Genomic DNA, 47351 nt, shown 5'->3' on the forward strand with positions numbered 1-47351 from the left:
TTCTATGCCCTAGGGGTTCGCCATGACAGTTGCAGCGCCTGTGAAATCGAGCGCCGCCCGCGCGGCGCATCGCCGGCAAGCCGGCTCCCACATCTGTTTCGGGCCAGTTACTCCTGCACCTTAGGCGCGCGCACCCTTGGTGCATGGCTGGATATTGATGAAAGGCAGAGGCGACACCTTCAATATCGAAGGGGACGAACAAGGCGTGCAGCGGTGAATTCACAGGAGAGACTGGCCCGAAACAGATGTGGGAGCCGGCTTGCCGGCGATGCGCCGCGCGGGCGGCGCTCGATCTCACAGGCGCTGGAAAACCCAAGGCATGCACCTGTCAGCTCTGATACCCATCCAAGGCATGCTCCCTGACCTCCGGCAGATGAGCCTCCGCCGTGCCTATGGTAGAGTGGCGGCCTTTATCCGAAGGGGCGTTTACTGTGTGGGAATTGGTCAAGTCCGGTGGTTGGATGATGCTGCCGATCATTCTGAGCTCCATCGCTGCCATGGCTATCGTCATCGAGCGCCTGTGGACCCTGCGCGCCAGCCGCGTCACCCCGCCACACTTGCTGGGCCAGGTCTGGATATGGATCAAGGACAAGCAACTCACCAGTGACAAACTCAAGGCGCTGCGCGCCGATTCGCCACTGGGTGAGATCCTCGCCGCGGGCCTGGCCAATTCGCGCCATGGCCGCGAAATCATGAAAGAGTGCATCGAAGAGGCAGCTTCGCGCGTTATCCACGAGCTGGAGCGCTACATCAGCACCCTCGGCACCATCGCCGCCATGGCCCCGCTGCTGGGCCTGCTGGGCACCGTGCTGGGCATGATCGACATCTTCAGTGCCTTCATGGGCACGCAGATGACCGCCAACGCCGCGGTACTGGCCGGTGGTATTTCCAAGGCCCTGGTCACCACGGCGGCGGGCCTGATGGTTGGTATTCCGGCGGTGTTCTTCCACCGTTTCCTGCTGCGCCGCATCGATGAACTGGTGGTGGGCATGGAGCAGGAGGCGATCAAGCTGGTGGAAGTGCTGCAGGGCGACCGCGAAGTGGAAGTGACCGGAGGCAAGGCGTGAAGTTCCGGCGCAATCGCCAGCGGGAGAACGTCGACATCAACCTGGCGTCGCTGATCGACGTGGTGTTCGTGCTGCTGCTGTTCTTCGTGGTCACCACCACCTTCACCCGTGAAACGCAACTGCGGGTCGAGCTGCCGGAGGCCGCCAGTGCCGAGCAGGCGCCGGCCGACCAGGGCAAGCTGGTGGAAATCACCATCAGCGCCGAAGGCGTGTACTCGGTGAACAACCACCTGCTGCCCAAGAGCGACCTGGCCACCCTGAGCGAGGCCATCGAGCGTGAGTCGGGTGGTGACAACCAGCTGCCGCTGGCCATCAGTGCCGATGGCAAGACCCCGCACCAGGCTGTGGTCACTGCGATGGATGCTGCCGGCAAGCTCGGCTTCAGCCAATTGCGCATGACCACCGTCGAGGCGGCCCAGGACACGCCCTGATGGCTATCGCCGACCGCCTGCTCGCCGCCTGGTACGCCGGGCACCCGGCGCTAGCGCTGCTGCGCCCGCTGGAGGCGTTGTACCGCCGCGTGGTCACGCGCAAGCGCGCGCGTTTTCTAAAGGGTGAAAGTGCCAGCTACCGCGCACCGGTGCCGGTCATCGTGGTGGGCAATATCACCGTGGGTGGCACCGGCAAGACACCGATGATTCTCTGGCTGATCGAGCATTGCCGCCAGCAGGGGCTGAACGTCGGCGTGGTCAGCCGTGGCTATGGCGCCAAACCGCCGCAGTTGCCGTGGCGGGTGTTGGCCGACCAGTCTGCCGAACAGGCCGGGGACGAACCGCTGCTGATCGTGCAGCGCAGCGGGGTACCGCTGATGATCGACCCGGATCGCGCCCGCGCCGTGCAGGCCCTGCTGGCCAGTGAACCGCTGGACCTGATCCTGTGTGATGACGGCATGCAACACTACCGCCTGGCACGTGACCTGGAGCTGGTCCTGATCGATGCCGCGCGTGGCCTGGGCAACGGCCGCTGCCTGCCGGCCGGCCCGCTGCGCGAGCCTGCCGAACGCCTGCAGGGCGCCGATGCGGTGCTGTTCAATGGTGCCGGCGAAGACCGTGCCGGTGGCTTTGGCCTGCGCCTGCAGCCATCCGCACTGGTCAACCTGCGCAGTGGCGAACGCCGCCCACTCGACCACTTTCCCGCCGGCCAGCGCCTGCACGCGGTGGCCGGTATCGGCAACCCGCAACGTTTCTTCAATACCCTGCAGGGGCTAAACTGGCAGCCGCTGCCGCACCCTTTTGCCGACCATGCACACTTCAGCGCCCGGAGCCTGGCCTTCAGCCCACCGCTACCGCTGGTCATGACCGAGAAGGACGCCGTGAAATGCCGCGCCTTCGCCGCCGACGACTGGTGGTACCTGGCTGTCGAAGCACAGCCCACGCCGGCATTCAGCGCCTGGTTCGACAGCCAGCTGCAGCGTTTGCTGCACAAGCCCTGAGCCCGTTTTCATTTCTGGCCATCTGGCCTAAAGGAAGCCTTCAATGGACACCAAACTGCTCGATATCCTCGCCTGCCCGATCACCAAGGGCCCGCTCAAGCTCAGCGCCGACAAGACCGAGCTGATCAGCAAGGGTGCCGGCCTGGCCTACCCGATTCGCGACGGTATCCCGGTCATGCTGGAGAGTGAAGCACGTACCCTGACCGACGACGAGCGCCTGGACAAATGAGCCTGAACTACACCGTGGTGATTCCTGCCCGCCTGCGTTCCACGCGCTTGCCAGGCAAGCCGCTGCTGGCCATCGCCGGCAAGCCGATGGTGCAACATGTATGGGAGCAGGCGCGCAAGAGCGCGGCCAGCCGCGTGGTCATCGCTACCGACGATGCCAGCATCTTCGAAGCTTGCCAGGCATTTGGCGCCGAAGTGCTGATGACCCGTGTCGACCATGAGTCGGGTACCGACCGCCTGGCTGAAGTGGCGACGCAACTGGGCCTGGCGGCCGATGCCATCGTGGTCAACGTGCAGGGTGACGAGCCGCTGATCCCGCCGGTGATCATCGACCAGGTAGCTGCCAACCTGGCTGCCCACCCGCAAGCGGCCATCGCCACCCTGGCCGAGCAGATCCATGAGCCGGAAACCGTGTTCAACCCCAATGCGGTGAAGGTGGTCAGCGACAAGCACGGCCTTGCCCTGAGCTTCAGCCGGGCGCCGCTGCCGTGGGCGCGTGACACCTTCGCCAAAGGCCAGGACCAGTTGCCAGCCGGCGTGCCTTACCGCCGCCATATCGGCATGTACGCCTACCGCGTGGGCTTCCTCCACGACTTCGTCAGCTGGGGCCCCTGCTGGCTGGAGCAGACCGAAGCCCTGGAGCAGTTGCGTGCCCTGTGGCACGGTGTGCGCATCCACGTCGAGGACGCGATCGAGGCGCCTGCCGTGGGTGTAGACACCGCAGAAGACCTGGAGCGCGTACGGCGCTTGCTGGAGGCCTGATGCGCGTACTGTTCGTGTGCCTGGGCAACATTTGCCGCTCGCCCACTGCCGAAGGCGTGCTGCGCCACCAGCTACAGGCTGCCGGGCTCGCCGACCGCGTGCAGGTGGCCTCCGCGGGTACGGGCGACTGGCACGTTGGCAAACCACCCGACAGCCGCACCTGCAAGGCGGCGCTGGCGCGTGGCTATGACTTGTCCAGGCAACGCGCGCAGCAGGTCAAGCAGCGGCACTTCGCCGAATACGACTTGGTGCTGGCCATGGACGAGAGCAACCTTCGCGACCTGCGTGCCCTGCGCCCGCCAACGGCGACGGGCGAGCTTGACCTGTTCCTGCGCCGCTATGGTGCGGCATTGGATGAAGTGCCTGACCCGTACTACGGCGGCGCCGATGGCTTCGAGCAGGTACTCGACCTGATCGAATCGGCCTGCCAGGCGCTGGTGCTGGAAATCAAGGGGCGGTTATGACCGGGCAATGGCAGGAGCAGGTATCGCTCAAGCCTTACAACACCTTCGGCATCGACGTGAAGGCGCGTTATTTCAGCCAGGCCCGCAATGACCTGCATGTGCGCCAGGCGCTGAGCCAGGCTCAGCGCCTGGCGTTGCCAGTGCTGGTGATCGGGGGCGGCAGCAACCTGCTGCTGACGCGCGATATCGATGCGCTGGTCTTGCACATGGCCAGCCAGGGCCGCCGGGTGCTCAGTGATGACGGCGAGCATGTGGTGGTCGAAGCCGAGGCCGGCGAGCCCTGGCACCCGTTCGTGCAGTGGACCCTGGCGCAGGGTTTTTGCGGCTTGGAGAACCTCAGCCTGATCCCTGGTACCGTGGGCGCTGCACCCATGCAGAACGTGGGTGCCTACGGGGTGGAGATCAAGGATGTGTTCGTCGGCCTTACGGCCCTGGACCGCGAGACGGGCGAGCTGCGCGACTTCGCGCTGGCGGACTGTGCCTTCGGTTACCGCGACAGCGTATTCAAGCGTAACCCAGGCCGGTGGTTGATCCTGCGGGTGCGGTTTGCCTTGAGCCGTACCCTGCACGCGCACCTGGACTACGGCCCGGTCCGCCAGCGCCTGGCAGAGCAGGGCGTGACCGAACCGACGGCGCAGGCGATCAGCGATGCGATCTGCAGCATTCGCCGCGAAAAGCTGCCAGACCCGGCCGAGCTGGGTAATGCCGGGAGCTTCTTCAAGAACCCGGTGGTTTCGGCCGAATGCGTGGCGCGCATCCGTGCGCAGTACCCCGGCGTGGTCGCCTATCCGCAGGCTGACGGTCAGGTAAAGCTGGCCGCAGGCTGGTTGATCGAGCAGGCAGGCTGGAAGGGCTATCGCGAGGGTGATGCCGGGGTGCATCGCTTGCAGTCGCTGGTGCTGGTCAACCATGGCCAGGCGAGCGGGGCGCAGATGCATGCGCTGGCGCGACGGATCCAGGCCGATATCCTCGAACGGTTCGGGGTTGAGCTGGAGATGGAGCCTAACCTGTACTGAATTAGAGGGCGGTGCAGAACCTGTAGGAGCGGCCTTGTGTCGCGATGGGGCGCAAAGCGGCCCCAGGAATATTTGCATTGACGCTGAAATCTGGGGCCGCAACGCGCCCCATCGCGACACAAGGCCGCTCCTACAAAGGGCAGCGCCGGCGCTGACATAAAGTGATAGGCCAAGAAAAAGCCCCGCCAGTTCGCACTGGCGGGGCTTTTTCATTCAGCCTTGGCTATCAACCATGATGAGGCTTTTGCTCATCGGCGGTTTCCAGGGCTGGCTCTCCGGCGGCTGCAGCAGCTTCCTGCGCGGCTTTGGCGGCAGCCTCGGCCTCACGTTTGCGGCGGCGAACTTCACGCGGGTCATTCGGCGCACGGCCGTTGGCCAGCATGACAGTGGCAGGCTCTACCACAGCTGGGGCCGCGACCGGCGCAGGCTCGACAGCCACAGGTGCAGGCTCGGCCACTACTTCTGGCTGGGCTTCGGCAACCGGGGCAGGCTGTTCGGTAGCCGGCGCAGCCTCGACCACGGTCGGGGCCTGCTCGATTTCACCGGCTTCGACAGCTGGAGCTTCTACCGGAGCTTCGACAGCCACGGCCGGCTCGGCAACAGGCGCTTCTTCGACGACCGGTTGTGGCGCGACTTCGACCACTGGCTCGGCAGTTGCCTCGACCACGGCCACAGGCTCGCTGACCGGCTGCTCGACCACTGGGGCCACGGCCACTTCTTCAACCTTGGTGACAACTTCGACTTGCTCGAGCTTTTCAGCCTGCTCAACCGGCTGGGCGGCTTCGCTGTTGTCGGTTGCTGCAGCGGCAACGACGTCAGCGGTGGCGCGCTCGGCCTGTTGGTTGGCCTGGGCCTCGGCATCGCTGCTGATGTTGCTGGTAGCAACCGCTGCAGTTACAGCCAGGCCCGCCGCCAGTTCAGCACCCAGCTCGGTGGCCTGGTGCTGCTGTGGCTGCTCGTCGCTGCCTTCTTCTTCGCCGTCGATCAGCTCGCCATTGGCATTGCGCTGACGTTCACGACGGTTGCTGCGGCGACGCTGGCCACGCGAGCGGCGGCGCGGACGCTCGCCATCCGTGCCTTCCTGCTCGTCTTGCAGCTGTTCTTCGTTCGGCAGTTGCTCTTCGGCCAGCTCGGCAGCCTGTTCGGCCGCTTCTTCGGCAGCGCGCGGCTGACGCTCTTCACGGGGTGGGCGTGGGGCACGCTCTTCGCGCGGGGCACGTTCTTCACGTGGAGCACGTTCTTCGCGCGGAGCACGCTCTTCACGCGGGGCGCGTTCTTCACGCGGTGCACGCTCTTCACGGGCTACGCGCTCTTCACGCGGCTGGCGCTCTTCACGCTCGGCTGGCGGAGTGGCATCCAGCGGCTCGCGCAGTTCGCGCACGCGCTCTTCGCCACGGTTGCCACGGCGGTCTTCGCGTGGCTGGCGTGGGGCGCGTTCCTCACGTGGTGCACGCTCTTCGCGTGGTGCGCGCTCTTCACGTGGCGCACGTTCTTCACGCGGGGCGCGCTCTTCGCGTGGCGCACGTTCTTCACGCGCAGCGCGTTCCTCGCGTGGCTGACGCTCTTCGCGTGGTGCGCGTTCGGCACGCTCTTCACGTGGTTTACGCTCTTCGTCGCGGCGGCCATTGCGGTTGCGGCTTTGCTGACGGCCGTTGCGGCGTTCTTCGTTGCGTGGGCTGCGCTCGGCGGCCGGTTTCTCGGCGGCAGGGGCGACCGGGGCAGCGGCAGGCTCGTCCTTGCCGGCGAACAGGCTGACCAGCGACTTGACCAGGCCCTTGAACAGGCTTGGCTCCGGCGCGCTCGGCGCGGCGGCGGCGGCCGGTGCAGGCTGCTGCTCTTCGGCGGCGGCCGGTACCGGTGCATTGGCGCGGGCCGGGGCGGTTTTCACGGCCGCTTCCTGGCGAACCAGGGTACGGGTGGCAGTCGGTTGTGGTGCTTCTTCGGTTTCGCTGGCGGCGATTTCGTAGCTGGACTGGTTGTTCAGCACTTCCGGGTTGTCGTCGCGCAGGCGCTGGACTTCGAAGTGCGGGGTTTCCAGGTGATCGTTCGGCAGGATGATGATGCGCGCACGGGTGCGCAGCTCGATCTTGGTGATGGAATTACGCTTTTCGTTGAGCAGGAACGCTGCTACCGGGATTGGCACCTGGGCACGCACTTCGGCGGTGCGGTCTTTCAGGGCTTCTTCTTCGATCAGGCGCAGGATGGCCAGCGAGAGCGACTCGACGTCACGGATGATGCCGGTGCCGGAGCAACGTGGGCAGACGATGCCGCTGCTTTCACCCAGCGATGGGCGCAGGCGCTGACGGGACATTTCCAGCAGGCCAAAGCGCGAGATGCGGCCAACCTGCACGCGGGCGCGGTCGGCTTCCAGGCACTCACGCACGCGCTCTTCGACGGCGCGCTGGTTCTTGGCCGGGGTCATGTCGATGAAGTCGATGACGATCAGGCCGCCGATGTCACGCAGGCGCAGCTGGCGGGCGATTTCCTCGGCCGCTTCCAGGTTGGTCTGCAGGGCGGTTTCTTCGATGTCGCTGCCTTTGGTGGCGCGTGCCGAGTTGATGTCGATGGACACCAGGGCTTCGGTCGGGTCGATCACGATCGAGCCACCGGACGGCAGGTCGACCACGCGCTGGAAGGCGGTTTCGATCTGGCTTTCGATCTGGAAGCGGTTGAACAGCGGCACGCTGTCTTCGTAGAGCTTGACCTTGCTGGCGTACTGCGGCATCACCTGGCGGATGAAGGTCAGGGCTTCTTCCTGGGCGTCGATGCTGTCGATCAATACTTCGCCGATGTCCTGGCGCAGGTAGTCGCGGATGGCGCGGATGATGACGTTGCTTTCCTGGTAGATCAGGAACGGCGCGGCGCGGTCCAGGGACGCTTCCTTGATGGCGGTCCACAATTGCAGCAGGTAGTCCAGGTCCCACTGCATTTCTTCGCTGCTGCGGCCCAGGCCGGCAGTGCGCACGATCAGGCCCATGTCGCCCGGTACGGTCAGGCCGTTCAGGGCTTCGCGCAGTTCGTTGCGCTCTTCGCCTTCGATGCGGCGCGAGATGCCACCGGCGCGCGGGTTGTTGGGCATCAGTACCAGGTAGCGGCCGGCCAGGCTGATGAAGGTGGTGAGGGCGGCACCTTTGTTGCCACGCTCTTCCTTCTCGACCTGAACGATGACTTCCTGGCCTTCGCTGAGCACTTCCTTGATGTTTACCCGGCCTTCCGGGGTTTTCTTGAAGTATTCGCGGGAGATTTCTTTCAGCGGCAGGAAGCCGTGACGTTCGGAACCGAAGTCGACGAAGGCGGCTTCGAGGCTGGGTTCGATGCGGGTGATCTTGCCTTTGTAGATGTTGGCCTTTTTCTGCTCACGCGCGCCGGACTCGATGTCCAGGTCGTAGAGACGTTGGCCGTCCACCAGGGCTACACGCAACTCTTCGGGTTGAGTTGCGTTAATCAGCATTCTTTTCATGTTGTACCGTCGGTTTCCGGGCTGCCGGAAACGGCGTTCGGCACACACGACGTCTCATGGTCGGTGCCAAGGTGCGCAAAGGGTGGCCGGGCCACCCCCGTGTCGAGCAACGTTCGGCACCAGCCGGTTGCCCAGCCTGCCGTTGTCGCGACGACGCGTCCTGTTTGCTGCGGTGCCAACAAGGCCCCGGTGGCTTCGAATGGGTATCCGAATCAACCAAGCGGGCCGTGTGCACTCAGTCAGGAGGAGGAATCAACCGTCAGCCGTGGACGCCCGGGGGCATCTGTTCAGGACCTTATCCGCTCACCAGCCTTCAATCGGCTGCTGGCCGGACGCGGTGCTACACGGTCCGAGGGCTGTGCATCTCCACCCTGCACGTATCCCTGATAATTCGGGTGCTGCCGCGCGCTGAATCCGCAACGGGTTGCATTTTTCGCCAGCTTCGAATGGGAAGCTGACGCCATTACATGTCCAAGGCTGTTGTTTCCGGAGCATTCGCCTTGCGTTGCGTGGAAGCGACGGGGGCGGGCAGAGCTACAACGAAAAGAATCGGGTAAGCAGGTGAACAACCACACTTGTCGTTTTTTTTCGGTCTTCTCTACACAGCGCTGGTGGCGATTCCAGGCAATTCGGTAAACTGGCGAAAACCCCGTAGGACGGCCTCGCGTCCTGGAGAATTGCGTAGGTCAGCAACCGGCCCAGGGCCTGGTTTTGCTGGCCTGCCACTTTTGGCGGCGTTCGCGACTATAGCAGCAATGATTAAGTGCTTCAATTCCATAAAAAATTGTTATGATTCCCGCCATGACGACCAATACCCCTCCGACTTCCGGCGTACAGCTGATCGAAGTCGCGCCGGAGCTTGCCGGCCAACGCATCGACAATTTCCTCATCACGGCGCTCAAGGGCGTGCCCAAGACGCTGGTCTACCGCATCCTGCGCAAGGGTGAGGTGCGGGTCAACAAGGGCCGCGTGAAACCCGAGTACAAGATCCAGGCCGGCGATATCGTGCGGGTGCCGCCCGTCCGCCTGCCGGAGCGCGACGAGCCGGCACCGGTCGCCCAGGGGCTGTTGCAGCGCCTGGAGGCGGCCATCGTCTATGAAGACAAGGCGCTGATCGTGATGAACAAGCCGGCCGGCATCGCCGTGCATGGCGGTAGTGGCCTGAGCTTCGGCGTGATCGAGGCGCTGCGCCAGCTGCGCCCTGACGCCAAGGAGCTGGAGCTGGTGCATCGCCTGGACCGCGACACCTCCGGCCTGCTGATGATCGCCAAGAAGCGCAGCATGTTGCGCCACCTGCATGCGGCGCTGCGCGGTGATGGCGTGGACAAGCGCTACATGGCATTGGTGCGGGGCCACTGGCCCACGGCCAAGAAACAGGTCAACGCGCCCCTGCTCAAAAGCAACCTGCGCTCGGGCGAGCGTATGGTCGAGGTGAACGATGAGGGCAAGGAGGCGCTGACCCTGTTCCGCGTGCTGCGTCGCTTCGGCGATTTCGCCACCATTGTCGAGGCGCGGCCGATCACCGGGCGTACCCACCAGATTCGCGTGCATACCCTGCATGCCGGGCACATGATCGCCGGCGACAACAAATACGGCGACGAAGATTTCAGCCGCGAAATTCGCGAGTTGGGTGGCAAGCGCCTGTTCCTGCACGCCTACGCGCTGACCGTGCCGCTGCCGGACGGTGGCGAGCTCAAGCTTGAAGCGCCGGTGGACGAAGTCTGGGCCAAGACGGTGGAGCGGCTGAGTGCGCCGTGACCTATGAAAAAAGCTTATGAACTGCTGATCTTCGACTGGGACGGCACGCTGGCCGACTCCATCGGGCGCATCGTCGAGTCCATGAACGCGGCTGCCGTGCGTGCCGGTGAGGCGCAACGCAGTGATGATGCGATCAAGGGCATCATCGGCCTGGCCCTGGACGAGGCCATCCATACCCTGTACCCGCACCTGGAGCCCGTTCAGGTCGAAAGCTTCCGTCAGCACTACGCTGATATCTACACCGCCCTGGATCAGCAGCCTTCGCCGCTGTTCGAGGGGGTGAGCGAGTCGCTGGACGCCTTCCGCGCCGAGGGTTACCGCCTGGCGGTGGCCACCGGCAAGGCCCGTCGCGGCCTCGATCGGGTGCTCAAGGCCAACGGCTGGCAGGCGTTTTTCGACATTACCCGCGCCGCTGATGAAACCCGTGGCAAGCCACACCCGCTGATGCTCGAGGAAATTCTCGGCCATTGTGGTGTAGAACCGCAGCGTGCGCTGATGGTCGGAGATTCGGCATTCGACCTGCAAATGGCCAGCAATGCCGGCATGCATTCGGTGGCCGTGGGCTATGGTGCCATGTCGCTACAGGCGCTGGCCGAGTTCGGTCCGCAGTTATGCATCGAGCATTTTTCCCAGCTGCGCGAGTGGTTGGCTGGGGCCGCAATTCCACTTCCAAGGTAGGTGAGCATGGCAGACGAATGGAAAGCCCCCGAGGCCGAGCCCGGGGAGCGCGAAGAGCGCAAGAGCTGGCAACTGCTGGAAAAGACCCTGTTGGCCAGTGTGCAGGAGCAGCGCCGCTCACGGCGCTGGGGTATTTTTTTCAAGCTGCTGACCTTCGTTTACCTGTTCGGCATCATGGCGCTGTTCTCGCCGCTGATGGATATGGACAAGGCGGCCTCGCGCGGTGCCAGCCATACCGCACTGGTCGAGGTGCGTGGCGTGATTGCCGACCAGGAGGCAGCCAGCGCAGACAATATCGTCAAGAGCCTGCGTGAGGCCTTCAAGGACAGCAAGACCAAGGCGGTGGTAATGCGCATCAACAGCCCGGGTGGCAGCCCGGTGCAGGCCGGTTACGTGTACGACGAAATCCGCCGCCTGCGTGCCGAATACCCGGCCATCAAGCTGTACGCGGTAATCGCCGACCTGGGGGCGTCCGGTGCCTACTACATTGCCAGTGCGGCAGACGAGATCTACGCCGACAAGGCCAGCCTGGTCGGGTCCATCGGGGTAACGGCGGCCGGCTATGGCTTCGTCGGTACCATGGAAAAGCTGGGTGTCGAGCGCCGCGCCTACACCTCGGGTGAGCACAAGGCGTTCCTTGATCCGTTCTCGCCGGAAAAGCCCGAGGAGACGCGGTTCTGGCAAGGGGTGCTGGACACCACGCACAACCAGTTCATCGCCATGGTCAAGCAGGGCCGCGGCGAGCGCCTGAAAGACAAGGAGCACCCGGAGCTGTTCAGTGGCCTGGTGTGGTCGGGTGAACAAGCCAAGTCGCTGGGGCTGGTGGATGGGCTGGGCAGTGCCAGCTATGTGGCCCGCGAGATCGTGGGCGAGAAGGAGCTGGTGGACTTCACCGTGCAGGAATCGCCGTTTGACCGCTTCTCCAAGCGGGTCGGGGCCAGTGTGGCTGAGCACCTGGCCATGTGGATGGGCTTCCAGGGGCCACAGCTGCGCTGATAGCCTGTTCTGGCCCCATCGCCGGCAAGCCGGCTCCCACAGGCACCCCACAGTTCTCAAAACTTGTGCAGTACCTGTGGGAGCCGACTTGCCGGCGATGGGGCGCAAAGCGCCCCCAGGCCCTCAAGGAATCACCACCCCTTCCTTGGTCAGCATGTCCACCAGCCGAATCAACGGTAGCCCGATCAGGCTGGTGGCGTCGCAGCCATGGGTGCTCTGAAACAAACTCACCCCCAACCCCTCCGCCTTGAAGCTGCCGGCGCAGTCCAGCGGCTGCTCCGCAGCGACATAGCGCTCCACCTGCTCGGGGCTCAGTTCGCGCAAGGTCACGGTAAACGGTATGCAATCAACCTGGCATTGGCCGGTGGCGCTGTTAAGCAGTGCCAGCCCGGTCAGGAAGCACACCTGCTGCCCGCTGCACGCCAGCAGTTGTTCGCACGCGCGCTCGAAGGTCTGCGGCTTGCCCAGCACCTGTTCGCCCAGCACCGCCACCTGGTCCGAGCCGATGATCAGGTGCCCGGGGTGGTTGCCCGCCAGCGCCTCGGCCTTCTGCCTGGCCAGGCGCTGCACCAGTTCTGGTGCTGGCTCGCCGGCGTGGCGCTGCTCGTCTATGTCGGGGCTTGCCCAGGTGAAAGGCAGCTGCAGGCGGGCGAGCAGTTCGCGGCGATAGGCAGAGCTGGAAGCCAGTAACAGAGGAAGCATGGTAGACTCCTGATTCAGTTGAACAAATTCTATCACGCACGATGCCGCCTAATTTCCTTTGACAGGGGCGGGGGGCATCCCTATTATGCTGCGCCTATGTTGAATGACCCGATTCCACCTCACGTTGACCCGCGCAAATTAGCCGATCGTGGCGTAACCCTTAACGGTTCGCTGCAGCTCGCTGATTTGGAAAGACTCTGCGACCCGCTTTCCGACAATGTCGGTACGGTGCAGGCGAAGTTCGATTTTGAACGAGATGAACAGCACGTGGTGGTTATCCACAGCGAGCTGGACGTCGAAGTCAAAATGGTTTGCCAGCGTTGTCTTGAGCTGGTCACCCTGCCGATCCATAGCGAATGCACTTACGCTGTGGTGAAGGAGGGTGCGAATACCCAGTCGTTGCCGAAAGGCTATGACGTGCTGGAACTGGGCGAAGATCCTTTGGATCTGCAGGCATTGATCGAGGAGGAGCTTCTGCTCGCCCTGCCAATCGTGCCTGCTCATCATCCGGAAGAATGCCAGCAGCCGGCGGGCGCAGACGAGCCCGAATCGAGCAAGGACGAGGTATCGCGGTCCAACCCGTTCAGTGTTTTGGCGCAGTTAAAGCGTGACCCAAACGTTTAGGAGTTAATCAATTATGGCTGTTCAGCAGAACAAAAAATCCCGCTCTGCCCGTGACATGCGCCGTTCGCACGACGCTCTGTCGGAAAACGCGCTGTCGGTAGACAAGTCCACCGGTGAAGTCCACCTGCGCCACCACGTTTCGCCAGAAGGCGTATACCGTGGTCGCAAAGTGGTCGACAAGGGCGCTGACGAGTAATCCTTGTCCGCTCAGGTCATCGCGATCGACGCAATGGGCGGGGACTTCGGTCCCCGCAGCATTGTTCAGGCTAGCATTGCCTGCCTTTCCGCTACCCCCTCGTTGCACCTGACCCTCGTCGGTCAACCCTCCCTCCTGGAAGATCTTGTCAGCGGCCTTGCGGCTGCGGATCGCGCGCGCCTGCAAATCGTCGCCGCCAGTGAAGTGGTCGGCATGGACGAGCGGCCATCCCAAGTGCTGCGTGGCAAGCCGGACTCGTCCATGCGCATCGCCCTGGAACTGGTGCGTGATGGCAAGGCCCAGGCCTGCGTCAGTGCCGGCAACACTGGCGCGCTGATGGCATTGTCACGCTTCGTGCTCAAGACCCTGCCGGGTATCGACCGCCCGGCCATGGTGGCGGCGATCCCGACCCAGGCCGGTTACTGCCAGTTGCTCGACCTGGGCGCCAATGTCGATTGCAGTGCCGAAAACCTGTACCAGTTCGCCGTGATGGGGTCGGTGGCCGCCCAGGCCCTGGGTGTTCACCGCCCGCGGGTGGCGTTGCTGAACATCGGTACCGAGGACATCAAGGGCAACCAGCAGGTCAAGTTGGCGGCAAGCCTGTTGCACAATGCCCGCGGGCTCAACTATGTGGGCTTTGTCGAAGGTGACGGGCTCTACCGTGGCGAGGCGGATGTGGTGGTGTGCGACGGCTTCGTTGGCAATATTCTGCTCAAGTCCAGCGAGGGCCTGGCCACCATGATCGGTGCGCGGATCGAGCAATTGTTCAAGGGCGGGTTGCTGGCGCGGGCCGCTGGAGCCGTGGCCATGCCCCTGCTCAAGCGCCTGCAGGCCGACCTGGCGCCGGCGCGGCACAATGGCGCGAGTTTCCTGGGTTTGCAGGGTATCGTCATCAAGAGCCATGGCTCTGCGGGCGTTCAGGGGTTCCAGAGTGCCATCCAGCGGGCGTTGATCGAGATTCAGGAGAATCTGCCGCAGCGTTTGCACGGGCGTTTGGAGGACCTGCTGCTTTAGCCTGCGACGGGGCCCGGGCAGGCAAACAAAGACCTTAGGCATATCCCCGATGAAGTGCTTAAATGTGACCGCTTGGTCTGCGTCTTCATCCAAGCTTTCAGATTCCGCGCCTGGCCCAAGGCCTGGCGTACCCTATCCGACGACAAGATCATAAGGGCTTGTTCAATGTCTGCATCTCTCGCATTCGTCTTTCCCGGTCAAGGTTCCCAGTCGCTGGGCATGCTCGCCGAGCTCGGCGCCGAGAAGCCAGTGATCATCGAAACCTTCAAGGAAGCTTCTGAAGCTCTCGGTTACGACCTGTGGAAGCTGGTTCAGGAAGGTCCGGAAGAGCAACTCAACCAGACTGACAAGACGCAGCCGGCGATCCTCGCCGCGTCCATCGCGCTGTGGCGTCTGTGGCTGGAAGAGGGCGGTGCCACGCCAGCTTTCGTGTCCGGTCATAGCCTGGGTGAATACAGCGCCCTGGTCGCTGCCGGCAGCATCAGCCTGAAAGACGCTGTGCGCCTGGTCGAGCGCCGTGGCCAGCTGATGCAGGAAGCGGTACCTGCCGGGCACGGGGCCATGGCCGCCATCCTCGGCCTCGACGACGCTGTGGTCGTGGAGCTGTGCGCCGAAGCGGCTGAAGATGAAGTGGTCAGTGCCGTCAACTTCAACTCGCCAGGGCAGGTGGTCATCGCCGGCAACAAGGCGGCGGTCGACCGCGCCATGGAGCTGTGCAAGGCCAAAGGCGCCAAGCGCGCCCTGCCGCTGGCCGTCAGCGTGCCTTCGCACTGCGCCCTGATGAAGCCGGCTGCCGAGCGCTTTGCCGATGCGGTCAACGCCATCGAGTGGAAGGCCCCGCAGATCCCGGTGGTGCAGAACGTCACCGCCGCCATCGCGGCCGACCTCGATGCCCTCAAGCAGGACCTGCTGGCGCAGCTGTACCAGCCGGTACGCTGGGTTGAGTGCGTGCAGGCCCTGGCGGCCAATGGTGCAGTCAATCTGGTCGAGTGCGGCCCGGGCAAAGTCCTGGCTGGCCTGAACAAGCGTTGCGCCGATGGCGTGACCACTTACAACCTCAATACCCCTGACGCCGTTGCCGCCACCCGCGCGGCACTGGCCTGATTTGGAGAAGCTTGCATGAGCCTGCAAGGTAAAGTTGCACTGGTCACTGGCGCCAGCCGTGGCATTGGCCAGGCCATCGCCCTGGAACTGGGCCGCCAGGGCGCAACCGTGATTGGTACCGCCACTTCGGCCTCCGGCGCCGAGCGTATCGCCACCACCCTGAAAGAGCACGGTATCACCGGCACCGGCATGGAACTGAACGTGACCAGCGCCGAGTCGGTTGACGCGGTACTGGCTGCCATTGGCGAGCAGTTCGGCGCCCCGGCCATTCTGGTCAACAACGCCGGCATCACCCGGGACAACCTCATGCTGCGCATGAAAGACGACGAATGGTTCGACGTGATCGACACCAACCTGAACAGCCTCTACCGTCTGTCCAAGGGCGTGCTGCGTGGCATGACCAAGGCCCGTTGGGGTCGTATCATCAGCATCGGCTCGGTCGTCGGTGCCATGGGTAACGCTGGCCAGGCCAACTATGCGGCTGCCAAGGCCGGGCTGGAAGGCTTCAGCCGCGCCCTGGCGCGTGAAGTCGGTTCGCGTGGCATTACCGTCAACTCGGTGACCCCTGGTTTCATCGATACCGACATGACCCGCGAACTGCCTGAAGCGCAGCGCGAAGCCCTGCAAACCCAGATTCCACTGGGCCGCCTGGGGCAGGCCGACGAAATTGCCAAGGTGGTTTCGTTCCTGGCTTCGGACGGTGCAGCCTATGTAACCGGTGCAACCGTGCCGGTCAACGGCGGGATGTACATGTAACCCTGCAACTCAATGTGACGGATTTCGTAAAAAAAGAGTCATACTGCGAGCCTAAAATCCGTTATAAAGCTGCAATCAGATTCCAGACAGCGGGTGCGGTGACTAGCCTGAAGGCAGGTTCAGCTTGAAAAGCGAACGTCTTTCTATAAAATTAGCCACCGGCCAGCTGCCTGCATATATCCATTAGGAGTGAAAACTAGGTATGAGCACCATCGAAGAACGCGTCAAGAATATCGTCGCCGAGCAACTGGGCGTCAAGGCAGAAGAAGTGACTGCTGAGAAGTCCTTCGTGGATGACCTGGGTGCCGATTCGCTTGACACCGTTGAACTGGTGATGGCTCTGGAAGAGGAATTCGAGACCGAAATCCCTGACGAAGAAGCCGAGAAGATCACTACCGTTCAAGCTGCTATCGACTACGTCAAGAACCACCAGGCTTAAGACGTTACCGTCGACGCTACTTGTCGGGGAAAACCGCACTGCCTTCGCTGGCGTGCGGTTTTTTCTTTGCGAGCGCCGCGTATTGTCCAGGCCGCCTCGTTCACCGCGCACCAAGAGCCTGTTGCCATTTCATTCCAGCGCTTGAATGCAATGCCAAGAGACTCTGTTATTAGAAAAGGAGAGTACTGTGTCGCGTAGACGCGTCGTGGTCACCGGTATGGGTATGCTGTCGCCACTGGGTACCGATGTACCGAGCACCTGGCAGGGCATTCTGGCTGGCCGCAGTGGCATCGGTCCGATCGAACACACGGACCTGTCTGCCTACTCCACCCGTTTTGGCGGCTCGGTGAAAGGCTTCGAGGTGGAGCAGTACCTGTCGGCCAAAGAGGCCCGCAAACTCGACCTGTTCATCCAGTACGGCCTGGCGGCCGGGTTCCAGGCGGTGCGTAATGCCGGCCTGGAAGTCACCGACGCCAACCGCGAGCGCATCGGCGTGGCCATGGGGTCGGGGATCGGTGGCCTGACCAACATCGAAGAAACCAGCCGCACCCTGCATGACTCGGGGCCGCGTCGCATTTCGCCATTCTTCGTGCCGGGCTCGATCATCAACATGATCTCGGGTTTCCTGTCGATCCACCTGGGCCTGCAGGGCCCCAACTACGCCATTGCCACGGCCTGCACCACCGGCACCCATTGCATCGGCATGGCCGCGCGCAATATCGCCTACGGTGAAGCCGACGTAATGATTGCCGGCGGCGCCGAAATGGCCGCTTGCGGGCTGGGCATGGGTGGCTTCGGTGCTTCGCGCGCGCTGTCCACCCGCAACGACGAGCCTGCCCGCGCCAGCCGCCCATGGGACAAAGGCCGCGACGGTTTCGTGCTGTCCGACGGTGCCGGTGCCTTGGTGCTCGAAGAACTGGAGCATGCCCAGGCCCGTGGGGCGACCATCTATGCCGAGTTGATCGGTTTTGGCATGAGCGGCGACGCCTATCACATGACCTCGCCACCAGACTCCGGTGAAGGCGCTGCGCGCTGCATGGCCAACGCCCTGCGCGATGCTGGCATCCAGCCGGAACACGTGAGCTACATCAACGCTCATGGCACTTCGACCCCCGCGGGCGACATTGCCGAGGTGGCGGCGATCAAGCGCGTATTCGGCGACCACGCCTACAAGCTGGCAGTCAGCTCGACCAAGTCGATGACCGGCCACCTGCTGGGGGCGGCTGGCGCGGTAGAAGCGATCTTCAGTGTGCTGGCGATCAACAGCCAGATGGCGCCCCCGACCATCAACCTGGACGAACCGGACGAGGGTTGCGACCTGGACTTCGTGCCGCACCAGGCGCGCAGCATGCCGATCGATGTGGTGTTGTCGAACTCGTTCGGCTTTGGTGGCACCAACGGCTCGCTGGTGTTCCGCCGGTTCGCCGGTTGATGCTCAGCTGGATCGACGGCCAGCCCGCGACTGCGCTCAATCTGCAGAACCGCGGGCTGGCTTACGGCGATGGTCTTTTCGAAACCATCGCCGTTCGGCATGGCCGGCCCAGCCTTCTGGATGGCCATCTCGCTCGCCTGGCGCTGGGTTGCCAGCGGCTGGCGATTGGCGCCGACCTGGCGCAGGTGCGTGAGGAATTGCTGCGCTACGCCGGCCAGCTCGGCGACGGGGTAGCCAAACTCATCCTCACCCGTGGCGACAGCCAGCGTGGTTACGCGCCGGTTGCCGATGCCGTGCCCCGGCGTATCCTGCAGGGCGGCCCATTACCCAGCTATCCTGTTGCCCATGCCGAGCAGGGCGTACGCTTGTTCCCCTGCCAGACACGGCTTGGGGAACAACCGTTGCTGGCCGGGCTCAAACACCTCAACCGCCTTGAGCAGGTGCTGGCCCGTGCCGAATGGCAGGACAGTGACCATGCCGAGGGCCTGATGTGTGACGGGCAAGGCCGGGTGATCGAAGGGGTATACAGCAATCTGTTCCTGGTGCGCGACGGCGTGCTTTTTACTGCCGACCTCAGCCGTTGTGGCGTGGCCGGGGTCATGCGCGGTGCCTTGCTCGAACAGGCGCGCTTGCAGGGTATTACGGCCAACGTCTGCGACCTGCCGTATGGTGCGCTGGAGCAGGCCGATGAAGTATTTGTTTGCAACAGCGTCTATGGCGTGTGGCCCGTGCGCGGGCTTGCCGCGTTAAACTGGTCGCCGGGCCCGCTTACCCGAAAACTGCAGGCCGTTGCCCGTACGTTACTGGAAACCTGAATTCGTGAGACGTAAATTCCTGCTGCTGCTGGAAATGGGTCTGATCCTCGCCGGTCTGGCGCTAGGCTGGTCGGCCTGGAAAATCAACTCGGTCCTGGAGCAGCCACTGCATGTCACGCAGGAACGCCTGCTCGACGTGCCCAATGGCACCACCCCCAACCGCATGTTCTACCGCATGCAAACCGAAGGGCTGCTCGACGACGCCGTCTGGTTGCGCCTGTACTGGCGTTTCAACATGGCCGGTACCCCGCTGCACACCGGCGAATACCGCCTCACCCCTGGCATGACCGTCGAGCAACTGTTCGACGCCTGGCGCCGGGGCGACGTGGTGCAATACAACCTGACCCTGGTCGAGGGCTGGACTTTCCGCCAGCTGCGCGCGGCCGTGGCCAAGCATGAAAAGCTCAAGCACACCCTGGATGGCCTGTCGGACGCCGAGGTCATGGACAAACTCGGCCATACCGGTGTGTTCCCTGAGGGCAGGTTCTTCCCCGATACCTACCGCTTCGTGCGCGGCATGAGCGACGTCGAATTGCTGCAGCAGGCCTACATGCGCCTGGAAGAAGTGCTGGCCAAGGAATGGGCCGAGCGCGCCACCGACCTGCCGTACCGCGATCCCTACCAGGCGCTGATCATGGCTTCGCTGGTGGAGAAGGAAACCGGCATCCCCCAAGAGCGCGGGCAGATCGCCGGGGTGTTCGTGCGGCGTTTGCGCCTGGGCATGATGCTGCAGACCGATCCGACGGTTATCTACGGGATGGGTGAGCGCTATAACGGCAAGATCACCCGTGCCGACCTGCGTGAGCCTACGCCCTACAATACCTACACCATCACTGGCCTGCCGCCCACGCCGATTGCCATGGTCGGCCGCGAGGCGATTCACGCGGCGCTTAACCCGGCCGATGGCACCAGCCTGTACTTCGTCGCCCGTGGCGACGGCAGCCATGTGTTCTCCGACGACCTCAACGATCACAACTCGGCGGTGCGGGAGTTTCAGCTCAAGCGGCGGGCAGACTATCGCTCCAGCCCCGCGCCGCAGCAGCCGGCAAAGCCGGGCGCCGACGACGCTGCGCCAGCCGCCGGCGAAGAGCAGCCGGTACCCGATGAGCCGGCTGCGCAGCCGGCGCCGGCCGCTCCCGCCGGTGATGCCCAGGCGGCCGAGCCGGCAACGCCTGACGAACAAGATTAAGGACTGCCTGTGAGCGGCTTGTTTATTACTTTGGAAGGCCCCGAAGGCGCGGGCAAAAGCACCAACCGCGACTACCTGGCGGCGCGCTTGCGCGAGCATGGCCTGGATGTGGTGCTGACCCGTGAGCCAGGTGGCACGCCGCTGGCCGAGAAGGTGCGTGAGCTGCTACTGGCCCCCAGCGATGAACCCATGGCAGCCGACACCGAACTGCTGCTGGTGTTCGCTGCCCGCGCCCAGCACCTGGCCCAGGTGATCCGCCCGGCGCTGGCCCGTGGCGCTGTGGTGTTGTGCGACCGGTTTACCGATGCCACGTATGCCTACCAGGGCGGCGGCCGCGGCCTGTCGGTCGAGCGTATCGCCACCCTGGAGCAATTCGTCCAGGGCGACCTTCGCCCGCAGCTGACCCTGGTGTTCGACCTGCCGGTCGAAGTCGGTTTGGCCCGTGCCGCTGCGCGCGGTCGCCTCGACCGCTTCGAGCAGGAAGGCCAGGCGTTTTTCCAGGCTGTGCGCCAGGCCTACCTGCAGCGCGCCCAGCGCGAACCGCAGCGTTACAGCCTGCTGGATGCCGCACAGCCGCTCGCAGCCGTGCAGCGTGCTATCGATGCGCTGTTGCCGGCCATCGTGGAGCGTTGCCGTGGCTGAGGCCTACCCATGGCAGCAGGCGCTCTGGCAGCAATTGGCCGGGCGCAGTCAGCATGCCCATGCCTACCTGCTGCACGGGCCGCAGGGCATTGGCAAGCGGGCCATGGCCGAGCGCCTGATGGCCCGCCTGTTGTGCCAGCAGCCGCAAGGCCTGGATGCCTGCGGCACCTGCAAATCCTGCCTGCTGCTGAAGGCCGGTAGCCACCCTGACAACTACATCCTTGAGCCCGAAGAGGCCGATAAGCCGATCAAGGTCGACCAGGTCCGTGAGCTGGTGGCCTTCGTGGTGCAGACGGCGCAGTTGGGTGGGCGCAAGGTGGTGTTGATCGAGCCGGTCGAAGCCATGAACGTCAATGCTTCCAACGCACTGTTGAAAAGCCTTGAGGAGCCTTCCGGCGACACCGTGTTGCTGCTGGTCACGCACCAGCCCAGCCGGCTGCTGCCGACCATCAAGAGCCGTTGTCAGCAGGTAGCCTGCCCCCAGCCAAACCTGGCCCAGAGCCAGGCCTGGTTGGCCGCGGCGTTGCCTGATATGGACGAGGCCGAGCGCGACGAATTGCTGAGTTTGGCCGCCGGCTCGCCGCTGATGGCGATCAGCCTGCAGGCGCAGGGTGTGCGTGAGCAGCGTGCGCTGGTTACTGACGGGGTGAAGAAGTTGCTCAAGCAACAGCAATCGCCCAGCCAGCTGGCTGAAGCCTGGAAGGCTGTGCCGATGTTGAGGGTATTCGACTGGTTCTGCGATTGGGCGCACCTCATTCTGCGCTACCAGTTGACCCAGGACGAGGAGGGGTTAGGCTTGGCCGATATGCGCAAGGTGGTGCAGTACCTGGCGCAGAAAAGCCGCCAGGCCAAGGTGCTGGAGGTGCAGGCGTGGATCCTCGAACAGCGCCAGAAGGTGCTGGGTAAGGCCAACCTCAATCAAACCCTGTTGCTCGAATCGCTGCTGGCCCATTGGCTGCAACTGCCGGGCGCCCGCTGATTTCCCATTTTCCATGTGTGCCGCTATCCCATGCTCGTAGACTCCCATTGCCACCTTGACCGTCTTGACCTCAGTGCCCATCAGGGCTCGCTCGATGCTGCGCTGCAGGCGGCGCGTGATCGCGGGGTGGGGCATTTCCTGTGCATCGGCGTCAGTGCCGAAAACGCCGGCGCGGTAAAGGCGTTGAGCGAGCAGTACGCGGATGTCGACTGCTCGGTCGGTGTACACCCGCTGGACCTGGCGCCGGGCGAAACCCCGGCGCTGGAATGGCTACTGCGCGAACTGGCCCACCCGCATGTGGTGGCCATTGGCGAAACCGGGCTGGATTACCACTACGAGCCAGAAGCCGCTGAATTGCAGCAGGCCTCGTTCCGCCTGCACCTGGAGGCTTCGCGGCAGACCGGCAAGCCAGTGATCGTGCATACCCGGGCGGCGCGTGCCGATACCCTGGCACTGCTGCGCGAGGCCAATCTGCCGCAGGCTGGCGTGCTGCACTGCTTTACCGAAGACTGGGACATGGCCAAGGCGGCGCTGGACCTGGGCTATTACATATCGCTGTCTGGCATCGTTACCTTCCGCAATGCCGATGCCCTGCGGGAGGTGGCGCGGCAAGTGCCGGTCGACCGTTTGTTAGTAGAGACCGATTCGCCGTACCTGGCGCCAATTCCGTATCGCGGCAAGCCGAACCTGCCGCAATATGTACGGGAAGTGGCGGAGTATGTGGCTTCGCTGCGCGGGGCCAGTTATGGGCAATTGGCTGAGCAGACAACGGCTAACTTCAAGCGGTTGTTTCCGTTGGCGCGGGTGGGTTGATTCATTGGCGTTGAAGGTTGTGTGAGGGCCATGAGGTGCCTGCCACAACAAATTCAGCGCCTGTGAGATCGAACACCTTCGCCCCGCATACCATCCCCAAAACCCCACCTCCAACGCATATCCGCCGCAAACACACAAAAAAAACCCGGGTTCTGGGGGAGGAATCCGGGTTAAGACCATTAGGAGTAAAACAAAGGTACGCGGTCCCTGAGCACCTTTATCGGCGCGCCGCTAGGGGGGATGCGCCGCGCCAACACTTCTAGTATTGGCCAGGTTTGGCGGCCTGCCAGTGGCTATTGGTCGTTTTTTAAACAGATTTGGAATACGCCCGCGTCTGGTTCCTCCCGCAGCGTATGGTCGAGAGCATTCTGAAACACAGCCATGCTCGGAAGATCCGTGCAATTTCCCGCAAGTTAGGCATAATAAACCGCTTCGATTGTCATCCAGTCCTTCCCATGCAGAAAGAACCTCGTAAGGTCCGTGAGTTTCGCCGTCGCGAACAGGAAATCCTCGATACCGCGCTCAAGCTGTTTCTCGAGCAAGGTGAAGACAGCGTCACCGTCGAGATGATCGCCGACGCCGTGGGCATCGGCAAAGGCACGATCTACAAGCACTTCAAGTCCAAGGCCGAAATCTACCTGCGCCTGATGCTCGACTACGAGCGCGACCTGAACGGGTTGCTGCACTCGGCCGACGTCGACCGTGACAAAGAGGCCCTGTCGCGTGCCTATTTCGAATTCCGCATGCGTGACCCTCAGCGTTACCGGCTGTTCGACCGCCTGGAAGAGAAGGTGGTCAAGGGCAACCAGGTGCCGGAAATGGTCGAACAGTTGCACAGCATCCGTGCCTCCAACTTCGACCGCCTCACCCAGCTGATCAAGGGCCGCATCAGCGAGGGCAAGCTCGAAGACGTGCCTCCTTACTTCCATTACTGCGCCGCCTGGGCACTGGTGCATGGTGCCGTTGCGCTGTACCACTCACCGTTCTGGAGCAATGTGCTGGAAGATCAGGAAGGCTTCTTCCAGTTCCTGATGGACATCGGCGTGCGCATGGGCAACAAGCGCAAGCGCGACCCGGAGCCGTCCCACTGAGCTACGCCCCACCGGCTATGTGTACAGGGCTTGCAAAAACCTGATTTATGAGTCAGCTTTTGCCGGCCCTTCTATCCATGCCGGAGTCATCCATGATCGTCGATCGTCAAGGCAGGCGGTTTCGTAACCTGCGTGTCAGCCTGACGGCTGCCTGCAATTACGCCTGTACCTATTGCGTGCCCGACGGCAAGCGCCTGGTGGCGGCGCAGGATGAGCTTTCGGCAGACGCACTGGCGCGTGGCGTGGCCTACCTGATTGAAGCAGCCGGCATCGAGCGCTTGCGTATCACCGGTGGTGAACCGCTGGTCAGTCCGCGCCTGGATCCCTTTCTCGCCGCGGTGGCCAAGCTCGGCCTCGAGGATATTTCGCTGACTACCAATGGTCAGCTGCTAGGCCGTAAGTTGCCGCAATTGCAGGCAGCCGGAATTCGCCGGCTGAATGTTTCGCTCGACACCCTGGATCCGTTGACGTTTCGCCAGATCGCCCGCGGCGGCGACCTGGCCACGGTGCTGGCGGCGATGGAGCGGGCTCGCGCCATGGGCATGCAGATCAAAGTGAACATGGTGCCGATGCGCGGGCAAAACCTCGACCAGGTGCTGCCGTTGCTGGATTACTGCATGGCGCGGGGCTTTGAGTTGCGTTTCATCGAACTGATGCGCATGGGCCACCTGGCGCGTGATCACTCTGCTTTCCTGCGGCAATTCGTCAGCCTCGATGACCTGCTCACGCTGATCGGCGGTCAGCATGCCCTCGCCCGTGTCGCTGCGCCGGTGGACGCCACCGCCATGCGCTATCAGATCCCCGGCAAGGGGCACTTCGGCGTCATCGCCAATGAGAGCGTGCCGTTCTGCCGCACGTGCTCGCGGCTACGGCTGTCGTCCACAGGTTGGCTGCATGGCTGCCTGTCGTCGGGCAATCGTCATTTCGTTGGCGACCTTCTGGAGAAACCACGTCACCAAGCCTTGCCGGCGCTGCAGCGGTTACTGGTCAAGGCGCTGGCAGACAAACAGGCATTGGCGTTTTCCGGCGGCGTGACGGTGATGAAGGTAATCGGCGGCTGAAGCTGGCGCAAAAGCTGCATCCGCCGGCTATTCGCCGGTTTTTCGTCGCCGGTCACTGGAGGAAAGATGCGTAGCCTGGTCTTGCTGCTGGCGCTGATGGCGTTGGGCGGTTGCATGAATGTCAGCGATATGGGCGAGGGCGTCCGCTATCACATGAGCGACGCAGGGCTGCTGGACCATAGCGAAACCCGGCGCACGCTGTCGATTCGCCTGCAGCCCGACTCGTTCATCTTCATAGGGCAGGGCGCATTCGTGCCGCCTGGCAAGGGCCCGGTACCCCGGCAGAATGCAGTGGCCGAGCAGGCGTTCAAGAGTTTCGTCGAGTATTTCCCGCTGGTACGCCGCGCCCAAGGCCCGCTGGGCCTGGAAGAGGCCATTGCGCAGGCCCGTTCGGTCGGTGCCGACTATGTGCTGTATACCCGCTTCGCCCGCACCGACGACCGCATCGGCAATGGTGACGAGTGGTACGACGAGCAAGCCGTCGACCGCCTGGGCTGGGACAGCGGCGTGGTGCAGATGATGCTGATCGAAACCAATACCCGTTACCTGATCGATACCGCTCGCATCAAGAGCCGTGGCGGTTTGTTGACGTTCCACGACAAAACCCCCGAGGATTTGCTTGCCGCACCGATGCGCGAGTACGCTCGTAGCCTTCTGGGCATGAGTGAGTGAGGCGAGTGTGATGAGCGACACCGGTAAGGCCAACGACCTGCTGGCGCAGATCCCCAAGGCCAAGGGCCTGCCACCGGTCCACCTGTGGAACCCCGATTTCTGCGGTGACATCGACATGCGTATCGCCCGCGATGGCACCTGGTATTACCTGGGCACGCCCATCGGCCGCAAACCGATGGTGCGGCTGTTCTCGAACATCCTGCGCCGCGATGGTGACGATTACTTCCTGATTACCCCGGTGGAAAAGGTGGGCATCCAGGTAGACGATGCGCCGTTCGTGGCAGTGGCGCTGGAGGTGCAAGGGCAGGGCGAGCAGCAGGTGCTGCGCTTTACCAGCAATGTCGAGGATCAGGTCGAGGCCGGCCCGGCCAATCCGCTACGGGTAGTCACCGATCCGGTGACGCAAGAGCCGTCGCCGTACGTGCTGATGCGCAGCAACCTCGAGGCATTGATACACCGTAATGTGTTCTACCAGATGGTGGAGTTGGCGGTGCCGCGCGAGATCGACGGTGAGCAATGGCTGGGCGTTTGGAGCGGTGGCGAGTTCTACCCGATTGGGCGCAGCAGCTGATTGCATTGTGCGTGCGTCGCCGGCTTCGCAGCAAACGAAAAAGCCCCCGGCTGCTTTCACAGCCGGGGGCTTTTTCAATGTTTGGCTCCGCGACCTGGACTCGAACCAGGGACCCAATGATTAACAGTCATTTGCTCTACCGACTGAGCTATCGCGGAATCTGCGCACATCATACTGATCGCCAGGGGGAAGTCAAGCCACCCCCTGCCAAATCAAGCAGTTACAACACTTGCACGATCGCCTTGGTGACGACATGGATGTTGCTCTGGTTCAGCGCAGCCACAGCGATGCGGCCAGTGTCCAGCGCATAGATGCCAAAGTCGTTCTTCAACCGGGCGACCTGCTCTACGCTCAGGCCCGAGTAGGAGAACATGCCGACCTGGCGACCGACGAAGCTGAAATCGCGGTTGGCACCGTATTCGGCCAACAGCGCGACCATCTGCTTGCGCATGCCGTGGATGCGTTCGCGCATTTCGGCCAGTTCGGTTTCCCACATCTGGCGCAGCTCGGCGCTGTTCAGCACGGTAGCGACGATGGTTGCGCCGTGGGTGGGCGGGTTGGAATAGGTGGTGCGGATCACGCGCTTGACCTGCGACAGCACGCGGGTGCTTTCGTCTTTGGAGGCGGTAACCACCGACAGCGCACCCACGCGCTCGCCGTACAGCGAGAACGACTTGGAGAATGAGCTGGATACGAAGAACTCCAGGCCCGACTCGGCGAACAGGCGGACCGCGAAGGCGTCTTCGGCAATGCCGTCACCAAAGCCTTGGTAGGCCATGTCGAGGAACGGCACGTGGCCTTTGGCCTCGACCACTTCCAGCACGTTTTTCCAGTCGTCCAGGCTCAGGTCGACGCCCGTCGGGTTGTGACAGCAGGCGTGCAGCACCACGATCGAGCCGGAGGGCAGGGCGTTGAGGTCTTCGAGCATGCCGGCGCGGTTGACGTCGTTGCTCGGGGCGTCGTAGTAGCGGTAGGTCTGCACCGGGAAACCGGCCGACTCGAACAGGGCGCGGTGGTTTTCCCAGCTTGGGTCGCTGATGGCCACCACGGCGTTTGGCGAGATCCGCTTGAGGAAGTCGGCACCGATTTTCAGTGCGCCAGTACCACCGACGGCCTGCACGGTGACCACGCGGCCGGCGGCCAGCAGTGGCGATTCGGCACCGAACAGCAGCTTTTGCACGGCCTGGTCGTAGGTGGCGATACCATCGATCGGCAGGTAGCCGCGCGAGGCATGCTGGGCTGCACGCTGGGTCTCGGCTTCGATCACGGCGCGCAGCAGCGGAATGCGGCCTTCCTCATTGCAGTACACGCCAACACCCAGGTTGACCTTGTCGGTACGTGGGTCGGCATTGAATGCTTCGTTGAGGCCCAGGATAGGGTCGCGGGGTGCCAGCTCGACAGCGGAAAACAGGCTCATTGTTACTTCGGCTCTGATTGGAGAGTGATAGGGCGTACACGCTCCAGCCGAATGCACTGAAGCGGTGCACAAACGGGGAGTCAGTATAGTGATACCGACCGGTGACCGCGACACTCTGGCGCGGCTTTTCCGGGTATTTGCGCAAATATTTTTTGACCATCGGTCTGATTGCCCGGTCAACCGTAATACCTGGTTGTGGCTGTGCCTTGAAAGCCCCCCCTTGCGGGCGCATTTGGGTATAGACTACTGGCTAAATTTACAGTTGCTGCAGCACCGCGAGGTCCGTCATGTCCGAGTTCCAGCTCGTTACCCGTTTCCAGCCTGCCGGCGACCAGCCCGAGGCGATCCGCCAGATGGTCGAGGGCATCGAGGCCGGGCTGTCGCACCAGACGCTGCTGGGGGTGACCGGTTCGGGCAAGACGTTCAGCATTGCCAACGTGATCCAGCAGGTTCAGCGCCCGACCCTGGTGCTGGCGCCGAACAAGACCCTGGCCGCGCAGCTGTACGGTGAGTTCAAGGCGTTTTTCCCCAATAACGCGGTGGAGTACTTCGTCTCCTACTACGACTATTACCAGCCGGAAGCCTATGTACCGTCGTCGGACACCTTCATCGAGAAGGATGCATCGATCAACGACCATATCGAGCAGATGCGCCTCTCGGCGACCAAGGCGCTGCTGGAGCGCCGCGATGCGATCATCGTCACCACCGTGTCGTGCATCTACGGCCTGGGCAGCCCCGAGACCTACCTGAAAATGGTCCTGCACGTGGACCGCGGCGACAAGCTCGACCAGCGCGCGCTGCTGCGCCGCCTGGCCGACCTGCAGTACACCCGCAACGAGATGGACTTTGCCCGCGCCACCTTCCGTGTAAGGGGGGATGTGATCGACATTTTCCCCGCAGAATCGGACCTGGAGGCCATCCGCGTCGAGCTGTTCGACGACGAGGTGGAGAACATCGCGGCGTTCGACCCGCTGACCGGCGAGGTCTTCCGCAAGCTGCCGCGGTTCACCTTCTACCCCAAAAGCCACTACGTCACCCCGCGGGAAACCCTGCTGGACGCCGTGGAGGGCATCAAGGCGGAGCTCAAGGACCGCCTGGAGTACCTGCACAAGGCCAACAAGCTGGTCGAAGCCCAGCGCCTGGAGCAGCGCACCCGGTTCGACCTGGAGATGATCCTGGAGCTGGGCTACTGCAATGGCATCGAAAACTACTCGCGTTACTTGTCTGGCCGCCCGGCGGGTGCACCGCCGCCAACGCTGTACGACTACCTGCCGCCTGATGCGCTGCTGGTAATCGACGAATCCCATGTCAGCGTGCCGCAGGTGGGGGCCATGTACAAAGGCGACCGTTCGCGCAAGGAAATCCTGGTCGAGTATGGCTTCCGCCTGCCGTCGGCACTGGACAACCGGCCCATGCGCTTCGATGAATGGGAGAGTGTCAGCCCACAGACCATCTTCGTTTCCGCCACCCCGGGGCCTTATGAGGCCGAGCATGCCGGGCGGGTGGTGGAGCAGGTGGTGCGCCCCACCGGGCTGGTCGACCCGCAGGTCGAAATTCGCCCGGCACTGACCCAGGTCGACGACCTGCTGTCGGAGATCCGCAAGCGGGTGGCTGCCGGCGAACGGGTGCTGGCCACCACCTTGACCAAGCGCATGGCAGAAGACCTCAGCGACTACCTGGCCGATCACGATGTGCGAGTGCGCTACCTGCACTCGGACATCGACACGGTGGAGCGGGTGGAGATCATCCGTGACTTGCGCCTGGGTACCTTTGACGTGCTGGTGGGGATCAACCTGCTGCGTGAGGGCCTGGACATGCCCGAGGTGTCCCTGGTGGCGATCCTCGATGCCGACAAGGAAGGCTTCCTGCGCTCGGAGCGGTCGCTGATCCAGACCATCGGCCGTGCGGCGCGTAACCTCAATGGCCGGGCCATCCTGTACGCCGACAACATCACTGGCTCTATGCAGCGGGCGATCGATGAAACCGAGCGCCGCCGCGAGAAGCAGATCGCCTTCAACGAAGCCAACGGCATCGTGCCCAAGGGCGTGATCAAGGACATTACCGACATCATGGAGGGCGCCACCGTACCGGGTGCGCGCAGCAAGAAGCGCAAGGGCATGGCCAAGGCCGCGGAGGAGAGCGCCCGTTACGAGGCCGAACTGCGCACGCCTGGGGAGATCACCAAGCGTATCAAGCAGTTGGAGGAGAAGATGATGCAGTTCGCCCGCGACCTGGAGTTCGAAGCCGCTGCGCAGTTGCGTGACGAGATCACCAAGCTGCGCGAGCGGTTGATCACCAGCTGAAGGCTGGCGCCGGCCCTGTGGGTGCATCGTAACAAGCTCAATGGGCCTCGCCAGCTTTCAAGCCCTGGGGCAATTTGCGGGTCAGCAGCACCGCCACCATGCTTACCGCCAAACCAATCCCGACGAAGTGGAAGGCGTCGTTGTAAGCCATGATCAGCGCCTGCTGGTGGGTGATCTCGCTCAGCTTGCCCAGCGCCGCATTGTCACTCCCCAGGCGCTCCGTCAGTTGCGCCAGGCGCTCGGCCACTTGGGGGTTGGTGGGCACCACGGCCTCACGCAGGTAATCGAAATACACCTTGGTGCGCGCGTCCAGCAGTGTAGCCAGCAAGGCAATGCCAATGGCGCCGCCGAGGTTGCGCAGGATATTGAACAGGCTCGACGCAGACCCTGCGTCCTGCGGCTGAATATAGGCGGTGGCGATCAGCGAGATGGTGACCATGATCATCGGCTGGCCCAGTGCGCGAATGATCTGCACATGGTTGAACTGCGGCCCGGCAAAGTCAGGGGTCAGGACCCCCGAGCCGAAACTGGCAGCGCCGAACAGGCAGAAGCCCAGCGCACACAGCACCTTGGGCGATACCACCTTCATCAGCTGCGGCACCAGCGGAATCAGGAACAGCTGCGGAATACCCATCCACATGATCACTTCGCCAATCTGCAGGGCGTTGTAGCCCTGCACCTGGGTCAGGTACAGCGGCAGGAGGTAGATCGAGCCGTACAACCCGACCCCCATGCCCAGGCTGGCGATGCTCGACAGGCCGAAGTTACGGTTGCCGAGTATGCGCAGGTTGATCAGTGGGTGCGGCCTGGAAAACTGCAGGATGACGAAGGTGATGAGGCTGACCAGGGCGACGCTGCCCAGGGCCACGATCAAGTGCGATTCCAGCCAGTCCTTGCGGTGGCCTTCTTCCAGAAATACCTGCAGGCAGCCCAGGCCCAGGCCGAGTGTGAGGATGCCGGCATAGTCGGTGCTTTTCAGCAGGTCCCAGTGCGCCTCCTTTTTCTCCAGGCCGTACAGCAGGCCAGCGATCATCACCAGGCCCGGCGGGATGTTGATGTAGAAGATGTATTCCCAGCCCCAGTTCTCGGTCAGCCAGCCGCCCAGGGTGGGGCCGATCGACGGCGCGAAGGTGGCGGTCATGGCGAACATGGCCATGCCCTTGGCACGGTGGTGCTCCGGCAGTTTGGTCAAGGTCAGGGTGAATGCCAGCGGGATCAGCGCGCCGCCGGTAAAGCCTTGCAGGGCGCGGAACAGGATCATGCTTTCCAGGTTCCAGGCCATCGAGCACAGTAACGAAGACAGCAGGAACCCGGCCGAAACCCACACCGCCAGGCGCCGCGCCGACAGCAGCTGCACCAGCCAGGCCGTCAGCGGGATCATGATGATTTCCGCGACCAGGTACGAGGTGGAAATCCACGAGCCTTCTTCCAGGGTGGCCGACAGCGCGCCCTGGATGTCCTTGAGCGAAGAGTTGGTGATCTGGATGTCCAGCACCGCCATGAAGGCGCCGAGCATCACGCTCATCACGGCGATCCAGTCGCGGCGGCTGGGCTCCGCCGTTGGGCGCAGCAGTTGTTCAGCGGCCATCGTGGCCTTCGTCTTCGTTGCGCAGGTCCACGGTGGCAGTGACCGACATGCCCGGGCGAATACGCCCGTGCAGAGGGTTGTCGGCGCGGAAGGTGAGTTTTACCGGGATGCGCTGGACCACCTTGGTGAAGTTGCCGGTGGCGTTGTCCGGTGGCAGCAGGCTGAATTGCGCACCCGAGGCTGCGAACAGGCTGTCGACCCGGCCTTCGATCGGCGTATCGGGGTAGCTGTCGAACAGCAGTTCGGCGCGCTGGCCTGGCTGCATATGGCCAATCTGGGTTTCCTTGAAGTTGGCCTGCACCCAGATGTCTTCGTCAGGCACGATCGACAGCAAGTAAGCCCCGGCCTGCACCACCTGGCCATTACGGGCACTGCGCTGGCCGATGGTGCCGCTGATGGGCGCGCGGATCTCGCAGCGGGTGAGGTTCAACTCGGCCTGGGCCAGGTCGGCGCGGGCATTGGCGATCTGCGCATCGAGGCGCTTGAGCTCGGCATTCAGTGCGCTGACCTGCTGGCGCTGGCTTTGCAGGTCGGCACGGGCCTTGTCCACTTGCGACCCGGCAACATGGCTGTCGGCCGACAGGGTGGTGACCCGTTCTTCCGACACAAACCCTGGCTTGCGCAGTTTCTCGGCGCGGCTCAGGTCCAGCCGCGAGCGGTCGAACGTGGCCTGGTTGGCGGCCACCTGGGCCTGGCCGGCGGCAATCAGGCTGCTTTGCTGGGTAAGGCGGCTTTGCGCCTGGGCGTACTCGGCTTCGCGGGTGGCCAGTGCCGCACGGGCGCGCTCAAGGGCCAGCTCGAAATCGGCCGCCTCCAGGCGCACCAGCAGGTCGCCCTGGTTGACATGCTGGTTGTCTTCGACCGGCACGCTGTCGATGCGCGCGCCCAACTGGCTGGAGACACGGGTGATCTCGCCCTGTACGTAGGCGTTGTCGGTGCTTTCGTAGAAGCGCCCCTTGAAATACCAATGGGCCAGGAAAGCCAGGGCGATGATGGCCACCAGGGTGAAGAATATCGCCAGGCGGCGTTTGAGTTGGGCAGGCATGGGGGATTGTCGTTGCAGAAATGTAAATAAATTTAACAGCGGCAGATGGCCACTCGGCAAGTGACGTTCGCGCCATTGCTGGAGCCCGGTGCCCGCCACCTGCTAACATCCCGCCTTTGTTTCATCTTTCGTTCGAGACTCTCCATGACCACCGTACGCACGCGTATCGCGCCATCGCCTACCGGCGACCCTCATGTTGGCACTGCCTACATCGCCCTGTTCAACTACTGCTTCGCCAAGCAGCACGGCGGTGAGTTCATCCTGCGCATCGAAGACACCGACCAGTTGCGCTCCACGCGCGAGTCGGAGCAGCAGATCTTCGATGCCCTGCGCTGGCTCGGCATCGAATGGAACGAAGGCCCGGACGTTGGCGGCCCGCACGGCCCGTACCGGCAGAGCGAGCGTGGCGAGATCTACGCCCAGTACGCCAAGCAACTGGTCGACGCCGGCCACGCTTTCTACTGCTTCTGCACCGCCGAAGAGCTGGAACAGATGCGTGCCGAACAGCAAGCCCGCGGCGAAACACCGCGCTATGACGGCCGTGCCTTGCTGCTGAGCGACGAGGAAGTGCAGCGTCGCCTGGCCGCTGGCGAGCCGCACGTGATCCGCATGAAGGTGCCCAGCGAAGGCGTGTGCGTGGTGCCGGACATGCTGCGTGGCGATGTCGAAATCCCGTGGGATCGCATGGACATGCAGGTGCTGATGAAGAACGACGGCCTGCCCACGTACTTCCTGGCCAACGTGGTGGACGACCACCTGATGGGCATCACCCACGTGCTGCGCGGCGAAGAATGGCTGCCATCGGCACCCAAGCTGATCAAACTGTACGAGTATTTCGGCTGGGAGCAGCCCAAGCTGTGCTACATGCCGCTGTTGCGTAACCCCGACAAGTCCAAGTTGTCCAAGCGCAAGAACCCGACGTCGGTCACCTTCTACGAGCGCATGGGCTTCATGCCCGAAGCCATGCTCAACTACCTGGGCCGCATGGGCTGGTCGATGCCGGACGAGCGCGAGAAGTTCTCGCTGGCCGAGATGGTCGAGCACTTCGACCTGTCGCGCATCTCGCTGGGCGGCCCGATCTTCGATATCGAGAAGCTGTCCTGGCTCAACGGCCAGTGGCTGCGCGAGCTGCCGGTCGAGGAGTTCGCGGCGCGCCTGCAGAAGTGGGCGTTCAACAGCGATTACATGATGAAGATCGCCCCGCATGTGCAGGGCCGGGTGGAAACCTTCAGTCAGGTCGCCCCGCTGGGCGGTTTCTTCTTCGAAGGCGCGTTGAAGCTGGACGCCAAGCTGTTCGAAAGCAAGAAGTTGTCGGCCGACCAGGTGCGCCAGGTCATCCAGCTGATCCTGTGGAAGCTCGAAAGCCTGCGCCAGTGGGAAAAAGAGCGTATCACCGGCTGTATCCAGGCTGTGGTCGAGGCGCTGGAGCTGAAGCTGCGCGATGCCATGCCGCTGATGTTCGCGGCCATCACCGGCCAGGCCAGCTCGGTGTCGGTGCTGGACGCCATGGAAATCCTTGGCCCGGACCTGACCCGCTACCGCCTGCGCCAGGCCCTGGACCTGCTGGGTGGTGTGTCGAAGAAAGAAAACAAAGAGTGGGAAAAGCTGCTGGCCACCATCGCCTGAGGAAGGCCGCAGCCGAACCTTGTGGGAGCGGCCTTGTGTCGCGAAAGGACCGCAACGCGGTCCCACGATTTCAGCTTCAACGCAAATATCGCCGGGGCCGCGTTGCGGCCCTTTCGCGACACAAGGCCGCTCCCACAGGTTGATCGCAGGCCCTGGATGCTCAGGTTTGGGCAGGGCAGGGCGGTAAGTGATTGTTATCTGTGAAAAAATTTTTGATTATTTTTGAAAATTCGTTTGACAGCCCTGCAATCCGATCTTAATATGCGCCCCGTCCACAGCGATGAACGTAAACGAAGCGCCAGGCATCCAGCCAGCGGTTCGGTTCAAAGCGACATTGTGGGGCTATAGCTCAGCTGGGAGAGCGCCTGCATGGCATGCAGGAGGTCAGCGGTTCGATCCCGCTTAGCTCCACCAAATTCCGCTTAACAGCCCAGGCTGGTAAGCAAGACCGGGTCCAGCAACCGGGTCTTGAAGGTAAGAAGGTTCGTCCCCTTCGTCTAGTGGCCTAGGACACCGCCCTTTCACGGCGGTAACAGGGGTTCGAGTCCCCTAGGGGACGCCAGTTTTGCACAAGCGATGTTGTAGATGTCGCTGGGCCGCGAGGCTAAAAATCCGGGGCTATAGCTCAGCTGGGAGAGCGCCTGCATGGCATGCAGGAGGTCAGCGGTTCGATCCCGCTTAGCTCCACCAATTCTGCCAGGGTTCACGCGAGTGAATCTTTGCGAAGGTTACGTCCCCTTCGTCTAGTGGCCTAGGACACCGCCCTTTCACGGCGGTAACAGGGGTTCGAGTCCCCTAGGGGACGCCACTTTTCCTGCGTTTTGCAGGGCTTAAAAAGGCTCGTCGATTATTGATGAGCCTTTTGTTTCGGGGCTATAGCTCAGCTGGGAGAGCGCCTGCATGGCATGCAGGAGGTCAGCGGTTCGATCCCGCTTAGCTCCACCATTTATGCCAGGGTTCATGCAAATGAATCTTTGCGAAGGTTATGTCCCCTTCGTCTAGTGGCCTAGGACACCGCCCTTTCACGGCGGTAACAGGGGTTCGAGTCCCCTAGGGGACGCCAATTTTTTTACCCGCGTTTTGCGGGACTTTGAAGGCTCATTCGATTATTGAATGAGCCTTTTGTTTTTTCCCTTCCCCCGTTTTCCCTGTCATACCTGCTCTGGAATAGGGCCATGGCTTTTTGCCTGGCTAACGCATTCTGCAGGCTGCGCAGGGTGCATTGACCCTGGAGCATGGCGATGTCGCTGGACATTGACCCGCTCGCCGCTGCTAAATCGGCTTTTGCGCCAAGGAAGCGAACATGAGTTGGGACCTGCCAACACCCTTCGTCATCGACCTGCGCGTCGGCAGCGAGGACATCGATGGCCTCGGCCACGCCAACAATGCCGTCTACGTCACCTGGCTGGAGCGCTGTGCCTGGCGTCACTCCCAGCGCCTGGGCCTAGACCTTGCCGCGTATCGCCGGCTGGACCGTGCAATGGCTGTGGTGCGCCACGAAATCGATTACCTGGCGGCCGCCTACGAAGACGACGAATTGCAACTGGCCACCTGGATCATCGACTGGGATCAGCGCCTGCGCATGACCCGGCGTTTCCAACTCCAACGCCCGCGTGACGGTGTGACCCTGCTGCGAGCGCAGACCACCTTCGCCTGCATCGAGCTTTCCAGCGGCAAGCCCAGGCGCATGCCGGCAGAATTTCTCGACGGTTACGGGCCGGCGCTGATCGGTGCCTGAAACGCCGGGTTTTTTTGTTAGACTGCCGCCTTTTTCCGCCGAGACCCCGACATGCAAATTGCTCTGGCCCCCATGGAGGGGCTGGTCGACAACATCCTGCGCGACGTGTTGACCCGTGTGGGCGGCATAGACTGGTGCGTCACCGAGTTCATTCGGGTGTGCGACCGCCTGTTGCCGCCGGCTTCGTTCCACAAGCTGGCGCCCGAGCTGCGCCAGGGGGCGCTGACGGCTGCCGGGGTGCCCATGCGCGTGCAGCTGCTGGGGTCGGACCCGCTATGCCTGGCGGAAAACGCCGCACTGGCCTGTGAACTGGGCGCGCCGGTCATCGACCTGAACTTTGGCTGCCCGGCCAAGACAGTGAACAAGTCCCGCGGTGGCGCCGTGCTGCTCAAGGAGCCGGAGTTGCTCCATGCCATCGTGCATGCCGTGCGCCGCGCGGTGCCTGCGCATATCCCGGTAACCGCGAAGATGCGCCTGGGCTTCGATAGCCCGGCCGGCGCGCTGGATTGCGCCATGGCGCTGGCAGACGGCGGCTCGGCGCACCTCGTGGTGCATGCGCGGACCAAGGTCGAGGGCTACAAGCCGCCCGCCCATTGGGAGTGGGTGGCGCGGGTGCAGGACGTGGTCAAGGTGCCCGTGTTTGCCAATGGCGAGATCTGGACCGTGGACGACTGGCGGCGTTGCCGTGAGGTCAGTGGTGCCGAGGACATCATGCTTGGCCGTGGGCTGGTTTCGCGCCCTGACCTTGGCCTGCAGATAGCCGCGGCGCGGGATGGGCGTGATTACCAGCCGCTGGGCTGGCAGGACCTGCAGCCGCTGCTGCGCGAGTTCTGGCGCCAGGCCCAGGCCAAGCTGTCACCGCGTTATGCGCCCGGCCGACTTAAGCAGTGGCTGGCCATGCTGACCCGTAGTTACCCGGAGGCGGTGCTGCTGTTTGCCGAGTTGCGCCGCGAGGATGATTGTGCGCGGATCAGCCGGTTGCTGGGCTGTGAGGCGGTGGCCGAGGCCTGTGTTGCCTGAACGGCCATCGGCCCGTTTCCCCCCCAGCAGATTTTTTCAATTTACCCCCTTGAAAGCCTTTGTCTTGGCCCTATCTCTTGAGTACGCGATGCCGAATTCGGGTCGCGCAATGACTTACTTGCTGATACTCAGGAGTTTATGACCATGACTACCGCTTTCTCTCTTGCTCCACTGTTCCGTCATTCCGTTGGCTTCGACCGCTTCAATGACCTGTTCGAATCCGCGGCCCGTAATGAGGCTGGTAGCAGCTACCCGCCCTACAACGTGGAAAAGCATGGCGATGACCAATACCGTATCGTGGTTGCCGCAGCCGGTTTCCAGGAGCAGGACCTCGACCTGCAGGTCGAAAAGGGTGTCCTGACCGTTATCGGTGGCAAGCGTGACAATGGCGATGCTGAAGTGACCTACCTGCACCAGGGTATCGCGCAGCGCGCCTTCAAGCTGTCGTTCCGCTTGGCCGACCACATTGAAGTCAAGGCTGCCGGCCTGGCCAATGGTCTGCTCAGCATCGACCTGCTGCGCATCGTGCCTGAAGAAGCCAAGGCCAAGCGCATCCCGATCAACGGCGACAAGCCAGCGCTGAATTGATGGGATCGTTGTAAACAAGGGCATCTTTGGGTTAATGCCTGCGTTACTGGGGCTGCTTTGCAGCCCTTCGCGGGCACGCCCGCTCCCACAGGTGAATTCAAGAAGTGGGAGCGGGCGTGCCCGCGAAGGGTCGCAAAGCGGCCCCAAATGACTTAACTGACTGGCATTGACCTTCGGGTGCCCTTTTTTTGCCTGGCCCTGCGAAAGCGGCCACACCGGGGTTCCAGTCAGTAATCCGCCGGTGCTTCCAGCAGCATCTGCCGGAACTCCGCCAACGGCAAAGGCCGGCTATGCAGGTAGCCCTGGTACAGGTAGCACCCTAGCTGCTCGAGAAACTCCAGCTGCTCTGTGAGCTCGACCCCTTCGGCAATCACCGCCAGGTCCAGGCTGCGGGCCATGGCGACGATGGCACGGACGATCTCGGCATCGTTCGGGTCGACCGTCGCATCGCGCACGAAGCTCTGGTCGATCTTCAGTGCATCGACCGGCAAGCGCTTCAGGTACGTCAGCGACGAGTAGCCCGTGCCGAAGTCATCCATGGCGAAACTCACCCCATAGCGCTTGAGCTCGCGCATCTTGCTGATGGTGTCTTCCAGGTTCTGGATGACGATGCCCTCGGTAATTTCCAGCTTCAGCATCTTGCGTGGCAGGCGGTAGTCGTCGAGGCTGCGCAGTACCCGCCCCACGAAGTCGGCCTGGCGGAACTGCCGCGGGCTGATGTTCACGCACAGGCTGAAGTCGTCGGCGTCGATCAGGCCGTCCGTCAGCATGCGCGCGCAGGCGTCGCAGGCCTCGTCCAGGATCCAGCTCCCCACTTCCAGAATCAGCCCGCTTTCCTCCAGTACCTGGATGAACTGCGCGGGTGGCTGCTGGCCAAGTTGCGGGTGGTGCCAGCGCAGCAGCACCTCGGCACCGACGATGCGGTTGTCACGGGCATCCACCTGCGGTTGGAAGTGCAACGCCAGTTCGCCGCGGGCCAGGGCCAGGCGCAGGTCGTTCTCCATGCGCAGGCGTTCGCTGGCGGCCTTTTGCATGGTGGTGTGAAACAGCTGGGTAGTGTTGCGACCGGAATCCTTGGCCCGGTACAGAGCGATATCGGCGCGTTTGAGCAGGTCGGCCGGTGTGGCACCATGGTCGGGGATCAGCGCCACGCCGATGCTGGGCGTGACCTGCAGGCGCTGGCCATCCAGCGACATGGGCTCGGCCAGCAGCTCGCGTAGGGTGTCGGCCAGTTCGCGCACTTGTGCTTCCACCAATTCTCGGCTGCCTTCCAGACCACTGAGCAGCACCACGAACTCGTCGCCGCCCAGGCGCGCCACGGTGTCTTCCAGGCGCACGCTGGCTTCCAGGCGCGCGGTAATGATCTTCAGCACCGCGTCGCCCACCGGGTGGCCCAACGAGTCGTTGATGTGCTTGAAGTGGTCAAGGTCGAGGAACAGCAGCGCGCCGCGCAGGTTGTGGCGCTTGAGCAGGGCGATCTGCTGGCTGAGGCGGTCCATCAGCAGGGCGCGGTTGGGCAGGTTGGTCAGCGGGTCGTGGTAGGCCAGGTGCCGGATCTGCGCCTGGGCGTTCTTCAGCTGGCTGACGTCGCGGGCGGTCAGCAGCAGGCAGTCCACTTCATTGAGGGTGATCCGCTCGACCGACACCTCCACGGTCAGGATATCGCCGCGCTTGTTGCGCCCGAGCATCTCGCGGTGGTGAACCCGGCCGCGCTCGCGCAGTTCGGCGAGCAAGGCGCCGCGTTGCTTGTCATCGGCCCAGATGCCGATTTCGTACACCGTCTGGCCCACCACTTCCGCAGCGCTATAGCCGGTCAGGCGGCAGAAGCCATCGTTGACTTCCAGGTAACGGCCACTGTTGCATTCGGTGATGGTGATGGCGTCAGGGCTGGAGTGGAAGGCCTTGGCGAACTTTTCCTCGCTGGATTTCAGGGCCGCTTCGGCGCGTTGCTGTTGGGTGATGTCGCGCAGGGTGGTCACGCTGCAGGGCTGGTCGTCGACAGTAATCAGGCGGCTGGAGATCACGCACGTCAGGGGCGCCCCACTGCGGTGGTTGACGACCACGGCGACATTGCTCAGCGCCTGTTCGCGAATTACCCGTTCGATGCGTTGCGCACGCTCGATGGATTCGGCCCACAAGCCGATCTCCTCGGCAGTGCGGCCAAGCACTTGCTCGCTGCTCCAACCGAAGTTCTGGGTGAAGGCCGGGTTGATCTCGATGAACTGGCCAGTGTCCTGGCGAGTAACGCAGATGGGGTCAGGGCTGACCTGGAACAGGCTGGCGAACTTCTCCTCGGAGGCGCTCAGGCGCTGCTCGCGTTCGACCTGGTCGGTAATGTCGAGCAACGTGCCGGCCATGCGCAGCGGGTTGCCCTGGTCGTCCCGGTAAAGCCGGGCGCGGCTCTCGATGTAGCGCGAAACGCCGTTTTCCAGCTGCACCCGGTAGGTGATCTGGTAGTTGCCGGCAGGGCCTTCGCGCAGGCTGCGGTAGGCCTGGCGCATCGAGTTGCGCTCTTGTTCCGGTACACCCTCGAAGAAGGCGTCGAACGACTCGTGGAAAGGAATCGGCGGCAGGCCGTGCAACTGCGCGGCGCGGGCCGAGCCATAGAGCATGCCGCTGGGAATGTGCCAGTCCCAGGTGCCCAGCTGCGCCGAGTCCAGGGCCAGGTCCAGGCGCTCCTGGCTGTCTTTCAGGGCCTGCTCGGCGCGCTTGCGCTCGCTGGTGTCGACGAAGGTGCTGATCAGGAAGGTCACGCCTTCCAGTTCGATGCCCTGGGTGCAGAGAATGCCGTCGTGCACCTTGCCGCTGATGGCCCGGAACTGGACCTCCATGATCTGCGGGTCGCCGTTGGCGCGGGTCGACTCGATCACCTGCTGACGCTGCTCGGGGTTGACCCACAGGCCCAGCTCCAGGCTGGTCTTGCCGATGACCTGGCTGCCAGGCCAGCCGAACATGTCTTCGAAATGCTGGTTGACCTCGAAGATCATGCCGTCGTGGCGGCGGGAGAGCAAAATGGCGTTGGGGCTGAGGTGGAACAGCGTGGCGAAGCGCTTCTCCGAGTTGATCAATGCCGCTTCCCGCTCGCGCTGGCGGGTGATTTCACGCACCACCCCGATCATCTGTGGCCGGCCATGCTGGTCGTGGGTCAGGCTGCCGTTTATCTCCAGCCAGTGCAGGCTGCCGTCCGGCCAGCGGATGCGGTGGCGCATGGCGCGCTCCACCGGCTCGCCGTTGAAAATCGCCTGGAACACCTGGCGGGTACGGGCGCGGTCCTCTTCGGGCAGCAGGTCGAGGTAATCGGCATCGGCGGGCAGCGGGCGCTGGGGGTCGAAGCCGAACAGCGCCTGGGTACCGCGTGACCAGCTGACACGGCCGCTTTCGATATCCCATAGCCAGGCACCCAGGCGTGCGCCGTTGAGCGCGGCCAGCAATTGTGGGGCGTTCTGCCAGGCCTGCTCGGATTCCTGCGGGTCGGCCGCAGGTATTCGCGGCAGGCGCAAAAAGCGGTTCACTGTTTTGGGCATCGGTACCAGACCTTTGGCGTAAGACGCGTCCTTGGAGTTGGAAATACCGGGCTGACGGCCGCTCAGGCGGGCCCTGCGTGGCTGTCGAGCAACGCCATGAACGCCCTGGCCGCGTTCGACAGCGTACGCTCCGTGTGCAAAATGTAGCCTAGCTGGCGCGACAGCTGTATGCCGGGCAAGGCGATGGGTGCAACCTGTTCATCGAGCATGGTGCGCGGCAGCACGCTCCAGGCCAGGCCGATCGATACCATCATCTTGATGGTTTCCAGGTAGTTGGTGCTCATGGCGATGTTCGGCGTCAGGCCCTGGCTTTCGAACAGGCGCTGGACGATATGGTGGGTAAACGTGTTGCCACCGGGGAACACCGCCGGGTGGCGGGCGACATCGGCCAGGCTCACTGCCTGGTTGTTGGCCAGCGGGTGCTCGGGCGCCGCGACGAAATCCAGGGCGTCGTCCCACACCGGTACCGCCTTGACCAGGTGGTGCGGCTCGGGCGCCAGGGTGATCACGGCAATCTCGGCGCGGCCATGCAGAATCTCGTCGTAGGCCTGTTCTGAATCCATGAACTGAATATCCAGTGCTACTGCTGGGTATTGGCGGGTGAACGCCCGTAAAAGCGGGGGCAGGCGGTGCAGACCGATATGGTGGCTGGTGGCCAGGGTCAGCCGACCAGTCACCGCCCCGTTCAGGTTGGTCAGCGCCCGTCGGGTATCATCAAGGACGTTGAGGATCTGGTAAGCGCGGGGCAGCAGTGCCCGCCCGGCCTCGGTCAACGTCACTTCGCGCCCCAAACGGTCGAATAGGCGTACGTCCAGCTGCTGCTCCAGGCCCGCGATGCGCTTGCTGATGGCGGGCTGGGTTAGGAACAGGCGTTCCGCTGCCCCGGAAAAGCTGCCGCTTTCCGCAATGGCGATAAAGGCACTAAGGTTGGCCAGGTCCATGGTTTGGTATTCCTTTTGGCTATCCAAAGCATAAAAATTATGAATTTGAGTTATTCAATCTAACCCCATAGCATCGTCCATACAAGCCAAGGGGTTTTTGGCACAGAAAGACGCTGATGAGGAACAGTCTGATGGCTGGCAAAACGCTCTACGACAAACTCTGGGAAGCCCATGAGGTCAAGCGCCGTGATGACGGCTCGTCCCTGATCTACATCGATCGCCACATCATCCACGAAGTGACATCGCCCCAGGCCTTCGAAGGCCTGCGCCTGGCCAACCGCAAACCGTGGCGCATCGACGCCAACATCGCGACGCCGGACCACAACGTGCCAACCACGCCAGAGCGCAAGGGCGGTATCGAGGCCATCGTCGACCAGGTGTCGCGCCTGCAGGTGCAGACCCTCGACGAGAACTGCGACGAATACGGCATCGTCGAATTCAAGATGAACGACGAGCGCCAGGGCATCGTCCACGTCATCAGCCCGGAGCAAGGCGCCACCTTGCCGGGCATGACCGTGGTCTGCGGCGACTCGCACACCTCGACCCACGGCGCGTTTGGGGCCCTTGCCCACGGTATCGGCACCTCCGAGGTCGAGCACGTGCTCGCCACCCAGTGCCTGGTCGCCAAGAAAATGAAGAACATGCTGGTCCGGGTGGAAGGCGAGCTGCCGGCCGGCGTCACCGCCAAGGACATCGTCCTGGCCGTGATCGGCAAGATCGGCACCGCCGGTGGCAACGGCCACGCCATGGAATTCGCCGGCAGCGCCATTCGTGCGCTGTCGATGGAAGGCCGCATGACCATCTGCAACATGTCCATCGAAGCCGGTGCCCGCGTGGGCCTGGTGGCCACCGACGCCACTACCGTTGCCTACGTCGAAGGGCGCCCCTACGCGCCGAAGGGCGAGCAGTGGAAGCAGGCGGTCGAGGCGTGGAAAGACCTGGTGTCGGATGACGATGCGGTGTTCGACACCGTGGTCGAGCTGGATGCCAGCCAGATCAAGCCGCAAGTCAGCTGGGGCACTTCGCCCGAGATGGTCCTGGCCGTCGACCAGCGCGTACCGGACCCGGCCGCCGAAGCCGACCTGGTCAAGCGCGGCTCGATCGAGCGTGCCTTGAAGTACATGGGGCTGACGGCCAACCAGGCCATCACCGACATCAAGCTGGACCGCGTCTTCATCGGCTCGTGCACCAACTCGCGCATCGAAGACCTGCGCGCGGCGGCGGAAATCGCCAAGGGCCGCAAGGTGGCCGCCAGCGTCAAGCAAGCCATCGTCGTGCCGGGTTCGGGCCTGGTCAAAGCGCAGGCCGAACGTGAAGGCCTGGACAAGATCTTCCTCGAAGCCGGTTTCGAATGGCGTGAACCAGGCTGCTCGATGTGCCTGGCGATGAACCCGGACCGCTTGGAGAGCGGCGAGCATTGCGCGTCCACCTCCAACCGCAACTTCGAAGGCCGTCAGGGTGCCGGTGGGCGTACCCACCTGGTCAGCCCGGCCATGGCCGCCGCTGCCGCGGTAGCCGGTCATTTCATCGATGTTCGCGAGTTGATCCAAGGGAGCGCAGCATGAAAGCCTTTACCCAGCACACTGGCCTCGTCGCGCCGTTGGACCGTGCCAACGTCGACACCGACCAGATCATCCCCAAGCAGTTCCTCAAGTCGATCAAGCGCACCGGCTTTGGTCCGAACCTGTTCGACGAGTGGCGTTACCTGGACGTGGGCCAGCCTTACCAGGACAACAGCAAGCGCCCGGTCAACCAGGAGTTCGTGCTCAACTATCCACGCTACCAGGGTGCCAGTGTGCTGCTGGCGCGGGAAAACTTCGGTTGCGGCTCCAGCCGTGAGCACGCCCCCTGGGCGCTGGACGAGTATGGCTTCCGCAGCATCATTGCGCCGAGCTTCGCTGACATCTTCTTCAACAACAGCTTCAAGAACGGCTTGCTGCCAATCATCCTCAGCGATGAGGAAGTGGACGAGTTGTTCAAGCAGGTGGAAGCCAACCCGGGCTACCAGCTGACCATCGACTTGCAGGCCCAGGCGGTGACCCGCCCAGACGGCAAGGTGCTGCACTTCGAGATCGATGCCTTCCGCAAGCACTGCCTGCTCAACGGCCTGGACGATATCGGCCTGACCCTGCAGGACGGCGATGCGATCAAGGCCTTCGAAGGCAAGCACCGTGCTGCGCAGCCTTGGCTGTTCCGGGATGCCTGAATGATGTAGCCGGGTTCGCTGGCCTCATCGCCGGCAAGCCAGCGCCCACAGGGTTCCCACAACTTTCAGACTGTGGTGCTCCTGTGGGAGCTGGCTTGCCGGCGATAGCGCCCGTAGAGCCAACCCAGAACCAAAAGGATCGAGACATGACCAGCAGCCAACACACCGACGTGGTCCAACGCCAGTTCGGCGAACAAGCCAGTGCCTACCTCAGCAGCGCCGTACACGCCCAGGGCAGTGAATTTGCCTTGCTCCAGGCCGAACTGGCAGGGCAGGGCGCCGCCCGTGTGCTGGACCTGGGCTGCGGTGCCGGGCATGTCAGCTTCCACGTTGCGCCGCTGGTCGCCGAAGTGGTCGCCTACGACCTGTCGCAGGCCATGCTCGATGTGGTCGCCAGTGCCGCTGCCGAGCGCGGCCTGGGCAATATCATCACCGAACGCGGCGCGGCCGAACGCCTGCCGTTCGCCGATGCATCGTTCGACTTCGTTTTCAGCCGCTACTCGGCCCACCACTGGAGCGACCTGGGCCTGGCCTTGCGCGAAGTGCGCCGGGTGCTCAAGCCAGGCGGCGTGGCGGCGTTCATCGATGTGATGTCACCGGGCAGCCCGCTGCTCGACACCTACCTGCAAACGGTCGAAGTGCTGCGCGACACCAGCCACGTGCGCGATTATTCCGCCGCCGAATGGCAGCGCCAGGTCAGCGAAGCCGGTTTGCACGTGCGCAGCCACACCCGCCAGCCGCTGCGCCTGGAGTTTTCCAGCTGGGTCGAGCGCATGCGTACCCCCGAGCCGATGCGCGTGGCTATCCGCCAATTGCAGCAAGCCATGGGCGAAGAAGTACGGCAGTATTATCAGATCGACAGCGATGGCTCGTTCAGCAGCGATGTACTGGTGCTGTGGGCAGAGCGATAAGTTTTTTTCGGTGGGGCCCGCTTGGCCGCGCCGTGTGAATGGATAGAGGAAAGCATGAGCAAGCAGATTCTGATTCTCCCAGGTGACGGTATCGGGCCGGAAATCATGGCCGAAGCGGTCAAGGTGCTGGAGCTGGCCAACGACAAGTTCCAGCTCGGTTTCAGCCTGGCCCACGATGTGATCGGTGGCGCTGCCATCGACAAGCACGGCGTGCCCCTGGCCGACGAAACCCTGGAGCGTGCGCGCAAGGCCGACGCGGTCTTGCTGGGCGCGGTGGGCGGGCCGAAGTGGGACAAGATCGAGCGTGATATCCGCCCGGAGCGCGGCCTGCTGAAAATCCGTTCGCAACTGGGCCTGTTCGCCAACCTGCGCCCGGCCATCCTCTACCCGCAACTGGCCGACGCGTCTTCGCTCAAGCCCGAGATCGTTTCCGGCCTGGACATTCTCATCGTTCGTGAGCTGACCGGCGGTATCTACTTCGGTGCCCCACGCGGCCAGCGTGAACTGGAAGGTGGCGAGCGCCAGGCCTACGACACCCTGCCGTACAGCGAAAGCGAAGTGCGCCGCATTGCCCGTGTCGGTTTCGACATGGCCCGCGTGCGCGGCAAGAAACTGTGCTCGGTGGACAAGGCCAACGTGCTCGCTTCCAGCCAGCTGTGGCGCGAAGTGGTCGAAGACGTGGCCAAGGATTACCCGGATGTGGAACTGAGCCACATGTACGTGGACAACGCCGCCATGCAACTGGTGCGCGCCCCCAAGCAGTTCGACGTGATGGTGACCGACAACATGTTTGGTGACATTCTGTCGGATGAAGCTTCCATGCTGACCGGGTCCATCGGCATGCTGCCTTCGGCCTCGCTGGATGCCGACAACAAGGGCATGTACGAGCCTTGCCACGGCTCGGCCCCGGACATCGCCGGCCTGGGTATCGCCAACCCACTGGCGACCATTCTGTCGGTGTCGATGATGCTGCGTTACAGCTTCAATCAGTCGGCCGCCGCCGAGGCGATCGAGAAGGCCGTGAGCCTGGTTCTGGACCAGGGGCTGCGCACGGGCGACATCTTCTCGGAAGGCTGCACCAAAGTTGGTACGCAGGAAATGGGCGACGCAGTAGTCGCAGCCCTGCGGAATCTGTAATCTCTCTGGCCCGCCACCCCACATTCCTGGTGGCGGCCCACTTTTAGCAAAGGTGTAGTTGCGATGAAACGTGTAGGTCTGATCGGTTGGCGCGGTATGGTCGGTTCCGTGCTCATGCAGCGGATGCTGGAGGAGCAGGACTTCGACCTTATCGAGCCGGTGTTCTTCACCACCTCCAACGTGGGTGGCCAAGGCCCGAACGTGGGCAAGGATACAGCGCCGCTCAAGGACGCTTATTCGATTGAAGAACTCAAGACCCTCGACGTTATCCTGACCTGCCAGGGCGGCGACTACACCAACGAGGTCTTCCCCAAGCTGCGCGAAGCCGGCTGGCAGGGTTACTGGATCGACGCCGCCTCGTCCCTGCGCATGCAGGATGACGCGGTCATCATCCTCGACCCGGTCAACCGCAAGGTCATCGACCAGCAACTGGACGCCGGTACCAAGAACTACATCGGCGGCAACTGCACTGTCAGCCTGATGCTGATGGGCCTGGGTGGCCTGTTCGAAGCTGGCCTGGTCGAGTGGATGAGCGCCATGACCTACCAGGCAGCCTCGGGCGCTGGCGCACAGAACATGCGTGAGCTGATCAAGCAGATGGGCGCTACCCACGCGGCCGTCGCCGACGACCTGGCCAACCCGGCCAGCGCCATTCTCGACATCGACCGCAAGGTCGCCGAGGCCATGCGCAGCGAAGCGTTCCCGACCGAGAACTTCGGCGTACCGCTGGCTGGCAGCCTGATCCCGTGGATCGACAAGGAACTGCCGAACGGCCAAAGCCGTGAAGAGTGGAAGGCCCAGGCCGAAACCAACAAGATCCTCGGCCGCTTCAAGAGCCCGATCCCGGTCGATGGTATCTGCGTGCGCATCGGCGCCATGCGTTGCCACAGCCAGGCGTTGACCATCAAGCTGAACAAGGATGTGCCGATTGCCGATATCGAAGGCATGATCAGCCAGCACAACCCTTGGGTGAAACTGGTGCCTAACCAGCGTGAAATCAGCATGCAGGAGTTGTCGCCGACCAAGGTCACCGGCACCCTGAACATTCCGGTTGGCCGCCTGCGCAAGCTGAACATGGGCTCGCAGTACCTGGGCGCATTCACCGTGGGTGACCAGCTGCTGTGGGGCGCTGCCGAGCCGCTGCGCCGCATGCTGCGGATTCTGCTGGAGCGTTGATCGTTCTGGTTCGTCCGAAAACCCGTGCTGGCAACAGCACGGGTTTTTTGTTGTGCGCCAGGCATGGCGCGTTGCGCGTTAGCGCAACCCGTTTGGTTGCGGTAGCCGAGCGGGTGACTTGGAGGTGAAAGTCCTCTACACACCCGGCAAGGGGAAGTGTTAGCCAGAGG

The 47351-nt window shown here is 63.2% G+C and carries 43 protein-coding genes and 7 tRNA genes; 42 read left to right on the plus strand and 8 right to left on the minus strand.

Going from position 1 to position 47351, the window contains the following annotated elements; translation table 11 throughout:
- The first annotated feature begins 431 nt into the window (after nucleotides 1–431).
- Genes DMX12_RS24545 through murB form a run of 7 tightly spaced genes read left to right on the plus strand, consistent with a single transcriptional unit; the run spans nucleotide 432 to nucleotide 4969 of the window.
- A complete protein-coding gene (locus DMX12_RS24545) occupies nucleotides 432–1067 on the plus strand; it encodes a MotA/TolQ/ExbB proton channel family protein (RefSeq protein ID WP_110679694.1) in 636 nt (211 codons plus the stop codon).
- On the plus strand, nucleotides 1064–1498 hold the full coding sequence (locus tag DMX12_RS24550; protein WP_110679695.1) for a biopolymer transporter ExbD: 435 nt from the start codon (nucleotides 1064–1066) through the stop codon (nucleotides 1496–1498). Before DMX12_RS24545 ends, DMX12_RS24550 begins: the two co-directional genes overlap by 4 nt.
- Nucleotides 1498–2499, plus strand: a complete 1002-nt coding sequence (gene lpxK, locus DMX12_RS24555) for a tetraacyldisaccharide 4'-kinase (protein ID WP_110679696.1) — start codon at nucleotides 1498–1500, stop codon at nucleotides 2497–2499. The genes DMX12_RS24550 and lpxK overlap by 1 nt, the downstream gene beginning before the upstream one ends.
- Before the next feature lie 43 nt (nucleotides 2500–2542).
- The gene (locus tag DMX12_RS24560) at nucleotides 2543–2728 is read left to right on the plus strand and encodes a Trm112 family protein (protein ID WP_003247142.1); all 186 of its coding nucleotides are present in this window, start codon (nucleotides 2543–2545) and stop codon (nucleotides 2726–2728) included.
- Nucleotides 2725–3489 carry a 3-deoxy-manno-octulosonate cytidylyltransferase gene (kdsB, locus tag DMX12_RS24565; protein WP_110679697.1) on the plus strand — a complete coding sequence of 255 codons (765 nt, stop codon included), beginning with the start codon at nucleotides 2725–2727 and terminating at the stop codon, nucleotides 3487–3489. The genes DMX12_RS24560 and kdsB overlap by 4 nt, the downstream gene beginning before the upstream one ends.
- A complete protein-coding gene (locus DMX12_RS24570) occupies nucleotides 3489–3953 on the plus strand; it encodes a low molecular weight protein-tyrosine-phosphatase (protein WP_009685205.1) in 465 nt (154 codons plus the stop codon). Before kdsB ends, DMX12_RS24570 begins: the two co-directional genes overlap by 1 nt.
- Nucleotides 3950–4969 (plus strand): UDP-N-acetylmuramate dehydrogenase, encoded by a 1020-nt coding sequence (murB, locus tag DMX12_RS24575; RefSeq protein WP_054905784.1) that lies wholly within the window; start codon nucleotides 3950–3952, stop codon nucleotides 4967–4969. Before DMX12_RS24570 ends, murB begins: the two co-directional genes overlap by 4 nt.
- A gap of 226 nt (nucleotides 4970–5195) precedes the next feature.
- Here the strand turns inward: murB and rne are convergent, their stop codons facing one another.
- The gene (gene rne / locus DMX12_RS24580; protein WP_177411286.1) at nucleotides 5196–8429 is read right to left on the minus strand and encodes a ribonuclease E; all 3234 of its coding nucleotides are present in this window, start codon (nucleotides 8427–8429) and stop codon (nucleotides 5196–5198) included.
- An 801-nt stretch (nucleotides 8430–9230) separates the two neighbouring features.
- Between rne and rluC the strand changes: the two genes are divergently transcribed.
- Genes rluC through DMX12_RS24600 form a run of 3 tightly spaced genes read left to right on the plus strand, consistent with a single transcriptional unit; the run spans nucleotide 9231 to nucleotide 11861 of the window.
- Nucleotides 9231–10187, plus strand: coding sequence for a 23S rRNA pseudouridine(955/2504/2580) synthase RluC (rluC, locus tag DMX12_RS24590; RefSeq protein WP_009685075.1), 957 nt, complete (start codon nucleotides 9231–9233; stop codon nucleotides 10185–10187).
- A 3-nt stretch (nucleotides 10188–10190) separates the two neighbouring features.
- A complete protein-coding gene (locus DMX12_RS24595) occupies nucleotides 10191–10865 on the plus strand; it encodes an HAD family hydrolase (RefSeq protein ID WP_110679699.1) in 675 nt (224 codons plus the stop codon).
- A gap of 6 nt (nucleotides 10866–10871) precedes the next feature.
- Nucleotides 10872–11861, plus strand: coding sequence for a S49 family peptidase (locus DMX12_RS24600; RefSeq protein ID WP_110679700.1), 990 nt, complete (start codon nucleotides 10872–10874; stop codon nucleotides 11859–11861).
- A 123-nt stretch (nucleotides 11862–11984) separates the two neighbouring features.
- On the opposite strand, the gene DMX12_RS24610 is transcribed toward DMX12_RS24600, so the two are convergent.
- The gene (locus DMX12_RS24610; RefSeq protein WP_110679702.1) at nucleotides 11985–12563 is read right to left on the minus strand and encodes a nucleoside triphosphate pyrophosphatase; all 579 of its coding nucleotides are present in this window, start codon (nucleotides 12561–12563) and stop codon (nucleotides 11985–11987) included.
- A gap of 96 nt (nucleotides 12564–12659) precedes the next feature.
- Here DMX12_RS24610 and DMX12_RS24615 point away from each other — a divergent pair, with 96 nt between their 5' ends.
- From DMX12_RS24615 to DMX12_RS24690, 16 genes are all read left to right on the plus strand, one after another.
- Nucleotides 12660–13187 carry a YceD family protein gene (locus DMX12_RS24615; protein WP_012313431.1) on the plus strand — a complete coding sequence of 176 codons (528 nt, stop codon included), beginning with the start codon at nucleotides 12660–12662 and terminating at the stop codon, nucleotides 13185–13187.
- Between the two features lie 13 nt (nucleotides 13188–13200).
- Nucleotides 13201–13383: a 50S ribosomal protein L32 gene (gene rpmF / locus DMX12_RS24620; RefSeq protein ID WP_029887079.1), complete on the plus strand. Its 183-nt coding sequence runs from the start codon at nucleotides 13201–13203 to the stop codon at nucleotides 13381–13383.
- A gap of 3 nt (nucleotides 13384–13386) precedes the next feature.
- Nucleotides 13387–14397, plus strand: coding sequence for a phosphate acyltransferase PlsX (gene plsX, locus DMX12_RS24625; protein ID WP_082416259.1), 1011 nt, complete (start codon nucleotides 13387–13389; stop codon nucleotides 14395–14397).
- A gap of 165 nt (nucleotides 14398–14562) precedes the next feature.
- A complete protein-coding gene (gene fabD / locus DMX12_RS24630; RefSeq protein ID WP_082414728.1) occupies nucleotides 14563–15501 on the plus strand; it encodes an ACP S-malonyltransferase in 939 nt (312 codons plus the stop codon).
- Between the two features lie 15 nt (nucleotides 15502–15516).
- Nucleotides 15517–16257, plus strand: a complete 741-nt coding sequence (gene fabG / locus DMX12_RS24635; protein ID WP_110679703.1) for a 3-oxoacyl-ACP reductase FabG — start codon at nucleotides 15517–15519, stop codon at nucleotides 16255–16257.
- Nucleotides 16258–16459: 202 nt separating this feature from the next.
- Nucleotides 16460–16696 (plus strand): acyl carrier protein, encoded by a 237-nt coding sequence (acpP, locus tag DMX12_RS24640; protein WP_110679704.1) that lies wholly within the window; start codon nucleotides 16460–16462, stop codon nucleotides 16694–16696.
- A 187-nt stretch (nucleotides 16697–16883) separates the two neighbouring features.
- On the plus strand, nucleotides 16884–18128 hold the full coding sequence (gene fabF, locus DMX12_RS24645) for a beta-ketoacyl-ACP synthase II (protein WP_009685064.1): 1245 nt from the start codon (nucleotides 16884–16886) through the stop codon (nucleotides 18126–18128).
- Nucleotides 18128–18943, plus strand: coding sequence for an aminodeoxychorismate lyase (pabC, locus tag DMX12_RS24650; RefSeq protein WP_110679705.1), 816 nt, complete (start codon nucleotides 18128–18130; stop codon nucleotides 18941–18943). Before fabF ends, pabC begins: the two co-directional genes overlap by 1 nt.
- Before the next feature lie 4 nt (nucleotides 18944–18947).
- Nucleotides 18948–20132 (plus strand): endolytic transglycosylase MltG, encoded by a 1185-nt coding sequence (gene mltG, locus DMX12_RS24655; RefSeq protein WP_110679706.1) that lies wholly within the window; start codon nucleotides 18948–18950, stop codon nucleotides 20130–20132.
- A gap of 9 nt (nucleotides 20133–20141) precedes the next feature.
- Nucleotides 20142–20774, plus strand: a complete 633-nt coding sequence (gene tmk / locus DMX12_RS24660; RefSeq protein WP_110679707.1) for a dTMP kinase — start codon at nucleotides 20142–20144, stop codon at nucleotides 20772–20774.
- Nucleotides 20767–21753: a DNA polymerase III subunit delta' gene (locus DMX12_RS24665; RefSeq protein ID WP_029887100.1), complete on the plus strand. Its 987-nt coding sequence runs from the start codon at nucleotides 20767–20769 to the stop codon at nucleotides 21751–21753. The genes tmk and DMX12_RS24665 overlap by 8 nt, the downstream gene beginning before the upstream one ends.
- A gap of 30 nt (nucleotides 21754–21783) precedes the next feature.
- Entirely contained in the window at nucleotides 21784–22566 is a 783-nt protein-coding gene (locus DMX12_RS24670) for a TatD family hydrolase (RefSeq protein ID WP_009685057.1), read from the plus strand.
- A gap of 455 nt (nucleotides 22567–23021) precedes the next feature.
- Complete coding sequence (locus tag DMX12_RS24675) at nucleotides 23022–23657, plus strand: TetR/AcrR family transcriptional regulator (protein WP_009685056.1); 636 nt, start codon at nucleotides 23022–23024, stop codon at nucleotides 23655–23657.
- 92 nt (nucleotides 23658–23749) lie between these two features.
- Nucleotides 23750–24718 carry a GTP 3',8-cyclase MoaA gene (locus DMX12_RS24680; protein WP_110679708.1) on the plus strand — a complete coding sequence of 323 codons (969 nt, stop codon included), beginning with the start codon at nucleotides 23750–23752 and terminating at the stop codon, nucleotides 24716–24718.
- 66 nt (nucleotides 24719–24784) lie between these two features.
- A complete protein-coding gene (locus DMX12_RS24685) occupies nucleotides 24785–25390 on the plus strand; it encodes a DUF4823 domain-containing protein (RefSeq protein ID WP_009685054.1) in 606 nt (201 codons plus the stop codon).
- A gap of 10 nt (nucleotides 25391–25400) precedes the next feature.
- Nucleotides 25401–25961, plus strand: a complete 561-nt coding sequence (locus DMX12_RS24690) for a DUF1285 domain-containing protein (RefSeq protein WP_110679709.1) — start codon at nucleotides 25401–25403, stop codon at nucleotides 25959–25961.
- 82 nt (nucleotides 25962–26043) lie between these two features.
- Here the strand turns inward: DMX12_RS24690 and DMX12_RS24695 are convergent.
- A tRNA-Asn gene (locus DMX12_RS24695) sits at nucleotides 26044–26119 on the minus strand.
- Nucleotides 26120–26181: 62 nt separating this feature from the next.
- Nucleotides 26182–27378: an amino acid aminotransferase gene (locus DMX12_RS24700; RefSeq protein WP_110679710.1), complete on the minus strand. Its 1197-nt coding sequence runs from the start codon at nucleotides 27376–27378 to the stop codon at nucleotides 26182–26184.
- Between the two features lie 287 nt (nucleotides 27379–27665).
- Between DMX12_RS24700 and uvrB the strand changes: the two genes are divergently transcribed.
- Nucleotides 27666–29681: an excinuclease ABC subunit UvrB gene (gene uvrB, locus DMX12_RS24705; protein WP_110679711.1), complete on the plus strand. Its 2016-nt coding sequence runs from the start codon at nucleotides 27666–27668 to the stop codon at nucleotides 29679–29681.
- A 37-nt stretch (nucleotides 29682–29718) separates the two neighbouring features.
- Here the strand turns inward: uvrB and DMX12_RS24710 are convergent, their stop codons facing one another.
- Nucleotides 29719–31209: an MDR family MFS transporter gene (locus DMX12_RS24710; RefSeq protein WP_177411287.1), complete on the minus strand. Its 1491-nt coding sequence runs from the start codon at nucleotides 31207–31209 to the stop codon at nucleotides 29719–29721.
- 49 nt (nucleotides 31210–31258) lie between these two features.
- Complete coding sequence (locus tag DMX12_RS24715) at nucleotides 31259–32314, minus strand: HlyD family secretion protein (RefSeq protein ID WP_009685049.1); 1056 nt, start codon at nucleotides 32312–32314, stop codon at nucleotides 31259–31261.
- A gap of 144 nt (nucleotides 32315–32458) precedes the next feature.
- Between DMX12_RS24715 and gltX the strand changes: the two genes are divergently transcribed.
- From gltX to DMX12_RS24770, 10 genes are all read left to right on the plus strand, one after another.
- Nucleotides 32459–33940 carry a glutamate--tRNA ligase gene (gene gltX, locus DMX12_RS24720; protein ID WP_009685048.1) on the plus strand — a complete coding sequence of 494 codons (1482 nt, stop codon included), beginning with the start codon at nucleotides 32459–32461 and terminating at the stop codon, nucleotides 33938–33940.
- Nucleotides 33941–34278: 338 nt separating this feature from the next.
- A tRNA-Ala gene (locus DMX12_RS24730) sits at nucleotides 34279–34354 on the plus strand.
- Between the two features lie 72 nt (nucleotides 34355–34426).
- Nucleotides 34427–34502: transfer RNA gene (locus DMX12_RS24735), tRNA-Glu, on the plus strand.
- A 52-nt stretch (nucleotides 34503–34554) separates the two neighbouring features.
- A tRNA-Ala gene (locus DMX12_RS24740) sits at nucleotides 34555–34630 on the plus strand.
- A gap of 42 nt (nucleotides 34631–34672) precedes the next feature.
- Nucleotides 34673–34748 (plus strand) — tRNA-Glu (locus DMX12_RS24745).
- Nucleotides 34749–34809: 61 nt separating this feature from the next.
- Nucleotides 34810–34885 (plus strand) — tRNA-Ala (locus DMX12_RS24750).
- Between the two features lie 42 nt (nucleotides 34886–34927).
- A tRNA-Glu gene (locus DMX12_RS24755) sits at nucleotides 34928–35003 on the plus strand.
- A gap of 240 nt (nucleotides 35004–35243) precedes the next feature.
- Nucleotides 35244–35678: a thioesterase family protein gene (locus tag DMX12_RS24760; protein ID WP_009685047.1), complete on the plus strand. Its 435-nt coding sequence runs from the start codon at nucleotides 35244–35246 to the stop codon at nucleotides 35676–35678.
- A gap of 51 nt (nucleotides 35679–35729) precedes the next feature.
- Nucleotides 35730–36698 (plus strand): tRNA-dihydrouridine synthase, encoded by a 969-nt coding sequence (locus tag DMX12_RS24765; protein ID WP_009685046.1) that lies wholly within the window; start codon nucleotides 35730–35732, stop codon nucleotides 36696–36698.
- A 144-nt stretch (nucleotides 36699–36842) separates the two neighbouring features.
- Nucleotides 36843–37286 carry an Hsp20 family protein gene (locus tag DMX12_RS24770; protein WP_009685045.1) on the plus strand — a complete coding sequence of 148 codons (444 nt, stop codon included), beginning with the start codon at nucleotides 36843–36845 and terminating at the stop codon, nucleotides 37284–37286.
- 227 nt (nucleotides 37287–37513) lie between these two features.
- On the opposite strand, the gene DMX12_RS24780 is transcribed toward DMX12_RS24770, so the two are convergent.
- Both DMX12_RS24780 and DMX12_RS24785 read right to left on the minus strand, forming a co-directional pair.
- Nucleotides 37514–40810, minus strand: a complete 3297-nt coding sequence (locus DMX12_RS24780; protein ID WP_009681667.1) for a PAS domain S-box protein — start codon at nucleotides 40808–40810, stop codon at nucleotides 37514–37516.
- Nucleotides 40811–40872: 62 nt separating this feature from the next.
- Entirely contained in the window at nucleotides 40873–41751 is an 879-nt protein-coding gene (locus DMX12_RS24785) for a LysR family transcriptional regulator (protein WP_110679714.1), read from the minus strand.
- 131 nt (nucleotides 41752–41882) lie between these two features.
- On the opposite strand from DMX12_RS24785, the gene leuC reads away from it, so the two are divergent.
- The 5 genes from leuC to asd all read left to right on the plus strand — a co-directional run bounded on the left by leuC (nucleotide 41883) and on the right by asd (nucleotide 47181).
- A complete protein-coding gene (gene leuC, locus DMX12_RS24790; protein ID WP_009681665.1) occupies nucleotides 41883–43316 on the plus strand; it encodes a 3-isopropylmalate dehydratase large subunit in 1434 nt (477 codons plus the stop codon).
- Nucleotides 43313–43957, plus strand: a complete 645-nt coding sequence (gene leuD / locus DMX12_RS24795; RefSeq protein ID WP_110679715.1) for a 3-isopropylmalate dehydratase small subunit — start codon at nucleotides 43313–43315, stop codon at nucleotides 43955–43957. Before leuC ends, leuD begins: the two co-directional genes overlap by 4 nt.
- A 146-nt stretch (nucleotides 43958–44103) precedes the next feature.
- Nucleotides 44104–44868: a class I SAM-dependent methyltransferase gene (locus DMX12_RS24805; RefSeq protein ID WP_009681663.1), complete on the plus strand. Its 765-nt coding sequence runs from the start codon at nucleotides 44104–44106 to the stop codon at nucleotides 44866–44868.
- Between the two features lie 54 nt (nucleotides 44869–44922).
- On the plus strand, nucleotides 44923–46005 hold the full coding sequence (gene leuB / locus DMX12_RS24810; protein ID WP_009681662.1) for a 3-isopropylmalate dehydrogenase: 1083 nt from the start codon (nucleotides 44923–44925) through the stop codon (nucleotides 46003–46005).
- A gap of 63 nt (nucleotides 46006–46068) precedes the next feature.
- Entirely contained in the window at nucleotides 46069–47181 is a 1113-nt protein-coding gene (gene asd, locus DMX12_RS24815) for an aspartate-semialdehyde dehydrogenase (RefSeq protein ID WP_029887368.1), read from the plus strand.
- The last annotated feature ends 170 nt before the right edge of the window (nucleotides 47182–47351 follow it).

It is taken from the genome of Pseudomonas sp. MB-090624 (assembly GCF_003205245.1).
Classification (GTDB): domain Bacteria; phylum Pseudomonadota; class Gammaproteobacteria; order Pseudomonadales; family Pseudomonadaceae; genus Aquipseudomonas; species Aquipseudomonas juntendi.

Bases quoted from the DNA above. Each gene is read 5' to 3' on its own strand.
- DMX12_RS24615 (WP_012313431.1), top strand. From the start codon at position 12,660: ATGTTGAATGACCCGATTCCACCTCACGTTGACCCGCGCAAATTAGCC.
- murB (WP_054905784.1), top strand. From the start codon at position 3,950: ATGACCGGGCAATGGCAGGAGCAGGTATCGCTCAAGCCTTACAACACC.
- DMX12_RS24765 (WP_009685046.1), top strand. From the start codon at position 35,730: ATGCAAATTGCTCTGGCCCCCATGGAGGGGCTGGTCGACAACATCCTG.
- DMX12_RS24680 (WP_110679708.1), top strand. From the start codon at position 23,750: ATGATCGTCGATCGTCAAGGCAGGCGGTTTCGTAACCTGCGTGTCAGC.
- DMX12_RS24760 (WP_009685047.1), top strand. From the start codon at position 35,244: ATGAGTTGGGACCTGCCAACACCCTTCGTCATCGACCTGCGCGTCGGC.
- leuD (WP_110679715.1), top strand. From the start codon at position 43,313: ATGAAAGCCTTTACCCAGCACACTGGCCTCGTCGCGCCGTTGGACCGT.
- acpP (WP_110679704.1), top strand. From the start codon at position 16,460: ATGAGCACCATCGAAGAACGCGTCAAGAATATCGTCGCCGAGCAACTG.
- uvrB (WP_110679711.1), top strand. From the start codon at position 27,666: ATGTCCGAGTTCCAGCTCGTTACCCGTTTCCAGCCTGCCGGCGACCAG.
- rne (WP_177411286.1), bottom strand. From the start codon at position 8,429: ATGAAAAGAATGCTGATTAACGCAACTCAACCCGAAGAGTTGCGTGTA.
- DMX12_RS24560 (WP_003247142.1), top strand. From the start codon at position 2,543: ATGGACACCAAACTGCTCGATATCCTCGCCTGCCCGATCACCAAGGGC.
- DMX12_RS24670 (WP_009685057.1), top strand. From the start codon at position 21,784: ATGCTCGTAGACTCCCATTGCCACCTTGACCGTCTTGACCTCAGTGCC.
- asd (WP_029887368.1), top strand. From the start codon at position 46,069: ATGAAACGTGTAGGTCTGATCGGTTGGCGCGGTATGGTCGGTTCCGTG.
- pabC (WP_110679705.1), top strand. From the start codon at position 18,128: ATGCTCAGCTGGATCGACGGCCAGCCCGCGACTGCGCTCAATCTGCAG.
- DMX12_RS24610 (WP_110679702.1), bottom strand. From the start codon at position 12,563: ATGCTTCCTCTGTTACTGGCTTCCAGCTCTGCCTATCGCCGCGAACTG.
- DMX12_RS24770 (WP_009685045.1), top strand. From the start codon at position 36,843: ATGACTACCGCTTTCTCTCTTGCTCCACTGTTCCGTCATTCCGTTGGC.
- leuB (WP_009681662.1), top strand. From the start codon at position 44,923: ATGAGCAAGCAGATTCTGATTCTCCCAGGTGACGGTATCGGGCCGGAA.
- DMX12_RS24600 (WP_110679700.1), top strand. From the start codon at position 10,872: ATGGCAGACGAATGGAAAGCCCCCGAGGCCGAGCCCGGGGAGCGCGAA.
- lpxK (WP_110679696.1), top strand. From the start codon at position 1,498: ATGGCTATCGCCGACCGCCTGCTCGCCGCCTGGTACGCCGGGCACCCG.
- DMX12_RS24675 (WP_009685056.1), top strand. From the start codon at position 23,022: ATGCAGAAAGAACCTCGTAAGGTCCGTGAGTTTCGCCGTCGCGAACAG.
- gltX (WP_009685048.1), top strand. From the start codon at position 32,459: ATGACCACCGTACGCACGCGTATCGCGCCATCGCCTACCGGCGACCCT.
- leuC (WP_009681665.1), top strand. From the start codon at position 41,883: ATGGCTGGCAAAACGCTCTACGACAAACTCTGGGAAGCCCATGAGGTC.
- kdsB (WP_110679697.1), top strand. From the start codon at position 2,725: ATGAGCCTGAACTACACCGTGGTGATTCCTGCCCGCCTGCGTTCCACG.
- fabG (WP_110679703.1), top strand. From the start codon at position 15,517: ATGAGCCTGCAAGGTAAAGTTGCACTGGTCACTGGCGCCAGCCGTGGC.
- DMX12_RS24805 (WP_009681663.1), top strand. From the start codon at position 44,104: ATGACCAGCAGCCAACACACCGACGTGGTCCAACGCCAGTTCGGCGAA.
- rluC (WP_009685075.1), top strand. From the start codon at position 9,231: ATGACGACCAATACCCCTCCGACTTCCGGCGTACAGCTGATCGAAGTC.
- fabD (WP_082414728.1), top strand. From the start codon at position 14,563: ATGTCTGCATCTCTCGCATTCGTCTTTCCCGGTCAAGGTTCCCAGTCG.
- DMX12_RS24780 (WP_009681667.1), bottom strand. From the start codon at position 40,810: ATGCCCAAAACAGTGAACCGCTTTTTGCGCCTGCCGCGAATACCTGCG.
- DMX12_RS24570 (WP_009685205.1), top strand. From the start codon at position 3,489: ATGCGCGTACTGTTCGTGTGCCTGGGCAACATTTGCCGCTCGCCCACT.
- DMX12_RS24785 (WP_110679714.1), bottom strand. From the start codon at position 41,751: ATGGACCTGGCCAACCTTAGTGCCTTTATCGCCATTGCGGAAAGCGGC.
- DMX12_RS24690 (WP_110679709.1), top strand. From the start codon at position 25,401: ATGAGCGACACCGGTAAGGCCAACGACCTGCTGGCGCAGATCCCCAAG.
- DMX12_RS24715 (WP_009685049.1), bottom strand. From the start codon at position 32,314: ATGCCTGCCCAACTCAAACGCCGCCTGGCGATATTCTTCACCCTGGTG.
- DMX12_RS24700 (WP_110679710.1), bottom strand. From the start codon at position 27,378: ATGAGCCTGTTTTCCGCTGTCGAGCTGGCACCCCGCGACCCTATCCTG.
- DMX12_RS24595 (WP_110679699.1), top strand. From the start codon at position 10,191: ATGAAAAAAGCTTATGAACTGCTGATCTTCGACTGGGACGGCACGCTG.
- rpmF (WP_029887079.1), top strand. From the start codon at position 13,201: ATGGCTGTTCAGCAGAACAAAAAATCCCGCTCTGCCCGTGACATGCGC.
- DMX12_RS24685 (WP_009685054.1), top strand. From the start codon at position 24,785: ATGCGTAGCCTGGTCTTGCTGCTGGCGCTGATGGCGTTGGGCGGTTGC.